Source organism: Pseudomonas sp. S3E12, from assembly GCF_001702295.1.
GTDB classification, from domain to species: Bacteria; Pseudomonadota; Gammaproteobacteria; order Pseudomonadales; family Pseudomonadaceae; genus Aquipseudomonas; species Aquipseudomonas marginalis.
Genome location: NZ_MBDT01000029.1, coordinates 230,687 through 288,357, shown reverse-complemented (window position 1 = coordinate 288,357; position 57,671 = coordinate 230,687). Strand labels below are relative to the sequence as shown.

49 protein-coding genes, 2 tRNA genes and 1 riboswitch (2 of these 52 running past the window's edge) are annotated in these 57,671 nt (G+C 61.8%); of the genes, 14 read left to right on the top strand and 37 right to left on the bottom strand.

Going from position 1 to position 57,671, the window contains the following annotated elements; genetic code table 11:
• The 8 genes from BB029_RS22870 to rnr all read right to left on the bottom strand — a co-directional run.
• Positions 1-2,181 carry the 5' portion of a YgiQ family radical SAM protein gene (locus tag BB029_RS22870; protein WP_065940882.1) on the bottom strand. Its footprint begins 123 nt before the window's first position, so the window shows 2,181 of its 2,304 coding nt (coding positions 1-2,181); its start codon is at positions 2,179-2,181; its stop codon lies beyond the left edge, outside the window.
• Between the two features lie 96 nt (positions 2,182-2,277).
• A complete protein-coding gene (gene dnaB, locus BB029_RS22865; protein WP_065940881.1) occupies positions 2,278-3,675 on the bottom strand; it encodes a replicative DNA helicase in 1,398 nt (465 codons plus the stop codon).
• A gap of 110 nt (positions 3,676-3,785) precedes the next feature.
• Entirely contained in the window at positions 3,786-4,232 is a 447-nt protein-coding gene (gene rplI / locus BB029_RS22860) for a 50S ribosomal protein L9 (RefSeq protein ID WP_003171376.1), read from the bottom strand.
• Between the two features lie 18 nt (positions 4,233-4,250).
• Positions 4,251-5,141 (bottom strand): hypothetical protein, encoded by an 891-nt coding sequence (locus BB029_RS22855; protein WP_065925619.1) that lies wholly within the window; start codon positions 5,139-5,141, stop codon positions 4,251-4,253.
• A gap of 36 nt (positions 5,142-5,177) precedes the next feature.
• On the bottom strand, positions 5,178-5,408 hold the full coding sequence (gene rpsR, locus BB029_RS22850; protein ID WP_003171373.1) for a 30S ribosomal protein S18: 231 nt from the start codon (positions 5,406-5,408) through the stop codon (positions 5,178-5,180).
• Between the two features lie 29 nt (positions 5,409-5,437).
• Positions 5,438-5,860 (bottom strand): 30S ribosomal protein S6, encoded by a 423-nt coding sequence (rpsF, locus tag BB029_RS22845; RefSeq protein WP_003171371.1) that lies wholly within the window; start codon positions 5,858-5,860, stop codon positions 5,438-5,440.
• 248 nt (positions 5,861-6,108) lie between these two features.
• Complete coding sequence (gene rlmB, locus BB029_RS22840; protein WP_003217493.1) at positions 6,109-6,864, bottom strand: 23S rRNA (guanosine(2251)-2'-O)-methyltransferase RlmB; 756 nt, start codon at positions 6,862-6,864, stop codon at positions 6,109-6,111.
• Complete coding sequence (rnr, locus tag BB029_RS22835) at positions 6,861-9,494, bottom strand: ribonuclease R (protein ID WP_065940880.1); 2,634 nt, start codon at positions 9,492-9,494, stop codon at positions 6,861-6,863. Before rnr ends, rlmB begins: the two co-directional genes overlap by 4 nt.
• Before the next feature lie 224 nt (positions 9,495-9,718).
• On the opposite strand from rnr, the gene BB029_RS22830 reads away from it, so the two are divergent.
• From BB029_RS22830 to BB029_RS22815, 4 genes are all read left to right on the top strand, one after another.
• Positions 9,719-9,805 (top strand) — tRNA-Leu (locus BB029_RS22830).
• A 154-nt stretch (positions 9,806-9,959) separates the two neighbouring features.
• Positions 9,960-10,046, top strand: a tRNA-Leu gene (locus BB029_RS22825).
• A gap of 145 nt (positions 10,047-10,191) precedes the next feature.
• Positions 10,192-11,217, top strand: a complete 1,026-nt coding sequence (locus BB029_RS22820; protein ID WP_065940879.1) for an iron ABC transporter substrate-binding protein — start codon at positions 10,192-10,194, stop codon at positions 11,215-11,217.
• On the top strand, positions 11,217-12,782 hold the full coding sequence (locus BB029_RS22815) for an iron ABC transporter permease (RefSeq protein WP_065940878.1): 1,566 nt from the start codon (positions 11,217-11,219) through the stop codon (positions 12,780-12,782). Before BB029_RS22820 ends, BB029_RS22815 begins: the two co-directional genes overlap by 1 nt.
• A 46-nt stretch (positions 12,783-12,828) precedes the next feature.
• On the opposite strand, the gene BB029_RS22810 is transcribed toward BB029_RS22815, so the two are convergent.
• The 12 genes from BB029_RS22810 to BB029_RS22755 form a co-directional block, all read right to left on the bottom strand.
• Positions 12,829-14,763, bottom strand: coding sequence for a methyl-accepting chemotaxis protein (locus BB029_RS22810; RefSeq protein WP_065940877.1), 1,935 nt, complete (start codon positions 14,761-14,763; stop codon positions 12,829-12,831).
• A 139-nt stretch (positions 14,764-14,902) separates the two neighbouring features.
• Positions 14,903-16,192, bottom strand: coding sequence for an adenylosuccinate synthase (locus tag BB029_RS22805; protein ID WP_027604896.1), 1,290 nt, complete (start codon positions 16,190-16,192; stop codon positions 14,903-14,905).
• Positions 16,193-16,246: 54 nt separating this feature from the next.
• The gene (locus BB029_RS22800) at positions 16,247-17,434 is read right to left on the bottom strand and encodes an ATP phosphoribosyltransferase regulatory subunit (RefSeq protein ID WP_065940876.1); all 1,188 of its coding nucleotides are present in this window, start codon (positions 17,432-17,434) and stop codon (positions 16,247-16,249) included.
• Between the two features lie 293 nt (positions 17,435-17,727).
• The gene (gene hflC, locus BB029_RS22795; RefSeq protein ID WP_010213607.1) at positions 17,728-18,594 is read right to left on the bottom strand and encodes a protease modulator HflC; all 867 of its coding nucleotides are present in this window, start codon (positions 18,592-18,594) and stop codon (positions 17,728-17,730) included.
• Entirely contained in the window at positions 18,594-19,769 is a 1,176-nt protein-coding gene (gene hflK / locus BB029_RS22790) for an FtsH protease activity modulator HflK (protein WP_065925625.1), read from the bottom strand. The genes hflC and hflK overlap by 1 nt, the downstream gene beginning before the upstream one ends.
• A 96-nt stretch (positions 19,770-19,865) precedes the next feature.
• A complete protein-coding gene (gene hflX, locus BB029_RS22785; protein ID WP_027604899.1) occupies positions 19,866-21,167 on the bottom strand; it encodes a ribosome rescue GTPase HflX in 1,302 nt (433 codons plus the stop codon).
• 12 nt (positions 21,168-21,179) lie between these two features.
• Positions 21,180-21,440 carry an RNA chaperone Hfq gene (gene hfq, locus BB029_RS22780; RefSeq protein WP_003171355.1) on the bottom strand — a complete coding sequence of 87 codons (261 nt, stop codon included), beginning with the start codon at positions 21,438-21,440 and terminating at the stop codon, positions 21,180-21,182.
• 94 nt (positions 21,441-21,534) lie between these two features.
• Entirely contained in the window at positions 21,535-22,506 is a 972-nt protein-coding gene (gene miaA, locus BB029_RS22775) for a tRNA (adenosine(37)-N6)-dimethylallyltransferase MiaA (RefSeq protein ID WP_065940875.1), read from the bottom strand.
• Complete coding sequence (gene mutL, locus BB029_RS22770) at positions 22,506-24,419, bottom strand: DNA mismatch repair endonuclease MutL (RefSeq protein WP_065940874.1); 1,914 nt, start codon at positions 24,417-24,419, stop codon at positions 22,506-22,508. Before mutL ends, miaA begins: the two co-directional genes overlap by 1 nt.
• The gene (locus BB029_RS22765; RefSeq protein WP_027604902.1) at positions 24,419-25,840 is read right to left on the bottom strand and encodes an N-acetylmuramoyl-L-alanine amidase; all 1,422 of its coding nucleotides are present in this window, start codon (positions 25,838-25,840) and stop codon (positions 24,419-24,421) included. Before BB029_RS22765 ends, mutL begins: the two co-directional genes overlap by 1 nt.
• Positions 25,841-25,855: 15 nt before the next feature.
• Complete coding sequence (gene tsaE / locus BB029_RS22760) at positions 25,856-26,326, bottom strand: tRNA (adenosine(37)-N6)-threonylcarbamoyltransferase complex ATPase subunit type 1 TsaE (RefSeq protein ID WP_065940873.1); 471 nt, start codon at positions 26,324-26,326, stop codon at positions 25,856-25,858.
• Positions 26,314-27,174 carry an NAD(P)H-hydrate dehydratase gene (locus BB029_RS22755; RefSeq protein ID WP_065940872.1) on the bottom strand — a complete coding sequence of 287 codons (861 nt, stop codon included), beginning with the start codon at positions 27,172-27,174 and terminating at the stop codon, positions 26,314-26,316. Before BB029_RS22755 ends, tsaE begins: the two co-directional genes overlap by 13 nt.
• A 63-nt stretch (positions 27,175-27,237) precedes the next feature.
• Between BB029_RS22755 and queG the strand changes: the two genes are divergently transcribed.
• Positions 27,238-28,302 (top strand): tRNA epoxyqueuosine(34) reductase QueG, encoded by a 1,065-nt coding sequence (gene queG / locus BB029_RS22750; RefSeq protein WP_065940871.1) that lies wholly within the window; start codon positions 27,238-27,240, stop codon positions 28,300-28,302.
• On the opposite strand, the gene BB029_RS22745 is transcribed toward queG, so the two are convergent.
• Both BB029_RS22745 and orn read right to left on the bottom strand, forming a co-directional pair.
• Complete coding sequence (locus BB029_RS22745; RefSeq protein WP_065940870.1) at positions 28,299-28,913, bottom strand: trimeric intracellular cation channel family protein; 615 nt, start codon at positions 28,911-28,913, stop codon at positions 28,299-28,301. The genes queG and BB029_RS22745 overlap by 4 nt on opposite strands.
• A gap of 175 nt (positions 28,914-29,088) precedes the next feature.
• A complete protein-coding gene (gene orn, locus BB029_RS22740) occupies positions 29,089-29,631 on the bottom strand; it encodes an oligoribonuclease (RefSeq protein WP_010213620.1) in 543 nt (180 codons plus the stop codon).
• Positions 29,632-29,739: 108 nt separating this feature from the next.
• On the opposite strand from orn, the gene rsgA reads away from it, so the two are divergent.
• Entirely contained in the window at positions 29,740-30,771 is a 1,032-nt protein-coding gene (gene rsgA / locus BB029_RS22735; protein ID WP_027604908.1) for a small ribosomal subunit biogenesis GTPase RsgA, read from the top strand.
• Between the two features lie 44 nt (positions 30,772-30,815).
• Here the strand turns inward: rsgA and motB are convergent, their stop codons facing one another.
• Positions 30,816-31,838, bottom strand: coding sequence for a flagellar motor protein MotB (motB, locus tag BB029_RS22730; protein WP_065940869.1), 1,023 nt, complete (start codon positions 31,836-31,838; stop codon positions 30,816-30,818).
• 3 nt (positions 31,839-31,841) lie between these two features.
• On the bottom strand, positions 31,842-32,693 hold the full coding sequence (gene motA / locus BB029_RS22725; protein WP_003171338.1) for a flagellar motor stator protein MotA: 852 nt from the start codon (positions 32,691-32,693) through the stop codon (positions 31,842-31,844).
• 167 nt (positions 32,694-32,860) lie between these two features.
• Here motA and BB029_RS22720 point away from each other — a divergent pair, with 167 nt between their 5' ends.
• The 3 genes from BB029_RS22720 to asd are packed head-to-tail and all read left to right on the top strand — an operon-like array spanning position 32,861 to position 36,147.
• On the top strand, positions 32,861-34,396 hold the full coding sequence (locus BB029_RS22720; protein WP_065940868.1) for an HDOD domain-containing protein: 1,536 nt from the start codon (positions 32,861-32,863) through the stop codon (positions 34,394-34,396).
• Between the two features lie 58 nt (positions 34,397-34,454).
• Positions 34,455-35,270, top strand: a complete 816-nt coding sequence (locus BB029_RS22715; RefSeq protein ID WP_027604911.1) for a rhodanese-like domain-containing protein — start codon at positions 34,455-34,457, stop codon at positions 35,268-35,270.
• 16 nt (positions 35,271-35,286) lie between these two features.
• Positions 35,287-36,147: an archaetidylserine decarboxylase gene (gene asd, locus BB029_RS22710; protein ID WP_003171334.1), complete on the top strand. Its 861-nt coding sequence runs from the start codon at positions 35,287-35,289 to the stop codon at positions 36,145-36,147.
• A 48-nt stretch (positions 36,148-36,195) separates the two neighbouring features.
• On the opposite strand, the gene serB is transcribed toward asd, so the two are convergent.
• The gene (serB, locus tag BB029_RS22705; protein ID WP_027604912.1) at positions 36,196-37,410 is read right to left on the bottom strand and encodes a phosphoserine phosphatase SerB; all 1,215 of its coding nucleotides are present in this window, start codon (positions 37,408-37,410) and stop codon (positions 36,196-36,198) included.
• A gap of 133 nt (positions 37,411-37,543) precedes the next feature.
• Here serB and BB029_RS22700 point away from each other — a divergent pair, with 133 nt between their 5' ends.
• Positions 37,544-39,076, top strand: coding sequence for an AhpA/YtjB family protein (locus BB029_RS22700; RefSeq protein WP_027604913.1), 1,533 nt, complete (start codon positions 37,544-37,546; stop codon positions 39,074-39,076).
• Between the two features lie 241 nt (positions 39,077-39,317).
• Here the strand turns inward: BB029_RS22700 and BB029_RS22695 are convergent, their stop codons facing one another.
• From BB029_RS22695 to BB029_RS22660, 8 genes are all read right to left on the bottom strand, one after another.
• Positions 39,318-40,028: a membrane integrity-associated transporter subunit PqiC gene (locus BB029_RS22695; protein WP_065940867.1), complete on the bottom strand. Its 711-nt coding sequence runs from the start codon at positions 40,026-40,028 to the stop codon at positions 39,318-39,320.
• Positions 40,029-40,201: 173 nt separating this feature from the next.
• Entirely contained in the window at positions 40,202-42,466 is a 2,265-nt protein-coding gene (parC, locus tag BB029_RS22690; protein WP_065940866.1) for a DNA topoisomerase IV subunit A, read from the bottom strand.
• A gap of 73 nt (positions 42,467-42,539) precedes the next feature.
• Entirely contained in the window at positions 42,540-43,535 is a 996-nt protein-coding gene (locus BB029_RS22685; RefSeq protein ID WP_065940865.1) for an esterase-like activity of phytase family protein, read from the bottom strand.
• Positions 43,535-45,439: a DNA topoisomerase IV subunit B gene (gene parE / locus BB029_RS22680; RefSeq protein WP_065940864.1), complete on the bottom strand. Its 1,905-nt coding sequence runs from the start codon at positions 45,437-45,439 to the stop codon at positions 43,535-43,537. The genes BB029_RS22685 and parE overlap by 1 nt, the downstream gene beginning before the upstream one ends.
• Before the next feature lie 44 nt (positions 45,440-45,483).
• The gene (locus BB029_RS22675; RefSeq protein ID WP_065940863.1) at positions 45,484-46,092 is read right to left on the bottom strand and encodes a YqiA/YcfP family alpha/beta fold hydrolase; all 609 of its coding nucleotides are present in this window, start codon (positions 46,090-46,092) and stop codon (positions 45,484-45,486) included.
• A gap of 49 nt (positions 46,093-46,141) precedes the next feature.
• On the bottom strand, positions 46,142-46,957 hold the full coding sequence (cpdA, locus tag BB029_RS22670; protein WP_065940862.1) for a 3',5'-cyclic-AMP phosphodiesterase: 816 nt from the start codon (positions 46,955-46,957) through the stop codon (positions 46,142-46,144).
• Positions 46,958-47,054: 97 nt separating this feature from the next.
• Positions 47,055-47,504, bottom strand: coding sequence for a DUF1249 domain-containing protein (locus BB029_RS22665; protein ID WP_003171323.1), 450 nt, complete (start codon positions 47,502-47,504; stop codon positions 47,055-47,057).
• Positions 47,495-48,112, bottom strand: a complete 618-nt coding sequence (locus BB029_RS22660) for an NUDIX domain-containing protein (RefSeq protein ID WP_065940984.1) — start codon at positions 48,110-48,112, stop codon at positions 47,495-47,497. The genes BB029_RS22665 and BB029_RS22660 overlap by 10 nt, the downstream gene beginning before the upstream one ends.
• A 193-nt stretch (positions 48,113-48,305) precedes the next feature.
• Here BB029_RS22660 and BB029_RS22655 point away from each other — a divergent pair, with 193 nt between their 5' ends.
• Positions 48,306-49,052: an RsiV family protein gene (locus BB029_RS22655; RefSeq protein WP_027604921.1), complete on the top strand. Its 747-nt coding sequence runs from the start codon at positions 48,306-48,308 to the stop codon at positions 49,050-49,052.
• Here the strand turns inward: BB029_RS22655 and cytX are convergent.
• Together cytX and thiC are read right to left on the bottom strand one after the other, a co-directional pair.
• Positions 49,021-50,310, bottom strand: coding sequence for a putative hydroxymethylpyrimidine transporter CytX (gene cytX, locus BB029_RS22650; RefSeq protein ID WP_065940861.1), 1,290 nt, complete (start codon positions 50,308-50,310; stop codon positions 49,021-49,023). The genes BB029_RS22655 and cytX overlap by 32 nt on opposite strands.
• 158 nt (positions 50,311-50,468) lie before the next feature.
• Positions 50,469-52,373 (bottom strand): phosphomethylpyrimidine synthase ThiC, encoded by a 1,905-nt coding sequence (gene thiC / locus BB029_RS22645; protein WP_027604923.1) that lies wholly within the window; start codon positions 52,371-52,373, stop codon positions 50,469-50,471.
• A gap of 149 nt (positions 52,374-52,522) precedes the next feature.
• Positions 52,523-52,628, bottom strand: a riboswitch (TPP riboswitch).
• A gap of 196 nt (positions 52,629-52,824) precedes the next feature.
• On the opposite strand from thiC, the gene BB029_RS22640 reads away from it, so the two are divergent.
• Positions 52,825-54,264, top strand: a complete 1,440-nt coding sequence (locus BB029_RS22640) for a TolC family outer membrane protein (RefSeq protein WP_065940860.1) — start codon at positions 52,825-52,827, stop codon at positions 54,262-54,264.
• 27 nt (positions 54,265-54,291) lie between these two features.
• On the opposite strand, the gene waaA is transcribed toward BB029_RS22640, so the two are convergent.
• Together waaA and BB029_RS22630 are read right to left on the bottom strand one after the other, a co-directional pair.
• A complete protein-coding gene (waaA, locus tag BB029_RS22635; RefSeq protein WP_065940859.1) occupies positions 54,292-55,569 on the bottom strand; it encodes a lipid IV(A) 3-deoxy-D-manno-octulosonic acid transferase in 1,278 nt (425 codons plus the stop codon).
• Between the two features lie 23 nt (positions 55,570-55,592).
• Positions 55,593-56,483 (bottom strand): LysR family transcriptional regulator, encoded by an 891-nt coding sequence (locus tag BB029_RS22630; protein WP_065940858.1) that lies wholly within the window; start codon positions 56,481-56,483, stop codon positions 55,593-55,595.
• A 102-nt stretch (positions 56,484-56,585) separates the two neighbouring features.
• Here BB029_RS22630 and BB029_RS22625 point away from each other — a divergent pair, with 102 nt between their 5' ends.
• Entirely contained in the window at positions 56,586-56,921 is a 336-nt protein-coding gene (locus BB029_RS22625) for a multidrug efflux SMR transporter (protein WP_065940857.1), read from the top strand.
• A 119-nt stretch (positions 56,922-57,040) separates the two neighbouring features.
• Positions 57,041-57,671: the 5' portion of an FAD-binding oxidoreductase gene (locus BB029_RS22620; RefSeq protein ID WP_065940856.1), read on the top strand. 545 nt of this gene lie beyond the right edge of the window; the window shows 631 of its 1,176 coding nt (coding positions 1-631); the start codon lies at positions 57,041-57,043; the stop codon falls past the right edge of the window.

Below are 57,671 nucleotides of genomic sequence, written 5' to 3'. Positions count from 1 at the left end.
CCACGGGTTGCTGCCGTCGCTGCCACGGGGCGGCAGGCCGGTGTGCTGGGTGAGGATCCTGGTGGTGGTTTCCTTGGCGACCTTGTGGCTGCCAGCCGGCGTCGAGTTCTTGCGACGGGCGCTCTGGTAGCTGTCGGTGCTCGGCTGGTGCAGCGGGATCAGTTGGTCCTTGCCCGACCCGATCAGGTCGGCACGGCCCATGCGGGTCAGCGCTTCACGCAGCATCGGCCAGCCCTTCGGGTCGTGATAGCGCAGGAACGCCTTGTGCAGGCGGCGCTGCTCTTCGCTCTTGACGATAGTCACCGCGTCGCTCTTGTAGGTGACCTTGCGCAGCGGGTTCTTGCCCGAGTGATACATCGCGGTGGCAGTGGCCATCGGCGACGGGTAGAACGCCTGCACCTGGTCGGCGCGGAAGCCGTTGCCCTTGAGCCACAGGGCCAGGTTCATCATGTCTTCATCGGTGGTGCCCGGGTGAGCGGCGATGAAGTACGGGATCAGGTACTGCTCCTTGCCCGCTTCCTTGGTGTATTTCTCGAACATGCGCTTGAACTTGTCATAGCTGCCGATGCCCGGCTTCATCATCTGGTTGAGCGGACCTTCCTCGGTGTGTTCCGGGGCGATCTTGAGGTAGCCACCGACGTGGTGGGTGACCAGCTCCTTGACGTATTCCGGCGACTCGACCGCGAGGTCGTAGCGCAGGCCGGAAGCGATCAGGATCTTCTTCACCCCCGGCAATGCACGGGCGCTGCGGTACAACTGGATCAACGACGAGTGGTCGGTGTTCAGGTTCGGGCAGATGCCGGGGAACACGCACGACGGCTTGCGGCACGCGGATTCGATTTCCGGGCTCTTACAGGCAATGCGGTACATGTTCGCGGTCGGGCCGCCGAGGTCGGAGATCACACCGGTGAAGCCTGGAACCTTATCGCGGATCTCTTCGATTTCGCGAATGATCGACTCTTCGGAACGGTTCTGGATGATCCGGCCTTCGTGCTCGGTGATCGAGCAGAAGGTGCAGCCGCCGAAGCAGCCACGCATGATGTTCACCGAGAAACGGATCATGTCGTAGGCCGGGATTTTCTCCTTGCCGTACGCCGGGTGCGGGACACGGGCGTACGGCATGCCGAACACGTAGTCCATTTCTTCGGTGGTCATAGGGATCGGTGGCGGGTTGAACCACACGTCCACTTCGCCGTGCTTCTGCACCAGCGCGCGGGCGTTGCCTGGGTTGGTTTCCAGGTGCAACACGCGGTTGGCGTGGGCATAGAGCACGGCGTCGCCACGGACTTTTTCCACCGAGGGCAGGCGGATCACGGTCTTGTCGCGGGTCATGCGAGGGCTGGCCAGGATCTGCACGACCTTGGCTTCTTCCGGATCATCGACCGGCCCCTTTTCCTGCTCGATGGCGCAGGCCTGGGTGTCCTGGGTGTTGACGTACGGGTTGATGATCTTGTCGACCTTGCCCGGGCGATCGATACGTGTGGAATCCACTTCGTACCAGCCGGCTGGGGTATCGCGACGGATGAACGCGGTGCCGCGCACATCGGTAATGTCTTCGATCCTGTGGCCCCACGACAGGCGCTGGGCGACTTCGACGATGGCCCGCTCGGCGTTGCCGTACAGCAGGATATCGGCGGTGGCGTCGATCAGGATCGAGTTGCGCACGCGGTCCTGCCAGTAGTCGTAGTGGGCGATGCGGCGCAGGGACGCTTCGATGCCGCCGAGTACGATCGGCACGTTCTTGTAGGCTTCCTTGCAACGCTGGCTATACACCAGGCTGGCGCGGTCCGGGCGTTTGCCGGCCATGCCGCCTGGGGTATAGGCGTCGTCGGAACGGATTTTCTTGTCGGCGGTGTAGCGGTTGATCATCGAGTCCATGTTGCCGGCCGCGACGCCGAAGAACAGGTTCGGCTCGCCCAGTTTCATGAAGTCGTCTTTGGACTGCCAGTTCGGCTGCGCAATGATCCCGACGCGGAAGCCCTGGGACTCCAGCAGCCGGCCGATGATGGCCATGCCGAACGACGGGTGGTCCACGTAGGCATCGCCGGTGACGATGATGATGTCGCACGAATCCCAGCCAAGCTGATCCATCTCCTCCCTGCTCATCGGCAGGAATGGCGCAGGGCCGAAACATTCGGCCCAGTACTTGGGATAGTCAAATAACGGCTTGGCTGTTTGCATGACGGTGACCGGTGTTGAGATGAAAAATCGCGGGCGCGGAATATAGCACAAATTTTGACCAATTCCGACGGTAATGGTCGGAATTGAGCAGACGGGTTATTCGTCGTCGTCGAAGTTGTAACTGCCCGGCGCCAGGTTCTCGAAGCGCGTGTATTTGCCGATGAATGCCAGGCGAACAAAGCCGATCGGGCCGTTACGCTGCTTGCCGATAATGATCTCGGCAATGCCTTTGTGCTCGGTCTCGGGGTGATACACCTCGTCGCGGTACACGAACATGATCACGTCGGCATCCTGCTCGATCGCTCCGGATTCCCGCAGGTCGGAGTTCACCGGGCGCTTGTTGGGACGTTGTTCCAGGGAGCGGTTGAGCTGGGACAGGGCGACTACCGGGCAGTTGAATTCCTTGGCCAGGGCCTTGAGGGACCGGGAGATTTCGGAAATTTCGTTGGTGCGGTTATCGCCACTGGAGCCCGGGATCTGCATCAATTGCAGGTAGTCGATCATGATCAGGGCGATGTCGCCGTGCTCACGTACCAGGCGGCGGGTACGTGCCCGCATCTCGGACGGGCTGATACCGGCGGTGTCATCGATAAACAGCTTGCGGTCGTTGAGCAGGTTGACCGCCGAGGTCAGGCGCGGCCAGTCGTCGTCTTCCAGGCGACCGGCACGCACCTTGGTCTGGTCGATACGGCCGAGGGACGACAGCATACGCATGATCAGCGATTCGCCTGGCATCTCGAGGGAGTACACCAGGACGGTCTTGTCGCTGCGCAACACGGCGTTTTCCACCAGGTTCATCGCAAAGGTGGTCTTACCCATGGATGGACGGCCGGCGACGATGATCAGGTCGGACGGCTGCAGGCCGCTGGTCTTCTCGTCGAGGTCGGTGTAGCCGGTGGAAATACCGGTGATGGCGTTGTCGGTGTTGAACAAGGTGTCGATGCGGTCGATGGCCTTGGTCAACAGGTCGTTGACGCTGACCGGGCCGCCGGTTTTCGGGCGCGCTTCGGCGATCTGGAAGATCTGGCGCTCGGCTTCGTCAAGGATTTCGGCGGCGGTGCGGCCTTCGGGGTTGAAGGCGCTGTCGGCGATTTCGGTGCTGATGCCGATCAACTGGCGCAGGGTGGCGCGCTCGCGAACGATCTGGGCATAGGCCTTGATGTTGGCGACGGACGGTGTGTTTTTTGCCAGTTCACCCAGGTAGCCCAGGCCACCGACCTGGGAGGTCTGGCCTTCCTTGTCCAGCTGTTCAGCCAGGGTCACCACGTCGATTGGGGAGTTCTGGTCGGCCAGCTTGGCGATGGCACGGAAGATCAGGCGGTGGTCATGACGATAGAAATCACCGTCCGAGACTTGATCCAGCACGCGTTCCCAGGCGTTGTTGTCCAGCATCAGGCCACCGAGCACGGCCTGTTCGGCCTCGATGGAATGCGGCGGCACCTTCAGGGCAGCGGTTTGCAGATCGTATTGCTCAGGAGCTGAAATATCGTTCATGGCCACTTGGAATTAGGGGATTGTAGAAAAACAAAAGGCACGACCTGTAAACAGGATCGTGCCCGATGTTAACTGCCCGGCACACGAGGTGCCAGTCAGTTAGGTGCGACTTAAGCTGCTACCACGACAACGCGTACGGTGGCTTCAACTTCGGCGTGCAGGTGCACGGCTACGTCGAATTCGCCTACGTTGCGGATGGTGCCGTTCGGCAGACGAACTTCGCTCTTCTGCACTTCAACGCCGGAAGCGGTCAGTGCATCAGCGATGTCGTGGGTGCCGATCGAACCGAACAGCTTGCCTTCGTCACCGGCGGTGGCAGTGATAGTCACTTCCAGCTCAGCCAGTTGGGCAGCGCGAGTTTCGGCCGAAGCTTTCTTGTCTGCTGCTGCTTTTTCCAGCTCAGCGCGACGCTCTTCAAACGCAGCCAGGTTGGCAGCGGTTGCAGCGGTGGCTTTGCCGTATGGCAGCAGGTAGTTACGACCGTAGCCGGCCTTAACGTTCACTTTGTCGCCCAGGTTGCCCAGGTTGGCGACTTTTTCCAGAAGGATCAGTTGCATGTGAAAATCCTCTAACTTTTAACCTTCACCGTTCGCGTTATCGGCGTCTTTCGGCGCAGAACGTCCGCGAAAATCAATCAGGCTGTCGACAATGGCCAAGACCACGAGTAACGGACCGATCAAGTGCATGAGCGGCAGGACGGTGACGTAGATCCCCACCAGCCAGAAACTGGCCAGTCTTTTCTGCGCGACAAGCCCGTGAATCAGGGACAAGCCAGCGAAGAACAGCGGTACACCGCACAACGGCAACAGGATCAAGGTGTGCCACCCGATAAACGGGGCAACGCACATGACGGCCAGCAGTGACAGCGCAACGCGCTTGGGGATCCGGATTGCGCGAAACTCGCTTCCGAAACCACCGGGGTTATACAACAACGCCTGCCAATAGCGCCCAAGAATCAGGCACAACACACTAAAGACCTGCACCGAAACCGCTGTCGAAATGATCAACATCGGAACTGCCAATGAAGCGAGTGCTGCTTTCTGGTCTGCCGAGAACTTCTCGTAAGACTCACCCATCACCAGCGGCAAGACGTGTTGAAACGTCTGCGCCAACGACTCGATGAAGGAACCGAAGACGGTCCCCAGGCTCACTGCACACAACAACCCCACGGCCGTGCTGACCAGCAGCACGCGATTCCAGGAATGCCCGGCGCGCAAAACCAACGCCAGGCTGCAACTCCCCAACAGCACCAGAAGCGCTGTCGGGTCTTGCAGGAAATGCCAGCTCACCAACACTGACAACAACCCCAGACCCAGGACGCTCAAGGCGTCCGAACCGCGCCGCAGGAGCACAAGGCAACCCGCGGCGGCACCCAACCAGAACAACAACGGCAACACTGCACATCCAGCCACTACCAGAGTGGCCTGCACACGACCGCGCATGATGAACTCAGCTAAGGCGCGCATGCATTCAATCCCTTACTACTTGTCGACTGCCCGGTCTCAGCGGCCGTGGCTGTCGGTGTAGGCCAGCAGGGCCAGGAAGCGGGCGCGCTTGATAGCGGTAGCCAGCTGACGCTGATAACGTGCTTTGGTACCGGTGATACGGCTTGGAACGATTTTGCCGGTCTCGGATACGTAGGCTTTCAGAGTGTTGAGATCTTTGTAGTCGATCTCCTTCACTTCTTCAGCGGTGAAGCGGCAAAACTTACGACGACGGAAGAAACGTGCCATTTGATAGGCTCCTTAATAAGGTCCGTGGATTACTCGTCAGCGTTATCGCTGCTGTCGCTGTCATCACTATCAGCGCTATCAGCGCCTTCGTGCTCAGGACGGTCGCGACGCTCACGGCGCTCACTGCGGTTTTCTTCTGCCTTGAGCATCTCGGATTGGCCAGTAACGGCTTCTTCGCGACGGATGACCAGGTTACGGATCACTGCATCGTTGTAGCGGAAGTTGTCTTCCAGCTCGGCCAGGGCCTTGCCAGTGCACTCAACGTTCAGCATCACGTAGTGAGCCTTGTGAACATTGTTGATTGCGTAGGCCAGTTGACGACGACCCCAATCTTCCAGACGGTGGATTTTGCCGCCGTCTTCTTCGATCAGCTTGGTGTAACGCTCAACCATGCCGCCGACTTGCTCGCTTTGATCCGGGTGGACCAAAAAGATGATTTCGTAATGACGCATGAATGCTCCTTACGGGTTGTAGCCTGCCGCTCAAAAACGGTCAGACAAGGAGTGAATGACACTTATGGATCTTGCCGCAGGGAGGCACATCGGTGCCTGCCAGGAAGGCAAGGGGCGCAATTGTAGAGAAGGGGAAGAACGGGCGCAAGGTGATTGGTGATTATTTGAACAATCGCCCAGACACCACAAAAGCAAATGTGGGAGGGGACAGCCCCCTCCCACATGTTGGTTCTACGCCAGGCTTGGAATTACTTCTTCGCCTTGGCCTTGGCACCACGCTGACGCTGGGCCTCAAACAGGCACACGCCGGTCGCGACCGACACGTTCAGGCTGCTGACACTACCGGCCATCGGCAGGTGCACCAGGTAATCGCAATGTTCACGGGTCAGGCGACGCATGCCCTTGCCTTCGGCCCCCATGATGAGGATGGTCGGGCCGGTGAGGTCCTGGTCATAAATGCTGACCTCGGCCTCTCCCGCCGTGCCCACGACCCACAGGCCGCGCTGCTGGAGTTTCTCCAGGGTGCGCGCCAGGTTGGTCACGGCCACCAGCGGAATCACTTCCGCCGCGCCACAGGCGACTTTACGCACCACCGGCGTCAAAGTAGCCGACTTGTCCTTCGGCACAATCACCGCCAGCGCACCGGCAGCATCGGCCGAACGCAGGCACGCGCCGAGGTTGTGCGGGTCGGTCACGCCGTCCAGCACCAGCAGCAGCGGTGCACCTTCGGTACGGTCGAGCAGCTCATCGAGCATCGCTTCGCCCCAGACCTGGCTCGGACTCACGTCCGCCACCACACCCTGGTGAACGCCTTCGACCCACACGTCCATTTCACGCCGTTCGGCCTGGCCGATGGCGACTTTGTTTTGGTTGGCCAACTCGACCAACGCCTGTACGCGCGGCTCGCTGCGACCTTCGGCCAGCCAGACTTGCTTGACGCGCTTAGGGTGGTGACGCAGCAGTGCTTCTACGGCGTGGACGCCGTAGATTTTTTCCAGACTCATGACTTGGCCTTAGGTTTGCGCGACCCGCCGCTTTTCGCGGGGGCCGAACCCGCTTTTGGCGGGCCTTTACGGTGTTTACTGGGCTTGCTCGACGGCTTTTCCGCCCCTTGGGACTTTCCCCCAGACGCCGCTTTACCACCGCTTTTGGCTTCGTTGAGCAACTGCTGCTTCAACTCACGGCTCTTGCGCAGTTCGGCGTTTTTCGCCGCCGCGTCGCTTGGGCGGTAGGCCTCGGGTGCTTTGTCCTTGGCTGCTGGACGGCGCCCGGCCTTGGCTGGAGCGGGCTCTGCAACTGCCGCTTTGGCGGGAGCGCCTTTGCCTTTGCTTGCAGGCGCGGTCGTTTCGCTGCCACGCTTTTTACGGCCCGGCGCTTCGGTGGGCTTGTCAGGCATGCCAAAGTCGATCTTGCGCTCGTCGAGATCGACGCGCATGACCTGCACTTCCACGGTATCGCCCAAACGGAAGCTGCGACCGGTACGCTCGCCGGCCAGGCGGTGGTGCACAGGGTCGAAGTGGTAGTAGTCACCCGGCAAGGCGGTGACGTGCACCAGGCCTTCGACGTAGATGTCGGTCAGCTCGACGAACAGGCCAAAGCCGGTCACGGCGGTGATCACGCCTGGGAACGACTCGCCCACGCGGTCCTTCATGAACTCGCACTTGAGCCAGTTCACCACGTCGCGGGTGGCTTCGTCGGCGCGGCGTTCGCTCATGGAGCACTGCTCGCCCAACTGTTCCAGGGCCGCTTCGTCGTACGGGTAGATCCGCGCCTTCGGAATGGTCATGGCACCCGCGCGCTTGACGTGCGGGGTGTTCTGCTTGGAATGGATCACGCTGCGGATTGCGCGGTGCGTGAGCAAATCCGGATAACGGCGAATCGGCGAGGTGAAGTGGGTATACGCCTCGTAATTCAGGCCGAAGTGGCCCTGGTTATCAGCGCTGTACACCGCCTGGCTCAGGGAGCGCAGCATCACGGTCTGGATCACGTGGTAATCCGGACGGTCCTTGATGCTGGCCAGCAGTGCCTGGTAGTCCTTCGGCGTCGGGCCGTCCTTGCCTTTGTGCAGGGACAGGCCCAGCTCGCCGAGGAACGCGCGCAGTTTTTCCAGGCGCTCCGGTGGCGGGCCATCGTGTACACGGTAGAGCGCAGGGATTTCGTGCTTTTTCAGGAATTCAGCGGTGGCCACGTTGGCCGCCAGCATGCATTCCTCGATCAGCTTGTGCGCATCGTTACGGGTGGTCGGGGTGATCGCGGCGATCTTGCGCTCGGAACCGAAGACAATCCGGGTTTCCTGGGTTTCAAAATCGATCGCGCCACGCACATGACGGGCACCCAGCAACACCTTGTACAACGCGTACAGCTGCTTGAGGTGCGGCACCACATGCCCGTACTCACCACGCAACGCCTTGGCTTCGCTGGTTTTCGGCTGTTCCAGGATGGTGCTGACCTTGTTGTAGGTCAGGCGCGCCTGGGAGTGGATCACCGCTTCGTAGAACTGGTAATCGGTCATTTCGCCGGTTTTCGAGATAGTCATCTCGCAGACCATGGCCAAACGGTCGACTTTCGGGTTCAGGGAGCACAGGCCGTTGGACAGCTGCTCGGGCAGCATCGGGATCACGCGCTCAGGGAAATACACGGAGTTGCCGCGTACCTGGGCCTCGTTATCCAGGGCCGAGCCGATCTTCACATAGCTGGAGACGTCGGCAATCGCGACGAACAACTTCCAGCCGCCGGAGAACAGGCGCAGCTTGCCGGGCTTGGCTTCGCAGTAGACCGCATCGTCGAAGTCGCGGGCATCTTCACCGTCAATGGTGACGAACGGCAGATGGCGCAGGTCGATGCGTTTTTCCTTATCCTTCTCTTCGACTTCCGGCTTGAGCTTGGCGGCTTCCTTGAGCACAGCCTCAGGCCAGACGTGAGGAATATCGTAGGTGCGCAGCGCGACGTCGATTTCCATGCCCGGCGCCATGTAGTTGCCGACCACTTCAACAATATCGCCCTGGGGCTGGAAGCGCGCAGTGGGCCAGTGGGTGATTTTCACCTCGACGAACTGACCGACCTTGGCAGCGCCATTGCGGCCCGGGGTGATCAGCACTTCCTGCTGGACCTTCGGGTTATCCGGCACAACAAAGCCGATACCGCCTTCTTCGAAGTAGCGGCCGACGATGGACTCGTGGGCACGGGACACCACTTCGACGATCACGCCTTCACGGCGACCGCGACGATCCAGGCCGGAAACCCGCGCCAGGGCACGGTCGCCATCGAACACCAGGCGCATTTGCGCCGGGCTCATGAACAGGTCATCACTGCCGTCATCCGGGATCAGGAAGCCGAAGCCGTCACGGTGGCCGGCAATGCGGCCGAGGATCAGGTCGAGCTTATCCACGGGTGCATAGGTGCCACGGCGGGTGTAGATCAGTTGAGCATCGCGCTCCATGGCACGCAGGCGGCGGCGCAGGGCTTCGAGCTGGTCTTCGGTGGTCAGACCGAACTCTTCGACCAGCTGCTCACGGCTAGCAGGCGAACCCCGATCGGCGAGGTGCGCCAGGATCAGTTCGCGGCTAGGAATAGGGTTTTCATATTTTTCCGCTTCACGAGCGGCCTCGGGATCGAGGGACTGCCAATCGGCCATTAGAGATTTTTCACCTTGTCTATATGCGGGTTAGTTTGGCATACGCGTATTGAAACGGGAAATTTCAGGCATCAACAAGCGTTTAAAAGCCTTTTACAGCCCTCGCCGCGCACCTTGCACGACCATTGGCGAAATTTTCCAGGTTTTTTTCATAGCGGGGGTTTACAGCTAAAAAACCGCTCCGTATAGTGCGCGCCATCGACGACGGCAACGTTGTTGATGTTGCCCAGGTGGTGAAATTGGTAGACACGCCAGCTTCAGGTGCTGGTGATCGCAAGGTCGTGGAAGTTCGAGTCTTCTCCTGGGCACCAAATTCAGATCAAACCCGCGAAAGCGGGTTTTTTCGTTTCAGGCTTCTGATTTTTAACGAGAAAATCGATTTATATTTTTCGAATCAGGGGTTTACAGATTAAAAAGCCCGCCGTATAGTTCGCCCCATCAACAGCGGCAACGTTGCTTGATAATGCCCAGGTGGTGAAATTGGTAGACACGCCAGCTTCAGGTGCTGGTGATCGCAAGGTCGTGGAAGTTCGAGTCTTCTCCTGGGCACCAAATTCAGATCAAACCCGCGAAAGCGGGTTTTTTCGTTTCCGGGGTTTGAAAACTCCACCAGCAATTTCCCCTCTTCGGCGCACTTGAGAAGTTTTATCGTTTATCCTTGCAATGATTTGTTGCACTCAAGTGAGGAAAACCCCGGATGATGATCCGCGATACCCGTCTCAAGACATCCCTTCTGCGTGGCCTGACCATCACTCTGCTCGGCCTGACCCTACTCTCCCCCGCCGCCTACTCCGCCGACAAAGTCTCCCTGACCCTGTACAACGGCCAACACAAAGAAGTCGGCGATGAACTCGCCAAGGCCTTCGAAGCCAGGACCGGTATTCACGTTAACGTACGCAAGGGCAGCAGCAACCAACTGGCCAGCCAAGTCGTGGAGGAAGGCGAACGCTCCCCTGCCGACGTGATCTACACCGAAGAATCGCCGCCATTGAACAAACTTGGCGAGCAAGGCCTGCTGGCCAAGATCGATGCGGGCACGCTCGACGTCCTGCCCAAGGAGTACGTCGGCCGTAACGGCGACTGGATGGGCGTGACCGCACGCACCCGCGTCGTAGCCTTCAACCCCAAACTGATTGCCGAGAAAGACCTGCCCAAGTCGGTATTGGATTTCGCCGGCCCCGAGTGGCAAGGCAAGGTCGGCTTCGTACCTACCAGCGGCGCCTTCCAGGAACAGGCCGTGGCGATCATCAAGCTGCACGGCCGTGAAGCCGCCGAAGAATGGCTGACCGGCCTGCGTGCCTTCGGCAAGGTGTACAGCAACAACATGGTCGCCCTGAAGGCCGTGGAAAACGGCGAAGTAGCCACCGTTCTGGTGAACAACTACTACTGGTTTGCCCTGAAGAAAGAAAAAACCAACCTCGATTCCCAACTGCACTACTTCACCGATGGCGATGCCGGCGGCCTGATCACCGTGTCTTCGGCGGCCGCGCTGAAATCCAGCAAGCATCCCAAAGAAGCCCAGCAACTGCTGGCGTTCATGGCCAGCGAAGAAGGCCAGCGCGTGATTACCACTACCTCGGCCGAGTACCCGCTGCGCAAAGGCATGGAATCCAACCGCGGCCTTAAGCCCTTCAGCGAACTGCAGCCGCCGAAAGTCACGCCTGCCGACCTGGGCAACGCAGAAGAAGCCCTGGACCTGGAACGTGAGGTTGGCTTGAACTGATGAACCCATCGCTACCCACACCCGCCCTGCGCGGGGGGTTCAGCCCGCGCCGCAAGCGCCCTTCGATCTGGCTGCTGCTCCCCGTCCTGCTACTGGTTGGCCTGAGCCTATTGCCACTGGTGTACGTCGGGCTGAAGGCCTGGCAGGCGGGCTGGGAGCAGGCGGTGCATCTGCTCTGGCGCCCCTATGTGTTCGGGCTGCTGCGCAATACCTTGGCGCTGATGGTCGGCGTGACGGTGGCGTGCGGCGTGATCGGTCTGTCCCTGGCCTGGCTGCTGGAACGCAGCAATCTGCCAGGGCGCCGCCTCTGGGGCGTGGTCCTGTGCCTGCCGTTCGCGGTGCCGGCGTTTGTCAGCAGCTTCACCTGGGTATCCCTGAGCGCCAACTTCGAAGGGCTCGGCGGCGCGATCCTGGTGATGACCCTGTCCAAATACCCGCTGGTGTTTTTGCCAGTGGCGGCAACCTTGCGCAACCTGGACCCTTCCCTTGAAGAATCGGCCCGCACCCTGGGGCTGAATCGCTGGGGCATATTCCTGCGCATCACCCTGCCCTTGCTGTGGCCGTCGCTGCTGGCCGGGGCACTGCTGATTGCCCTGCATATGCTGGTCGAGTTCGGCGCGCTGTCGATCATCGGCCTGCAAACCTTCACCACCGCGATCTACCAGCAATTCGAACTGGAGTTCAGCAATGCCAATGCCGCGATGCTTTCGGCGGTATTGCTGGTGATGTGCCTGACCCTGCTGTGGCTGGAACTGCGCGTGCGCGGCAAGGGCCGGCACGTGCGCATCGGCCAGGGCGCGGCGCGGCATGCGGCGCAGGTGCGACTGGGCAAGTGGGCGCCACTGGGCCAGGTGTATTGCCTGGCACTGGCGATCATCGGCAGCGGCATTCCCTTGGGCATGCTCGGCTATTGGTTGGCGGTAGGTTCCTCGGCGGCATTTCCAGTGGCCGAGATTGGTGAGGCATTGCTGTCCTCCCTGGCGCTGTCGCTGGGGGGCGCGGCACTGTGCCTGGCGCTGGCGGTACCGGTGGGGCTGCTGGTGGTGCGCTACAAGGGCCGACTGGCAATCTGGGCCGAGCGCCTGCCGTACCTGCTGCACGCCCTGCCCGGCCTGGTGATTGCGTTGACACTGGTGTATTTCGCCCTGCATTACGTGCCGGCGCTGTACCAGACGTCGGCGTTGCTGCTGATCGCCTATGGGTTGTTGTTTCTTCCATTGGCCCAGGCGCCGATCCGCACGGCCTTGAACAAAGCCGCACCGCAGCTGGAAGAGGCTGCGCGCACGCTGGGGGCATCGTCGCTCAGTGCGTTTTGCCGAGTGACGCTGCCGATTATTTTTCCGGCATTGGGTGCGGCATTTGCGCTGGTGTTCCTGGACGCCATGAAGGAATTGACGGCGACGCTGCTGCTCAGCCCCACCGGGCTGAATACCTTGGCGACTGCCGTGTGGGCGCACACCTCGAATGTGGAGTTTGCGGCGGCGGCGCCTTATGCGGCGCTGTTGATAGTGGTGTCGGGGCTGCCGGTCTATCTGCTGACAACTCGAATGTACTTGAGCCGCTGAGATCGCTATCGGGGGCAAGCCCCCGATGAGATCAGAACAGACGACGCTAAGCCCGGAACTGCCCCAAGCTCGCCTTCAACTGCGCCGCCAACCCATCCAGCACCTTGCCACTGGCGGTAGTCTCCACCACCGCCTGCGCCGCACGCTCGGCCTGGGCATGGATCACCTCGACACGGCCTCGTACCGCATGGGCGCCCTTGGCCTGGTGCTCGGCGGCGCGGGTAGCCAGGCCAATCGCTGCATGCACCTGCTCCACCGAGGCCTGCACCGTCTGCTGCAAGCGCACGCTGTCGCGCAGCACCAGCAAACCTTCGTTGGCCTGGCGCCCGGCCTTGCCGATGGTTTCCACCGCCTCCCGCGCGCCCTGCTGCAACGCGACGATATGGGCCTGGATATCGCCGGTAGAACTTTGGGTCTTACTGGCCAACGCGCGCACTTCGTCCGCTACCACCGCAAAGCCCCGCCCGGTCTCGCCCGCACGCGCGGCTTCAATGGCCGCGTTGAGCGCCAGCAGGTTGGTCTGCTCGGCGATACCATGGATGACCGTCAGCACCACTTCGATCTGCTCGCTTTGCTGGGCCAGGCGCTCGATGACCTGGGACCCGGCCTGGACCTGCCCCGCCAACGCCTCGATCAAACTGCCAACTTCGGCCGACGTGCGCGAGTTCTCGTCCGTCGCCTGACGAATATCCACCACCTGCTGCAACGCCGCCTGCATGGCGTGGCTTTCGGCCTGGGCCTCGTCGGCCATTTGCGACAGCGCGCGCAAACTTTCCGCCACCTCATCACGCTGCAAGCCAGCGGCCGCATCGGCGCCGGCATTGCGCAAGGTCATGGCGCCGATTTCCACGCCGGTACGCTGGGCCACATCGCCCGCCTCGCGCACGATAGGCTGCAACTTATCCACAAAGCGATTGACCGCCGAGGCCATGTCGCCGATTTCGTCCTTGCTGTTGATCTGCACGCGCTTGGTGAGGTCGCCCTCGCCTGCTGCCAGGTCATCCATGGCCGCGATAAGCAGTTTCAAGCGATTGACCACACGGCGGCCGAGAACCACGGCGATCAGCAGCAATACGCCGAAACCGACCAGCGCCAGCCCCATACCGATGCGCCAACGCAAGGTGCCGGCAGCCTCCTGCACGGCGCCGGTGGTGTTGACGGTCATCTGGGTCGCAGTGGCTTGCGCCGACTGCAGGCGAGCGCCCATGGCCGCCGCGCTATCCGCCGCGGCACCTTTGAGGCTGTCGCCGACCAACTGATCACCGCTGGCTATCAGTGCGGCAAAACGCTTGTCCAGCGCTTGCAGATCGGCCTCGACCGACGCGGTCGACACCCCCATGAGCACCTTGCCAATCTCCACGCCGTTAGGGCTGATGGACGCCTCGACGTAGAACACCGAAGGATCGTTCTTCGCGGCGTTCAGGACTTTGTCCAAGGCGCGATCGCCCTGGCCTTTTTCCAGCAACGCCTTGTTGATCGGATTTTCGCGATTCAGATAACGAGTCAGGTGCTCACCCGCCGCGTCGTCATAAACCACGAACAGCACGTTGGGATTACGCTGGGCGCGTCGGGCAAACTCGGACAGCGTTGGCACATCGCTGTCCCACATGGCGCGGGGCGCCACCGAGGCCAGCAGTTGCGCCATATCGTTGGCGGAGTCTTGCAGGTCTTTTTCCAGGGTCGCACGCAACTGTTTCTGCTCTGCCTGCAGGCGCTCGGAAAGCCCTGCGGTCAGGCGCTGACGGGTACTGGTGGACAAGCTGTCCAGGCTCGACGTGACTTCCTTGCCGGCCTGGGCCAACTCACCGGACAGCTTCTGGCTGTCGATGCCCAGGCGATTGCCTAAATCGGCCTCCAGCGCCGTGACTGTGCTCCGGGTGAGAGCGACCGCCACCAGCACTTGCACCAAAAGAGCGATACCTAGGGTAACGAACACCGGCCGCAACAGACGGCTTTGTAACAATGAGAGAACGGCAGACATCGGGAATCCCTCCATCACGGGTGCCATTAATTTGATAGCACCGCGAAAGAAAGAAACATAGCAAGGGTCGTGCCGCTTGGCATGCAGATACGACAAAGGGCTCCCGAAGGAGCCCTTTGCTTTTTACATCAATAGCTTATTAAGCGAACGGGTGACGCAGAACGATGGTCTCGTTGCGATCCGGGCCCGTCGAAATAATGTCAATCGGCGCACCGATCAGCTCTTCAACGCGCTTGATGTAGGCACGGGCATTGGCTGGCAACTCTTCCAGGGTCTTGGCACCCACGGTCGACTCGCTCCAGCCCGGCACTTCTTCGTACACAGGCTGCAGGCCCACGTAGCTGTCGGCGTCAACCGGGGCAACGTCCTTGCCTTCGGCATCTTTGTAGCCGACGCAGATGTTGATGGTTTCCAGGCCGTCGAGTACATCCAGCTTGGTGAAGCAGATGCCCGAGATGCTGTTCACATCGATCGCGCGACGCAGGATAACGGCGTCGAACCAGCCACAGCGACGAGCACGGCCGGTGGTCGCGCCGAATTCGTGACCTTGCTTGGCCAGGTGAGCACCGACTTCGTCGAACAGTTCGGTCGGGAACGGGCCCGAACCTACACGGGTGGTGTAGGCCTTGGTGATGCCGAGGATGTAGTCCAGGAACATAGGACCAACGCCCGAACCAGTCGCAACGCCGCCAGCAGTGGTGTTGGAGCTGGTCACGTACGGGTAGGTACCGTGGTCGATGTCCAGCAATGAACCCTGGGCGCCTTCGAACATGATGTCCTTGCCGGCGCGACGCAGGTCGTGCAGCTCGGCGGTCACATCCAGCATCAGCGGCTTGAGCAGCTCAGCGTATTCCTTGCACTCGGCCAGGGTCTTGTCGAATTCGATGGCTGGCTCTTTGTAGTAACCCACCAGCATGAAGTTGTGGTAATCCACCAGTTCACGCAGCTTGTCTTCAAAGCGCGGCATGTTGAGCAGGTCGCCCACACGCAGGCCACGACGCGCGACCTTGTCTTCGTAGGCCGGGCCGATGCCGCGACCGGTGGTGCCGATCTTCAGCTCGCCACGGGCCTTTTCACGGGCCTGGTCCAGCGCGACGTGGAAGGACAGGATCAGCGGGCAGGACGGGCTGATACGCAGGCGCTCGCGCACCGGTACGCCTTTCTCTTCCAGCTTGGTGATCTCGCGCAGCAGGGCATCCGGTGCAACCACGACGCCATTGCCGATCAGGCACTGCACGCCTTCGCGCAGGACGCCCGACGGGATCAGGTGCAAGACGGTTTTTTCGCCGTCGATGACCAGGGTGTGGCCAGCGTTGTGACCGCCTTGGTAGCGCACTACGGCGGCAGCATGTTCGGTCAGCAGATCAACGATCTTGCCTTTGCCCTCATCACCCCATTGGGTGCCCAGGACTACGACATTCTTACCCATAACACTTGTCCTCATTCGCGCAAACTTGGTGCCGGCGATGGCCGGCAGGAAAACTCAAGAAGCCAGTGGCGATACTTGCCAAAGCCCGTTCTGCAGAATCAATTGCCGGTCGCAGTCCGCTTCACGGGCGGCGGCCAATGGCTGCCCAGGCAATGCCTGGACAACACGCTGACCCTCACTGCGCAACTGGCAAACCTGCTGCCAGAGTGCTGCGTCCGTACTGTCGGGCATCCAGATGCCACCAGACGGCAGCTCGACCTCAGCACGCCCCAGGGTCACCAGGGTTTTCAAATCGGTGGAAAAGCCGGTGGCCGGACGCGCACGACCGAAATCGGCGCCGATGTCGTCGTAACGACCACCTTGGGCGATGGCCTGGCCAACACCCGGCACAAACACCGCGAACACCACACCAGTGTGGTAGTGGTAGCCGCGCAGCTCGCCCAGATCAAAATACAGCGGCAACTGCGGGAACCGCGCCGACAACCGCTCAGCAATCGCCAGCACGTCATCCAGTGCAGCCAATACCGGCGCCGGCGCCTTGGCCAGGCGCTCACGTGCAGCCACCAGCACTTCACGGCCGCCACACAGGTTGACCAGTGCACGCAGCATCTCGGCCAGATCCGCAGGCACCCCAGCGGTCAGGGCGATGACTTCATCGATCGCCTTGCGCTGCAGGGCATCGAACAGCTGTTGCTCGGCTTCACCGGACAAACCGGCCGCACGGGCCAGGCCACGGTAGATACCCACGTGACCGAGGTCCATGTGGACATCTGGCACATCAGCCAGTTGCAGCATGGCCAGCATCAGGCTGATCACTTCAACGTCGCTGCTCGGGCTGGCATCACCGTACAACTCCGCGCCCAACTGGATCGGGCTGCGGGAAGACGACAAGGCACGCGGTTGAGCGTGCAGCACGCTGCCGGCGTAGCACAGGCGGCTCGGGCCTTCGCGGCGCAGGGTGTGCGCATCGATGCGCGCCACTTGCGGCGTGATGTCGGCACGGAACCCCATTTGCCGGCCCGATTGCGGGTCGATGACCTTGAAGGTGCGCAGATCCAGGTCCTGGCCCGCGCCGGTCAGCAGGGATTCCAGGTACTCGATATGGGGGGTCACGACAAACTCGTAACCCCAGCTCTGGAACAGATCCAACACCTGGCGACGCGCTACTTCAATGCGCGCAGCTTCTGGTGGCAGTACTTCTTCGATGCCATCTGGCAGCAGCCAGCGGTCTACCGTTGCCATTACGCCATTCCCCTATGATCCGGGCGGCCAGCCCTCGGCCGAGCCTTGAGTGAAGCAGAAAATACCCGCCCTCTGCATAAACCACGCGCAAGAGCGACGTGACGAACGACCTGTTAACGGCCTCGTCGGGCACTTTCCTCGAAAAACCTGTCACGCCTGCCGAATCAAACATGCAGACGCAAAAAAGCCGGGAATTTCCCGGCTGCCGCATCATACACCCGTTTTCTGAAAGGATCACCCCGCCAGGCGTTTTAGCCGCCCGACGGAGTGCGCCCTACAAAATAACGGGCTGGTTACTTGGACTTTTCCAGGTAGCGGAAGAAGTCGCTGCTTGGGTCCAGCACCATGACGTCGGTTTTGTTCGCGAAGCTTTCACGGTAGGCACGCAGGCTACGGTAGAACGCGTAGAACTCCTGGTCCTGGCCATAAGCCTTGGCGTAGATCGCCGCAGCTTGAGCATCACCGTCACCACGGGCCTCTTCAGACTCGCGATAGGCTTCTGCCAGCAGTACACGGCGCTGACGGTCGGCATCCGCACGGATACCTTCAGCCAGCTCGTTACCCTTGGCACGGTGCTCACGGGCCTCACGCTCACGCTCGGTGCTCATGCGCTCGAACACGCTGCGGTTCACTTCCTTCGGCAAATCGATGGCCTTGACCCGAACATCGACAACTTCGATGCCCAGCTCTTTTTCCGCCATCGTGTTCAACGAACGGGTGATATCCGCCATCAGCGCATCACGTTCACCGGACACCACCTCGTGCAGGGTGCGCTTACCAAACTGGTCACGCAGGCCCGACTCCAGACGGCGCGACAAACGCTCGTCGGCAATCTGCTTGAGGCCGGAGGTCGCAGTGTAGAAGCGCTCGGCGTCCTTGACGCGCCACTTGGCGTAGGCGTCAACCATCACGGCTTTCTTTTCCAGGGTCAGGAAGCGCTGTGTCGGTGCATCCAGGGTCATCAGGCGGGCGTCGAACTTGCGCACCTGGTTGACGTAAGGGACTTTCACATGCAGGCCCGGCTGGACATCCGCCTGGACCACGCGACCGAATTGCAGCAGCACCGCACGCTCGGTCTGAGCCACGATGTAGAAGCAGTTCCAGGCAGCGATGACCACGACGACGCCCACAATCAGGGCGGTCAGCGATTTATTGCTCATCAACGACTCTCCCTGGTACGTGTTTGCTGTTGCAGCAAGTCAGCGGCCGCACGGGCGCTCGCTTCATTGGCAGCGGCATTGGAACCGGTGGACGGTGCACTGGAGCTGCTGCGACCACCTTCGATCATCTTGTCCAGCGGCAGGTACAGCAGGTTGTTCTGCCCACCCTTGCTGCCGGTCACGAGGACCTTGCTGGTATTGCTGAAGACTTCCTGCATGGTGTCCAGGTACAGACGCTCACGCGTCACTTCAGGCGCCTTGCGGTACTCGGCGACCAGCTTGGTAAAGCGATCCGCTTCACCCTTGGCACGGGAGACCACTTCGTCACGGTAACCGTTGGCATCCTCGAGGATACGCTGGGCCTGGCCACGGGCTTCCGGCACGACGCCGTTGGCGTAGGTTTCAGCCTGGTTGCGCGAACGCTGTTCGTCTTCGCGGGCGCGGATAACGTCGTCGAAGGCTTCCTGCACTTCACGCGGTGCCGCTGCGCTCTGTACGTTCACCTGGGTGACGGTGATACCGGTGCGATAGGTATCGAGGAAGCGTTGCAGGCGCTCCTTGATTTCGCTGGCCATCAGTTCACGGCCTTCGGTCAGCACCTGGTCCATGGCGGTGGAACCCACCACGTGGCGCAGGGCACTTTCGGTTGCGTGCTGCAGGCTGATTTCCGGCTGATCGACGTTCAGCACGAAGTCCTGCAGGTTGCTGATCTTGTACTGCACGGTCAGCGGCACTTCGACGATGTTCTCGTCTTCGGTCAGCATCTGGCCCTGCTTGGTGTAGGCACGCTCACGCGTGACGTTCTCCATGTACTTCTTGTCGATCGGCGGGAAATAGATATTCAGGCCAGGACCGACAGTCTCGTAGTACTTGCCGAAGCGCAGCACCACGGCTTGCTCCTGCTCGTCCACGACGTATACGGCGCTGTACAGCCATACGGCCGCCAACACGACAAGACCCAGGCCCAGCAGGCCGTAGCCGCCGCCCTTGCTGGTGCGACCACCTTCATCACCACCACGTTTTTTTCCACCACCGAACAACCCATTCAGGCTTTCCTGCAGCTTTCGGAAGGCCTCGTCGAGATCTGGTGGCCCCTTGCGGTCGCCATTATTGCGGCGCTTACCACCCCAAGGATCCTGATTATTCGAGTTGCCACCCGGCTCATTCCAAGCCATAGCGCTCTCCATCTGATAAAGCAAAGACGCACCCACGGCGCGCCGACCAATGCTACAGAATGCCTGCTACTGCGGCACAACCGCTTTCGGAGGCTTTTATTGCAAAGTGTGTTGTTCGATGAACTCTGTCGGTACTACGCCTTCACGGCTGACCAGCCGATTGAGCTCCGAGCGCGGCAATCGAACGGCCAGCAAGCTGACACCTTCTTCGTCGTGTTCTTCTTTCTGTACCGCGCCCAGCTCGAAAAACTGTGCACGCAGTCGAGCAAAACGCTGAGGCAAGCGCAAGGTGCCGACGAACAAATCGCTACCGAGCAATTCGGCAATGGCTTGTTCAAGCAGCTCCAAACCACTGCCATCGCGCGCCGACAGCCAGACCCGCTGGGGCTTGCCGTTCTCGTCGCGCTGGATTTGTGGCTCAACGCCTTCAAGCAAATCGAGTTTGTTATAGACCTCGAGGATCGGCAAGTCCTGGGCGCCAATCTCACCCAGCACGACCATCACCTGTTCAATCTGCAACATGCGATCCGGTTCGGCCGCATCGATCACGTGCAACAACAGGTCGGAATTGCTCGACTCCTCGAGCGTAGACCGGAATGCCTCGACCAGCTTGTGGGGCAGGTGCCGAATGAAACCCACGGTATCGGCCAGGACAATCGGCCCCAGGTCGTCAATATCCAGACGGCGCAAGGTCGGGTCGAGGGTAGCGAACAGTTGGTCAGCCGCGTACACGTCCGATTTGGTCACGTTGTTGAACAGCGTGGACTTGCCGGCGTTGGTATAGCCCACCAGGGACACGGTAGGAATATCGGCACGCGAACGGCCACGTCGCGATTGCTCGCGCTGGCTGCGCACCTTCTCCAGTCGGCCCTTGATCTGACGCAGGCGAACCCGCAGCAGGCGCCGGTCGGTTTCCAACTGGGTTTCACCCGGCCCCCGCATGCCGATACCGCCACCCTGACGCTCAAGGTGAGTCCAACCGCGAACCAGCCGGGTGCTCATATGGTCAAGCTGGGCCAGTTCTACCTGGAGCTTGCCCTCATGGGTACGGGCGCGTTGGGCGAAAATATCGAGAATCAGACCGGTGCGGTCGATCACGCGACACTCGAATACACGTTCGAGGTTACGTTCCTGACTGGGCGTGAGGGTGTGATTGAAGATCACCAGATCGGCTTCTTCGGCATGGACCAGGTCGCGCAGTTCCTCGACCTTGCCGCTGCCAATCAGGAATTTGGCGGTTGGCCGATGACGCGGCACGTTAAAAAACGCAACGGTCTCGGCGCCGGCCGAATTTGCCAACTCCTGAAACTCCTGCGGATCTTCGCGCGCCTCAGGGTCCTGTCCATCCAAGTGAACGAGGATGACTCGCTCACCACCACCGTGGCGCTCAAAGAACAAAGGAGACTCCTATCAGGCGTTACCTGGCTCAGCGTCAGCTGCATCATCACCGGCGGCGCTAGGCAGACGGATTGGACGAACTGGAACCACTGTCGAGATAGCGTGCTTGTAGACCATCTGGCTGACGGTGTTTTTCAGCAGGATCACGAACTGGTCGAACGACTCGATCGTGCCTTGCAGCTTGATACCGTTGACCAGGTAGATGGAAACCCCCACTTTCTCTTTACGTAAAGTATTCAAGTAAGGGTCTTGTAGCGAATGCCCTTTTGACATGTGCCGCACTCCTTTAAGGATCAATAATAAAAAATCGGAAAATAGATAGCTTATGGCCGTCACACCCCCAAGGATAGACGGCAATTGCAAGGACTCAGCTCAATATGGAGACCGTTCCCAAGTATTTCAAGGCGCGTGACAGATTGTCGCTGCCCAGGCTGTCCAACCAGTGCAAATCGCTCCAGCTGCGCAGCCAGGTGAACTGGCGCTTCGCTAATTGGCGCGTGGCAATGATGCCGCGCTCCTGCATTTCGGCTGACGTCAGCTTGCCATCCAGATGATCCCAGACTTGGCGGTAGCCTACAGCACGGATCGAAGGTAACCCTGGATGCAGGTCACCTCTTGACCGCAGTGCTACGACCTCGTCCACAAACCCCTGTTCCAACATAATTGTGAATCTTTGTGCAATTCGTTCATGCAGCACCTGGCGATTTGCCGGAGCGATGGCCAGATTCGCCACAGTATAGGGCAATTGTGACTGTCCAGATGCGCCTGCATCAGCACTTTGCGCAGTTTGTTTCAGCCGCAGTTCAGTCATGGTCTGCCCGCTGACCCGCCAGACTTCCAGGGCGCGACTGAGGCGTTGGGGATCATTGGGGTGAATGCGCGCGGCAGATACCGGGTCAACCGCTGCCAATTGGTCGTGCAGGGCTTGCCAGCCAAGGCGTGCAGCCTCTTCTTCGAGTTCGGCGCGCACCTGGGCATCGGCGGGCGGCATGTCGGCCAGCCCTTCCTGCAAAGCCTTGTAGTAGAGCATCGTGCCGCCCACCAGCAAGGGGATGTTGCCCCGCGCGGTGATTTGCGCCATGGCGGCCAGGGCGTCGGTGCGGAAATCCGCTGCGGAATAGCTCTCGGCCGGGTCGATGATGTCGATCAACCGATGCGGATACTGCGCCAGCAGCGCTTTGGAAGGCTTGGCGGTGCCGATGTCCATGTCCCGGTAAACCAGGGCAGAGTCGACACTGATCAGCTCGCACGGCAGCACTTTGGTGAGCTCGATGGCCAGGTCGGTCTTGCCGGCGGCCGTGGGGCCCATCAGGAAGATCGCGGGGGGCAAGGCACTCATCAACGGCCGCGCAAGAACAGTTTGTCCAGATCATCCAGGCCCATCTGGGTCCAGGTCGGACGGCCATGGTTGCACTGGCCACTGCGTTCGGTGTTTTCCATGTCGCGCAGCAGGCCGTTCATTTCCGGCAAGGCCAGGCGGCGATTGGCGCGGATAGCGCCGTGGCAGGCCATGGTGCCGAGCAGTTCGTTGATGTGTGCCTGGATACGGTCACTGGTGCCGTACTCCATCAAGTCAGCCAATACATCGGCCACCAGCCGGTTGGCTTCGGCCTGCTTGAGCAGCGCGGGAATCTGGCGAATCGCCAGGGTCTCAGGGCCCAGGCGCTGCAACTCGAAGCCCAGTTTCTGGAACACACCATGATGTTCTTCAGCGCAATCGGCCTCACGCTGGCTGACCGCCAGGGATTCCGGCACCAGCAACGGCTGGCCACTCAGGCCTTCGCTGGCCATGGCGATCTTCAGGCGCTCGTACATGATCCGCTCGTGGGCGGCGTGCATGTCCACCAGCACCAGGCCATGGGCATTTTCCGCGAGAATATAGATGCCCTTGAGCTGCGCCAACGCGTAACCCAGCGGTGGGATATCACCGCCACCTTCCGGCAAGGCCACGGCGCCCGGCTCGGCACCTGGCAACGGTGCAAAGAATTCACGATAGGCAGCCTGTGCTTCGGCAACCGGCACGGCCGATTGCGGACGCGGTGTGTATTGGTACTGATAACCCGCTCCCGAGCCAGAGCCCGGCGCCGTATAGCTCGGCTGGGGTTGCGGCGATTGCAGCAGGTTTGCCGCCAGGCTCATTTCGCCCTGAGGGCCAAACTCGCCCGCTTCGGGGCCGCTCGGCCGCACCACCGCCGTCACGATGGGCGCAGACAACTGGTCATCCGGGCGCACATCGCCCAGGGCACGGTGCAAGGTGCCATAGAGGAAGTCATGCACCATGCGCCCGTCACGGAAGCGCACTTCGTGCTTGGTCGGGTGCACGTTGACATCGACCACCGATGGGTCGACCTCGAAAAACAGCACAAAGGTCGGATGCCGACCGTTGAACAGCACATCGCGATAAGCCTGGCGCACCGCGTGGGCCACCAGTTTGTCGCGCACCGCGCGGCCATTCACAAAGAAATACTGCAAGTCCGCCTGGCTGCGGGAGAAGGTCGGCAAGCCCACCCAACCCCACAGGCGCAGGCCGTTGCGTTCGATTTCAATCGGCAGCGCCTGCTCCAGGAACCCCGCACCGCACACTGCCGCGACACGGCGAGCACGCGCGGCGTCGTCGTTGGCTTCGTGCAGGCTAAGGATGGTCTTGCCGTTGTGGCGCAGGTGAAACGCCACATCGAAACGCGCAAGGGCCAGGCGCTTGATGACTTCTTGCAGGTGATCGAATTCGGTTTTTTCGGCCTTGAGGAATTTGCGCCGCGCCGGGGTGTTGAAGAACAGGTCGCGCACTTCCACCGAGGTGCCCACCGGGTGGGCAGCCGGCTGGACCCGAGGCGCCATGTCGCGGCCTTCGGTTTCCACCTGCCAGGCCTGCTCGGCATCACGGGTGCGCGACGTCAGGGTCAGGCGCGCCACGGAGCTGATGGAAGCCAATGCCTCACCGCGAAAGCCCAGGCTCATCACCCGCTCCAGGTCTTCCAGGTCGCGAATCTTGCTGGTGGCGTGACGGGCCAGGGCCAGCGGCAGGTCATCGGAGGAGATCCCACTGCCATCGTCGCGGACGCGCAGCAGCTTGACGCCGCCCTGTTCCACATCGACATCGATACGCTTGGCGCCGGAGTCGATGCTGTTCTCCAGCAACTCCTTGATCACCGAGGCCGGCCGTTCAACGACCTCGCCCGCCGCAATCTGGTTGGCGAGGCGCGGGCTGAGCAATTCAATGCGCGACCCGCTGTTCAAGACTGATTCGCTCATTACTGTGCCGCCAATTCAGTGCCGGGGATGGTCAATACCTGGCCGATTTTCAACTCATCGCTCTTCAGGTTGTTGGCGCTGCGCAAAGACGCGGCCGAGACCTGGAAACGCACGGCCAGCATGGCCACGGTGTCGCCGGGCTGCACGCGATGGTCGCGCGGGCCCTGGGCGATTTTACCCGAGTCGCGCAGCCAGGCAATGTAGGTGCCCGGCGGCGGATTCTGCTGGAAGAACTGGCGCACACCGGCGCTGATAGAACGCGCCAAGGCCTGCTGGTGGCTGGCACTGGCCAGCTTCGAGGCCTCGTTGGCATTGGAGATAAATCCGGTTTCCACCAGGATCGATGGGATGTCCGGCGACTTCAACACCATGAACCCGGCCTGTTCCACGCGCTGCTTATGCAACGAGGTCACCCGGCCGATGTTGCTCAACACCTTCTGGCCGACGTTCAAGCTGGAGGTCAGCGAGGCCGTCATCGACAGGTCAAGCAGTACACCGGCGAGCATCTTGTCCTTGTCATCGAGGGACACGTTGCCGGCCCCGCCGATCAAGTCGGAACGGTTTTCACTGTCGGCCAGCCAGCGCGCGGTCTCGGACGTGGCGCCGCGATCCGACAGGGCAAACACCGAGGCACCGAAGGCCGCCGTCGAAGGCGCGGCGTCGGCATGGATCGAGACGAACAGGTCGGCGCCCTTCTTACGGGCGATTTCGGTACGGCCGCGCAACGGAATGAAGTAGTCGCCGGTACGGGTCAGTTCGGCGCGGTAGCCTTTCATGCCGTTGACCTGGCGCTGCAGCTCACGGGCGATGGCCAGCACCACGTCTTTCTCATGCTGACCGCGCGAACCGGAGGCGCCCGGGTCTTCACCGCCGTGGCCGGCATCGATCACCACGATAATGTCGCGCTTGCCGGCCGGGGCTGGCGGCGGTGGTGGCAGCTTGACCTGGGGTTGGGACGGGTTGACCGGTACGGCCGGCACTGTCGCCACGGCCGGGGTTGGCGCCGGCGGCGGCGCGGCATCGGCGGCGTTGTCGAACAGATCGACCACCAGCCGGTTGCCGTATTGGGCATTTGGCGCCAGGGAGAAGCTTTTCGGGGTCACGACCTTTTTCAGGTCGATCACCACCCGCAGGTCGGTCGGCGTGCGCTGCGCCGAGCGCATGGCGGTAATCGGCGTATTGGCGGTGGACACGTTCAACGGCGCGGCCAGGGTCGCACCATTGATGTCGATCACCAGGCGATCGGGCGCCGTGAGGGTAAAGACACTGTGCTGGACCGGGCCAGACAGGTCGAACACCAGTCGCGTGTTATCCGGCGCTCGCCACAGGCGAACACTCTTCACCTGTGAAGCAGCCAGAGCATTGACAGTCATTGCCGCAAGCAACACCCCTACGACAGCAACCAACGCGCGAAAGCGCATACCTAACCCCACCAATTATTTGAATTCCAAAGCCAGAGCGGCGCACCACGACTCACCGCGCGCACCCTGGGGCAACAACTTCAGCTGACGTCCGTGATCATGCGGCGTAATGGTAATGGTCAGGTCCGGCTTTGGCAAAAAGCCTGTGCCTTTATCTGGCCACTCGATCAGGCACAGCGCGTCTTCATCGAAATAATCACGGATGCCCATGAACTCGAGTTCTTCGGGATCCACCAGGCGGTAGAGGTCGAAGTGAAAAGCCCGCACTGCGCCGATCTCGTAGGGTTCAACCAGAGTGAACGTGGGACTCTTGACCGCCCCCGCGTGGCCCAGACCGCGAATGATCCCCCGGGACAGCGTGGTCTTGCCCGCCCCCAGGTCGCCTTCAAGAAAGATCAGCCCTGACCCGGCCGTGACCTGGGCAATACGCTGACCTAACGCCACCATGGCGTCTTCATCGGCCAGGAAAAGAATTACTTCAGACACGGCGACTGTTCCTCCAGCAATTGACGAATGGCGGGTATCAGGTCGCTGGCGGCCAGCCCGCGACCAAAGCTGCCCTGGCGATCCCCCGCCGTGGCGTGCAACCAGACGGCCAGGCAGCTGGCTTCATAGGCCGGCATGCCCTGGGCCAGCAGCGCACCTACCAGGCCGGCCAAAACGTCACCGAGGCCCGCCGTCGCCATCGCCGGATGGCCTTGGTCACAGCGTGAAACGCGCCCGTCCGGGCTGGCAATCAAACTGCCAGCACCCTTGAGGATAGCCACTGCCTTGAATTTCTGACTCAACGCGCGCGCCACCTTAAGACGGTCGGCCTGAACCTCGGCTGTCGAAATCCCCAACAAGCGCGCCGCTTCCCCCGGATGCGGAGTGATCACGCAATGGGCCGGCAGGCTCACGCTGCCAGTCGCCAGTTGATTGAGCGCATCGGCATCCCAGACCTGCGGCTGCCGTGCATTGGCTGCGACGGACAACAGGCTTTTACCCCAGGCGGCTTCGCCCAGGCCGGGGCCAATGACGATTACCGAGATTTTTTCCAGCAAGCCCATCAACTGGTTGGCAGAGCTCACACCGACGCTCATGACTTCCGGCAAACGGGCCAGCGCGGCCGGCACATGCTCAAGGCGAGTAGCCAGGGACACCATGCCCGCACCACTGCGCAAGGCGCTTTCGGCGCCGAGCAACGCGGCACCGCCAAAGCCCCGGTCGCCGCCAATCATCAGCAGGTGACCGAACTGGCCTTTATGGGCGTCCGGGGAACGCGCAGCCAGTTGCGGCAAATGGCCGTGCAACAAAGGCTGAACGTCGGTTATTTCGTGTTTTGTCTGCGGCATGCGTCTTCAAGCTCCGATGTCTGGCAGAATTATACGCATCTAACCTGTGGTTTCCCGTGTCTCATGCCCGCTATTACCTCCGATCTGCCCGCCCTCGCCCAATCGATCAAAGACTGGGGCCGCGAGCTGGGCTTTCAACAAGTCGGCATCAGCGGCCTGGACCTGGCCGAGCATGAACAACATCTGCAACGCTGGCTCGACGCGGGCTACCACGGCGAGATGGACTACATGGGCGCCCATGGCAGCAAACGCTCGCACCCGGACGAACTGGTGCCGGGTACCCTGCGCGTGGTGTCGCTGCGCATGGATTACCTGCCCGGCGACACGCAGATGGCGCAACTCCTGGCAAAACCGGAAAAAGCCTACATCTCCCGTTATGCCCTGGGCCGCGACTACCACAAGCTGATCCGCAAGCGCGTGCAGCAGTTGGCCGACCGCATCCAGGCGCAGATCGGCCCTTTCGGCTTTCGCGCCTTTGTCGACAGCGCGCCCGTGCTGGAAAAGGCCATTGCCGAACAAGCCGGCCTTGGCTGGATCGGTAAAAACACCCTGGTGCTCAATCGCAAGGCCGGCAGTTATTTCTTCCTCAGCGAACTGTTTGTCGATTTGCCGCTGCCCGTGGATCCCCCCCACGCCACCGAGCACTGCGGCCGCTGCACCGCTTGCCTGGACATCTGCCCGACCAATGCGTTCGTCGGTCCCTATGTACTGGACGCACGACGCTGTATTTCCTACCTGACCATCGAACTCAAGAGCGCAATCCCGGAAGACCTGCGCCCGCTGATCGGCAATCGGGTATTCGGCTGCGATGACTGTCAGATCGTTTGTCCGTGGAATCGTTTCGCGCGACCCACTGCCGAAAGCGATTTCAAGCCACGGCACAACCTGGATAACGCGGAACTGGCGGAGCTGTTCATGTGGGATGAGGATAAATTCCTCAGCAGTACCGAAGGCTCACCGTTGCGCCGTGCCGGTTACGAGCGCTGGCTGCGCAACCTGGCGGTGGGCCTGGGCAATGCGCCGTCGAGCATTCCGGTGCTGGAAGCCTTGAAGGCACGTCGGGATTACCCGTCGGAGCTGGTGCGCGAACATGTGGAATGGGCGCTGAACCAGCACGCATCGCGCTAGTGCACGTCGTCGTTGTAGATGAACTTGGGCATTTCCCAGTGAAACCGGATCGCCAGCAGGCGCAATAGAAAGCCGCTGAACAGGGTCAGTAGAATCGCCTGCTCGCTGGGCAGTTCCAGATAGAGGCACAGCAGGTAGAACCAGGCGGCAAGGAATGACACGCTGGCGTACAGTTCACGGCGGAAGATCAGCGGAATGTCGTTGCAGAAGATATCCCGCAGAATGCCGCCGAAGACGCCGGTGATCACCCCGCTGACCGAGGCCACCAGCATGCCGTGGCCCATTTCCAGGGCGGTCATGCAGCCGATCAAGGTGAACGCGACCAGGCCCACGGCATCCAGCGCGAGGAACAGCGAGCGCAGGCGACGCATCAAGGGTGCGATAAAGATCGTCACCAGCGCCGCGATGGAGGTCAGCACCAGGTATTCCGGGTGCTTGACCCACGTCAGCGGGTAGTGGCCGAGCAATACGTCGCGTACCGAGCCGCCGCCCAATGCCGTCACGCAGGCGATCAGCACCACACCAAACCAGTCCATGCCGCGCCGGCCGGCGGACAACGCGCCGGTCATGGCTTCGGCGGTGATGGCGATGAGGTAGAGCATCAGCAGCATGAAGGCGATCCTTGTAGTGAGCGGGCTTGCCCCGCGCTGGGCTGCGCAGCAGCCCCAAATACTTGGCGATGATATCTATAGGGAGAAATGCGGCAACGGCAGTGGGGCCGCTACGCAGCCCAACGCGGGGCAAGCCCGCTCACCACTGAAAGCCCGGACACGGCAAGAAACCGTTTCAAGCCTTGATGAAATGCTTGCGGTAGTGCTGGAGCTCGGCGATCGACTCGCGAATATCATCCAGCGCCAGGTGGGTGCTGCCTTTATGGAAGCTGTCCTTGACCTCGGGCGCCCAGCGCGCAGCCAGTTCCTTGAGCGTGGACACATCCAGGTTGCGGTAGTGGAAGTAGCTTTCCAGCGCTTTCATATGGGTATAAAGGAAGCGACGGTCCTGGCAGATGCTGTTGCCGCAGATCGGCGACTTGCCCTTGGGCACCCACTTCTCCAGGAAGGCAATGGTTTCGGCTTCGGCTTCGGCCATGCTGATGCGGCTGTCACGCACACGCTGGGTCAGGCCGGAGTTGCCGTGGGTGCGGGTGTTCCACTCGTCCATGGTGGCAAGCACGGCGTCGCTGTGGTGGATGGCGATCACCGGACCTTCGGCCAAGGTGTTGAGGTTGCTGTCGGTGACAATGGTCGCCATCTCGATGATGACGTCGGTGTCTGGGTTCAGACCGGTCATTTCCAGATCGATCCAAATCAGGTTCTGTGGGTTTTGCATGGCTTGATTCTCTTGGCACCTTGGCGTAGCTGCGCAGTTTAGCAGGCGGGGCCGTGCTAGACTCGCGACCGTTTTACCCAACCTTTGCATTATCGACACGGAACACCAATGGCCAAACGCCAGCTCAATCGTCGCCAAAACTGGCGCATCGAAAAGATTCAAGGCGAACGCGCCGCCCGCGCCGCCAAACGTGAATCCTCCGCCGTGGAAGCGCTCGAGGGCGGCGACCTGGGCCCCGAACAGACGGGCCTGGTAATCGCGCACTTCGGTGTGCAGGTCGAAGTCGAGGCGCTGGAAGGCGAACTCGCGGGCCAGGTGTTCCGCTGCCACTTGCGTGCCAACCTGCCTGCGCTGGTCACCGGCGACAAGGTGGTCTGGCGCGCCGGCAACCAGGGCATCGGCGTGATCGTCGCCCAACTGCCGCGCAGCACCGAACTGCGCCGCCCCGACAGCCGTGGCCAGCTCAAGCCGGTAGCGGCCAACGTCGACATGATCGTGATCGTGTTTGCACCGCTGCCCGAGCCCCATGCCAACCTGATCGACCGCTACCTGGTGGCGGCCGAGCATGCCGGCATTCGCCCGTTATTGCTGCTGAACAAATTCGACCTGATCGACGAGCAGAATGCTCCCGCGCTCAACGCGCTGCTGGGGGTCTACCGCACCCTGGGCTACCCGGTGCTGGAAGTCTCGGCCCATCACGGCAATGGCATGGAACAGCTGCAACAGCAGCTGGACGGACGTATCAGCGTCTTTGTCGGCCAGTCAGGCGTGGGCAAATCCTCGCTGGTCAACAGCCTGCTGCCGGAAGTCGATACCCGCGTGGGCCCGCTGTCGGAGCTGTCCGGCCAGGGCACCCACACCACCACCACGGCGCGGCTGTTCCACTTCCCGGGCGGCGGTGAGTTGATCGACTCCCCGGGTATCCGTGAATTCGGCCTCGGTCACGTTAGCCGCAGCGACGTGGAAGCGGGCTTTATCGAATTCAACGACCTGATCGGCACCTGCCGCTTCCGCGATTGCAAACACGATCGCGAGCCGGGCTGCGCCCTGCTCAAGGCCCTGGAAGACGGCCGCGTGCAGCAGCAGCGAATGAACAGCTATCGATCGATTATTGCGAGCTTGCCGGAAAGCAGTTACTAAACAACCAACAAGGCCGCGATGATCGCGGCCTTGTTGTTTATGGCTTATGAACCTGTCGCAGGTACCGTAGGGTCTTTCACCCCACCATCATCAAACAGGTTCAGCTTCTGCCGCAGCTCATGGGCCGGCAATGGCTCCTGGCCGGGCGGAATGGCGTTCGGGTCGGCCGGGACTTCACCTGGCGCACCCGCCCCTGAGGTTGGGACCGGTGGTGGTACAGGCTGGTCACCTTCAATCGCACGCTGGGCCTTTTTGGTCAGCACCACGATATCGATGCGGCGGTTGATCGGGTTGAACGGATCCTTGGGATCAAACAGCTGCGAGGACGCAAAGCCCACCACCCGCGCCACTTGCGGGTCGGGGTAGCTGCCGGCCACCAGCGCACGACGCGCGGCGTTGGCACGGTTGGCGGAAAGCTCCCAGTTGCCGAAGTCACCCTGGCCCGCGTAAGGCTTGGCATCGGTGTGGCCGCTGATGCTGATCTTGTTCGGCACCGCCTTGATGGTGTCGGCCATGGCCAGCAGGATGTCTTCAAAGTACGGTTTCAAACGCGCGCTGCCAGAGTCGAACATCGGCCGGTTGGCGGCGTCGGTGATCTGGATACGCAAGCCATCCGGGGTGATCTCGAACGAAATCTGGTCCTTGAACTTCAGCAGTTGCGGGTTTTCCTCGACCTTGTTCTGCAACTCTTGCAGCAACAGCTCAAGACGTTCCTGCTCGACCTGCTCGGCCATGGCTTCGACGGTATCGCGCTCGATCGGGATTTTTTCCTGCGGTGCTTCGGTCTTGACTTCCGGGTTGATGGTGCGCTCAGGCGCCAACTGCGGCGAACCGCCCAGGTCGATCACAAAGGGCGTGCCGCTTTCCGAGAAGCCAATCGGGTCTTTGAAGTAGCCGGCGATGGCGATCTTCTGTTCGGGCGTGGCGGTGGACATCAGCCACAGCACCAGGAAGAACGCCATCATCGCCGTGGCAAAGTCGGCGAAGGCGATTTTCCAGGCACCGCCATGGTGCCCCGCAGCGAAGCGCTTGACGCGCTTGATGATTATCGGCTGGTTGTTTTCCATGGCTTAGCGACCGCGAACCGCTTGTTCCAGCTCGGCGAAACTTGGGCGATGCTTCGGGTACAGCACCTTGCGACCGAACTCCACCGCCAACGAAGGCGGCATGCCGGAAGCGGACGCCACCAGGCTGGCCTTGATCGATTCGTACAGGTTGATTTCTTCCTTGGCGTCGTGGGCCAGGGAGGTCGCCAGCGGGCCGAAGAAGCCGTAGGCCGCGAGAATACCGAAGAAGGTACCCACCAGCGCCGCACCTACGTGCATGCCGATAGCCGCCTGGTCACCTTCCCCCAGGGAAGCCATGGTTACCACGATACCCAGTACCGCCGCGACGATACCGAAGCCGGGCATGCCGTCGGCCACACCGGTCACGGCATGGGAAGGATGCTCCAATTCTTCCTTGAGGCTGAACAATTCCATGTCGAACAGGCCTTCAAGCTCATGGGGAGCCATGTTGCCGGAGGACATGATGCGCAGGTAGTCGCAGATGTAGGCGGTCATGCGCTCATCTTTGAGCACGGCCGGGTACTTGGCGAAAATCGGGCTGGCCGCGGCGTCTTCGATGTCGGCCTCGATGGCCATCATGCCTTCGCGGCGGCTCTTGTTGAGGATCTCGTAAACCAGGCCCAGCACTTCCAGGTAGAACGTGTGGGTGAAGCGCGAACCGAACATGCTCAGCGACTTCTTGATCACGTGCATGGTCATGTAGCCGGGGTTCGCCTGCAGGAAGGCGCCCAGTGCCGCACCACCGATAATCATCACCTCGAAAGGCTGGATCAGTGCCGCAATTTTACCGTGGGACAGGACGTAGCCGCCGAGCACGCTCGCGAAGACGACGATAATGCCGATAATTTTAGCCATAGGAGATGAGTACTTGCGCCGTCGGGTTCATGGACATATTTGGGGGAACTGGAAAACTCTTGTTCTACTTATCGGCAAAACTGCGCCAGACTATAGCCCGTTAAGGCGAAAAGCCAGTTCGGCCCGCTCCGGGTGTGTTGACCGCAAGTGATGATCGCGCCCCAATCATGGCTAATGAAACGACAGTCCCAACTGCAAAACCTGCTTCTCTAGCCGCTTGGATCAAGCGCCTGGACGAAGTGCTGCTGCCTGTTCCACAGGCCAGCCATGACCGCGTGTGCAAAGCCATCCGCGATAGCCGCAGTTCGTTGCGGGATATTGCCGAGCTGATGCAAGACAGCCCGGCCCTCGTACTCAGTGTCATGCGCGAGGCCAACAGCCACACCCATGGCAGCCTGACGGCGCCGGCGGAAAACCTCGAAGTGGCGCTTAACCGCCTGGGCCTCAAACGCGCCGAGGAACTGCTGGCACGCCTGCCGTCAGTGCCGGCCCCTGAAATTCCCGTAGCGCTGCGCCAGTTGCTGCTGGTCAGCCAGCACGCCTCGCAACAAGCCAATGGATTGTTCGGCAGTCGCCTGGCGCGGCTGTGGCAGGACATTCATTGGGGCAGCCTGCTGTTTCTTTCACCGCTGTGGCCGATGGCCGTTGCCTACCCCAAGCTCCTGGAAGAATGGGAACTGCGGGTCATCCACAAGGGCGAGTCGGCACGCAAGGTCGAACAGGCATTGTTCGGCGTGCGCCTGCTGGACCTGTGCCTCGGCCTGACCGAGACCTGGCACCTGCCGATCTGGGTATCCCAGGGGTATACCTTGCTGCGGACCGAGCAGCGCTTACTGGTCAAGGCCCTGCACATCGCCCGCGAAGACGACCCTCTTCGTCACCAGCAATTGCTCGACGCCGATCCCAACCTGCGCCGCTGGTTGAATCAGCCGGCCAATACGGTGCTGCTGGCCAACGGCCTGGCGATGTCGGCCCAGGAGTCCTGGACCTGCCCGCACACCCAGCGCTGGCAATACCTCACCGCGCTGTACCTGCAACAGCCCCTGGGCGAAGTGCAGCAACAGGTGCACCAGCAAGCCGTCACCAGTGCCCGCGACACCTTGATGCCCGACCTCTGGCACCCGGCGCTGTCGCTGATCTGGCCGTGGCATGTGCACAAGATTCATCGCGGCCTGCTGCCCGCGCCACCGCCCACCGCCGAAGCCCTGGCTGTCTGGCGCAAGCGTTGTACCGAACTGCTGGTAGAGCCGAGCCGCTTTGCCAACGCCATGCATTTGACCACGTGCGCCAAGGAAGCCCTGGTGGCCAGCGGCATGCAGCGCGTCATGCTGTTCATGGCCGATCGTGCCCTGAGCACCTTGCGCGTACATCAGGCCGACGGCCTGCCGAAGGACGCCGCCAACCTGAGCCTGGATGTGGTCAACAGTACGCTGCTGCAGCGCCTGCTGGAAAAGTCCGCTCAGGTGCGCCTCACACCGGAAAACCACGCCCAGTTCTCGGCACTGCTGCCACCGATCCTGCGCCGCTTGTTCAGCGGCGAGCACCTGTTGTTGCGGTCCATGAGCTGCAACGGGCGCGTGGTGATGGTGATGATCGCCGACCAGGGCGGCGGGCCGTTCTCGGAAACCACCGTGCAGGCCTTCGGTAAAACCGCCCAATGCATCGAGAAAGCCCTGCACAGCTTTACCAACCGCAGCGCTTGATGCTTGCGCTACAATCGCCGTCCTTTAATCGCCAACATTTGTGCCCAGGAGACCTCACATGCCTGACTTCTCTGGCTTGCCGCTGGTGATCGAGTCCAGTGACCTGCTCGCTCAACTGGATGCCGAACACCTGATTCTGGTGGACCTCACCAGTGCCGCCCGCTACGCCGAAGGGCACATCCCCGGCGCGCATTTCGTTGACCCCAAGCGCACCCAGCTGGGCCAGGCGCCGGCACCCGGCCTGCTGCCCGGCAAGGCCGAGCTTGAGAAACTGTTCGGCGAACTGGGCCACACGCCCGACGCCACCTACGTGGTCTATGACGACGAAGGCGGGGGCTGGGCCGGGCGTTTCATCTGGATGCTCGATGTGATCGGCCACCAGAAATACCACTACCTGGATGGCGGCCTGCTGGCGTGGCTGGAGGGCAAGCACCCGCTCTCCACCGACGTGCCCGCCCCGGCCGGCGGCCCGGTCAGCCTTACGCTGCACGATGGCCCCACCGCCACCCGCGAATACCTGCAAAGCCGTCTTGGGGCTGCCGACCTGGGCATCTGGGATGCCCGTGGCCCGCTGGAATACTCCGGCGAGAAAGTCCTCGCGGCCAAAGGCGGCCACATCCCCGGCGCGGTGAATTTCGAGTGGACTGCCGGCATGGACAAGGCGCGCAACCTGCGCATTCGCCGCGACATGCCGCAGATCCTCGAAGACCTCGGGCTGACCAAAGACAAAGAAATCATCACCCACTGCCAGACTCATCATCGCTCTGGCTTCACCTACCTGGTGGCCAAGGCGCTCGGTTATCCGCGAGTCAAAGGTTATGCCGGTTCCTGGGGCGAATGGGGCAACCACCCCGACACCCCCGTCGAGATTTAAGGTTTAAGGACAGTCAATGAAAAAGCAGTTGTTTATTCTCAGCCAGTACCTGCTGCCGCACCACCTGCTGTCGCGGTTGGCCGGCTGCATCGCCGAGTGCCGCGTGCGCTGGTTCAAGAATGCCTTCACCACATGGTTCGCCAAGCGCTATCAAGTGGACATGTCCCAGGCCCTGGTAGAAGACGTGACCGCTTACGAGCACTTCAACGCCTTCTTCACCCGCGCCCTGAAAGACGGTGCCCGCCCACTGGACCAGACCCCTGGCGCAGTATTGAGCCCAGCCGATGGCGCAGTCAGCCAGCTTGGCCCCATCGAGCACGGTCGTGTGTTCCAGGCCAAAGGCCACAGCTTCAGCGTGCTGGAACTGTTGGGCGGCGATGCAGCGGTCGCTGCGCCGTTCATGGGCGGCGATTTCGCCACCATCTACCTGTCGCCGAAGGACTACCACCGGGTGCATATGCCTCTGGCCGGTACCCTGCGTGAAATGGTCTACGTGCCTGGGCGGATTTTCTCGGTGAACCAGACCACCGCCGAAAACGTGCCGGAGTTGTTCGCGCGTAACGAGCGCGTTGTCTGCCTGTTCGACACCGAACGCGGCCCGATGGCCGTGGTATTGGTCGGTGCGATGATTGTGGCGTCGATTGAAACCGTATGGGCCGGCCTGGTGACTCCGCCGAAGCGCGAGCTGAAAACCTTCCGCTATGACGAAGCTGCCCGCGCGCCGATTCACCTGGAGAAGGGTGCGGAACTGGGTCGCTTCAAGTTGGGCTCCACTGCGATCGTGCTGTTCGGGCCGGATCAGGTGAAGTGGGCAGAGGAACTGGTGGCAGGTTCGCCGGTGCAGATGGGCCAAGGCATCGCGTTACCTAAAGCCTGACGCCGAACCCAATGTGGGAGGGGTTTGCTCCCTCCCACATTTAGTCAGTTACAACTGACCGTCGCGGTCGCGAAAACCCAGCAGATACAGCACGCCATCCAACCCCAGGGTAGAAATCGCCTGCTTGGCCGATTGCTTGACCAATGGCTTGGCACGGAATGCCACACCCAAACCGGCAATTGCCAGCATCGGCAGGTCGTTGGCGCCATCACCGACCGCGATGGTCTGCTCCAGACGCAAACCTTCCTTGTGGGCCAGCTCCTTCAGCAGGTCCGCCTTGCGCTGCGCATCGACAATCGGCTCAACCGCGACGCCGGTCACCTTGCCATCCACCACTTCCAATTCGTTGGCGAACACATAGTCGATGCCCAGCTTGGCCTGCAATTGCTTGGCGAAGTAGGTGAAGCCACCCGACAGGATTGCCGTCTTGTAGCCCAGGCGCTTGAGTTCGGCAAACAGGGTTTCGGCGCCTTCGGTCAGGCGCAGCGACGCGCCGATGGAGTCCAGCACGCTGACATCCAGGCCCTTGAGCAAAGCCAGGCGCTCCTTGAAGCTGGCGCGAAAATCCAATTCCCCGGCCATGGCGCGCTCGGTGATTTCGGACACCTGCTCACCCACGCCGGCCGCCTTGGCCAGTTCGTCGATGACTTCGGCTTCGATCAGCGTGGAGTCCATGTCGAACACCGCCAGGCGGCGGTTGCGGCGGAACAGCGAATCTTCCTGGAAGGCGATATCGACATTCAGTTCCTGGGCCACGCTGAGGAATTCGGCGCGCAGGGCTTGCGGGTCGGCCGGCTCACCGCGCACGGAGAACTCAATGCAGCCCTTGCCCTTGTCGGCCGGGGTGTCCAATGGCATGCGCCCCGACAGACGGTCGATATGGTCGATGTTCAAACCATACTGCGCGGTAATGGAGCTGACGCGCTGCAGCTGTTCGGCGGTGACCTTGCGGGTCAGCAGCGTCACGATATGGCGCTTCTTGCCCTGGCCGGCCACCCACTGCTGGTAATCCGCTTCGGACACCGGGGTGAAACGCACCTGCTGATCGAGCTTATACGCCGTAAACAGGATGTCCTTGAGCACCGATGAGGCCTGCTCGGTGCTGGGGATTTCCACCAGGATGCCGAACGACAACGTGTCGTGGATCACCGCCTGGCCGATGTCGAGAATGTTCACACCACCCTGGGCCAGAACGCCGGTAATGGCTGCGGTAAGACCTGGGCGGTCTTCACCAGTGATGTTAATCAGGACAATTTCGCGCAAGGCGCACCCCCAGGCTGGAAAAAAACCGCATTCTACCCACTTTCAGTGACCATCGGGCACAGCCAGCGCTTTGCCGGTCTTGGGCCTGTCGCTATACTGCGCGTCAACTTCACGGACCAAGAGCCGAGCTCAAGTGAACCGGCCCACGCCAGTAAAAACCGACAACTTCTTCCTGCTGATCTTCCGGGCACTGCGCCACCGCCGTGTACCGATCGCATTACGCATCGCCAGCCATAACGTGATCCTGGTCGCATTGGCCCTGGTGATCTACGCCTGCGTGATGGGTTTGCAATTCAAGCAGGCCATGCACGAGCAAGCCGACGCCCTGGGCGAGAGCCTGACCACGCAGACCGCCACTTCGGCGACTGAGCTGCTGGTGTCCAACGACATCCTCAGCCTCAACGTGCTGCTCAACAACCTGACCAAGAACCCGCTGGTGGCCCACGCCGCTATTTATAGTGTGGACAACCGCATCATGGCCGAAGCCGGGCAGCGCCCGAAAAACGGCCTGCTGGGCGAAGCCGAAGGCCTGTACCAGAGCAATATCACGTTTCAGGATGTGAAGGCCGGCCAACTGCGTATCAGCCTCGACATGCAGCAGTTCCAGCAGCCGATGACCATCAGCCTGCAAAGCATGGGCATCCTCAGCGCCATCCTGCTGGCATTGGCCCTGGCCCTGAGCCTGCGCCTGGGCCGGCATATCTCCACGCCGCTCATGCAACTGCGCATCTGGCTGCGGGACATCGACGAGCACACCCCGGCTACCGACCGCCAGGATGAAATCGGCGACCTTGCCCGCCAGCTGCACGCCAGCTTCGCCCCGGAACCGGTGGTGCCCGAAGTCGAGCCAGAGCCTGAATACGACGACACCGATTACGACGAAGAGCCCGAGTTCGAAGTGCGCAACCTGCGTGACCCGGGCTTCGACGAGCGTCCGCCGGTGGCGGGCCTCAAGCCGGCACCGCGCCATGCCTTCAAGGCCGAAGAAGACGAGCTGGACGATGAAGACCCCTTCGCCGACCTGCGCGATACGTCAGCCGACAGCCCCGCAATCGCCCCCAAGGCGGCGCCGGTACGCAGCAGCGAGCCGCAGTACAGCGCTGTGCTCGCCGTGCAATTGGGCGCCCAGGACCAATTGCGTCGCCTGCCCCGCGCACGCCTGACCGAACTGCTGGAGCGCTACCGCGACTGCCTCGACCAGGCCGCCTCGCTGTACCAGAGCGAACTGCACACCCTCAACGACGGCAGCACGCTGATGCTGTTCCACAGCGAAGACAGCGGCGAAGACTACCTGACCAATGCGATTTGCTGCGGTGAGTTGCTGCGCGCCCTGGGCCATGAACTGCAGATCGAAGTCGCCGACAGCGGCATCACCCTGCAACTGCAACTGGGCCTCACCGTGGGCGACGACCTGTTCGGCATGAGCCAGATCGACCTGCTGCTGACTGAAAACGCCCAGGACGCACTGGCCTTGTCCCAGCACAGCCGCAACCTGCTGCTGGTGGAGCGCAAGATCAGTGAAGACACGCTGATCCGCCAACGCGCGCGTATCCGCCCGATTGCCAGCCCCGAGGGGGCAAGCTGCGTGGAACGGTTGATGGAGCCGTATCCATCGATGCTGGAACGGCAGTTGGCGCGGATGCATGAGACCCGCTCCAAGCCCTGAAGCACACCGCCGGACTAATGTCTCCTGTAGGAGCGAGCTTGCTCGCGAAAAACGTCAACGATAACGCGTTGTTCCTGAATGAACGCGGCGCCTGTGAGTTTTTCGCGAGCAAGCTCGCTCCTACAAAAAGCATTAGGGCTTGCCCCCTCCTACATTTGGATCTCAACAAGCCTCAAGTCATTCGCAGATAAGCAAAAAGGCCCGCTGAATCAGCGGGCCTTTTGTTTATCTTCGATTCAGATCAGAACCTGAACACTTCCATATCCGTACGGATCGGCGTAGCCATCGGCATCTTCGGCTTTTGCGGCTCTGCCGGCTTGGCCTGTACCGGGGCCGCCTTACGGGGCGCCTCGGCGATGGGTGGCTGGTTGGCCAATGGCTTGAGGGCCACCGACAACTGCTGCGCCAATTGCTGCAGCAGCACGCCCTGGGCCTGAACCTGGGACGCGGTGGTGCCGGCATGTTCTTCCTGCAGGTGCACGATGCGGTTATCACGCACCTGGCCGCGACGGTCGATCAAGCGCCATTGCGCATCGAGGATCGCCGGTTGCGATTTACCGGAGTCGAGCCGGGTAATGGTCAGCAAGACCTGCACATCCGGGCTGAAGCCGGTTGGCGCGGGCGCCAGGACCACACGCTGGCTGTCCAACTGACCGGCCACCTGGCGCAACATCAGCTGGTTGATGTCAGACGATAAACTGCCTGCCCAACGACCATCGGTGGAACCTTGCAGGCTTCCATCGTTCTGACGTTGCAGCAGGGTTTCGCGTTGCAGGTAGTCGGCGACGACCACCGGCCCGAGCAAAACGGCCATGCCAGCGGTCTGGGCTGGCTGAGCTGGACTTCCGCTGTCCAGCTGGTACAGCGACACAGGCTGGTGTGTGCTGCAACCCGCCAACCCCAAAAGGCCAGCGAGCATCAAAAATAGAGGAACGCGTGGAGCAGTCATCATCCCATCCAGGTGGCTGCCACAAGGCGAACCACAATGTAATACTAAAAATAACCTAAACACGCTCGGCCACGCCGGCGCTGGAAAGGCCATATCATCCGTGAATATGCGCCATGACTCCAGCGCCAAAGCGTCGATCTACGCTTTAAATCGTAGATCGAGGGCTCTAATACGCCTTAAACCGGCGTCTCCACCAGCAAAGCATCCACACGCTGGAAGCCGCGGGGCAGTTTATTACCGCGACGACCACGCTCGCCCTTGTAATGCTCGAGGTCGTCAGGACGCAAGGACAGCGTGCGCTTGCCGGCCTGGAGCACCAGGGTGGCACCTTCCGGGATCACCGCGATGTCGGTCACGTACTCTTCGCGACTGGCCACCCGCTCGCCGGGAATACCAATAATCTTGTTGCCCTTGCCTTTGCCCAACTGCGGCAGATCGCTGATCTTGAACACCAGCAAGCGCCCTTCGGTGGTCACCGACGCCAGCCAGTTGCCTTCGCGGTCTTCCACCGGACGCGGCAGGATGACCTTGGCGTTGTTCGGCAGGCTCAACAATGCCTTGCCCGCCTTGTTCTTGGCCTGCAGGTCTTCACCCTTGACCACGAACCCGTAGCCCGCGTCGGAAGCGATCACATACAGCGAATCGTCATCCGGCAGCAGCACACATTCAAAATTCGCCCCAAGTGGCGGCGTCAGGCGACCGGTCAACGGCTCGCCCTGCCCCCGCGCCGATGGCAAGGTATGGGCCGGCACCGAATAACTGCGCCCGGTGGAGTCAATAAACACCGCAAACTGGTTGGAACGCCCGGCGGCGGCAGTCTTGAAGCCATCACCGGCCTTGTACGACAGGCCAGTGGCGTCAATATCATGCCCTTTGGCTGAACGAACCCAACCCTTTTCCGACAGAACGACGGTAATTTTCTCGTTCGGCAGCAGTTCGGTCTCTGTCAGCGCCTTGGCTTCGGCACGCTGCACGATTGGCGAACGGCGGTCGTCGCCATAGGTTTCGGCGTCCTTGATCAACTCGCTGCGCACCAGCTTCTTCAGCTTGGCTTCGCTGCCCAGCAGGGCTTGCAGCTTGGCTTGCTCCTTGAGCAGCGCGTCCTGTTCGTCGCGCAGCTTCATCTCTTCCAGGCGTGCCAACTGACGCAAGCGGGTGTCGAGGATGTAGTCGGCCTGGATCTCGCTCAGCTCGAAGCGCGCGATCAGCTCGGCTTTCGGGTGCTCGGCGGTACGGATGATGTGGATCACTTCATCCAGGTTGAGGTAGGCAATCAGCAAGCCGTCCAACAGGTGCAGGCGCCGTTCGACCTTGTCGAGGCGGAACTGCAGGCGGCGGCGTACGGTTTGTATCCGGAACTCCAGCCACTCGACCAGCAGGTTGCGCAGGTTCTTCAACTGCGGCTTGCCGTCCAGGCCGATGATGTTGACGTTGACCCGGTAGCTGGACTCCAGGTCCGTGCTGGCAAACAGATGTTGCATCAGCACTTCGTGGTCGACCCGGCTGTTGGTCGGGATGATCACGATGCGGCAGGGGTTTTCGTGGTCGGACTCGTCACGCAGGTCAGCGACCTGGGGCAGTTTCGATGGCTTGGCCTGCATCAGCGCAGCAATCTGCTCCAGCACCTTGGCACCGGACACCTGGTGCGGCAGGGCGGTGACGATAATGTCGCCGTCTTCGATGTGATACACGGCACGCATGCGCACCGAGCCCTTGCCGGTTTCGTACATCTTCAGCAGGTCGGCGCGCGGCGTGATGATTTCCGCTTCGGTCGGGTAATCCGGGCCCTGGATATGCTCGCACAGCTGTTCGACCGTGGCCTTGGGCTCATCCAGCAAGCGTACGCAGGCGGTGGCGACTTCGCGCAGGTTATGCGGAGGTACGTCGGTGGCCATGCCGACCGCGATGCCGGTGGTGCCATTGAGCAGGATATTCGGCAAACGTGCGGGCAACACCAGGGGCTCGTCGAGAGTGCCGTCAAAGTTCGGCCCCCAGTTAGCGGTACCCTGGCCCAGTTCGCTGAGCAACACCTCCGAATAGCGCGACAGGCGCGCCTCGGTGTAACGCATGGCCGCGAAGGACTTGGGATCATCCGGCGCACCCCAGTTACCCTGGCCGTCGACGAGGGTGTAGCGGTAGCTGAACGGCTGGGCCATCAGCACCATGGCTTCGTAGCACGCCGAATCGCCGTGTGGGTGGAACTTACCGAGCACGTCACCGACGGTACGCGCCGACTTCTTGTGCTTGGAATCGGCGTCCAGGCCCAACTCACTCATGGCGTAGATGATGCGCCGCTGTACGGGCTTGAGGCCGTCGCCGATATGCGGCAAGGCACGGTCCATGATCACGTACATGGAGTAGTTGAGGTAGGCATTTTCGGTGAAGTCAGCCAGCGACCGGCGTTCTACGCCATCTAAGCTGTCTGCGAGGATGTCACTCATGCGGGCCTCATCATTGTTTGGTAAGGCGCAGCGGAAATGCCGCCGCGCCGGATCGATTCAAAAAAGTAGCGGCTCATGGCTGGGCGCTCCAGCCGCCGGCGGGGGCGGCGAAACGATAGACCATGGGGCGTTTTTCCCCATCGGCGCGAGGGCCGAAATTATTGTCGATGCCCAGCCAGGCACCGTCTGCGTCCACCACCAGGGCTTCGGCCAGGCCATAGGGCTGGGCGTAACGCCGCTCGGGCGTCAGGGTTTCGTCGGCGAACGACCAGCACAGCTCGACCTTGGCCGTGACCGTGTCGCGCCGGCAGATCTGGAACGCATTGCGCTCCAGGGTAAACAGCTTGCCGTTGAACAGTGACAGATCGGCGAAATCCTTGGACACCGCCTTGGCACCGACGAACTTGGCCGGCTGCATCTCCTGGCCGGCCTCGCTCAGCAACACGCAAGGGCCGTCGCAATCCCACAGGCTTTGCGGGCGCTTGATGGAGATAAGGCCGCGCCGCTCACGCTCCGCAGCCAGCCAGATCTGATTGCCCTCGGGGTTGATTGCCAGGCCTTCGAACAACGCATTGAAGTGCAGCAACATGCCACTGGCCCGGGCTTCACGCACCATGCCCGGGGCGATCTTCAACCATTCAGGCGCACCGTTCACCGGCACTTGCAGCACCGCCGCATGGGCTTCGCTGACAATGTAGCGATTGCCGGCGGCATCGCAGGTGATGCCTTCGAAATCCAGGTCGCCGCCGCGAATGAACGACGCAGCCTTGGTGCGTGAACGCAGCCCCCAGGGCAACCCGGATTCCGGCACCGGCGGCACATCGATGCTTACCGCCTCGGCTTGCCAGGTCGGCATACGGGTATCGAGACGGTAGATCTGGTCGTCATCACGATCGGAAACCGTCCACAGCTCCTTGCCACACAGCGCCAGGCCCGAGAGGTTCCCGCCGCGCATGCCGTCCACCGGGTGTTCGGACACCAGCTTGAGCTCAGCCACGGGCGCGGCAACTACCGAAGTGGCCACCAGCCCGCTCAACATCAGGATCGCCAGGGCGAAACCTGTGCGCATCAGCCCAGGACCTCGGCGAGGTTGCCTTTGGATTCCAGCCAGGACTTGCGGTCCGGCGCGCGTTTCTTCGCCAGCAGCATGTCCATCATTTCCGAGGTGGCGGCGAAGTCTTCCAGGGTCAACTGCACCAGGCGCCGGGTGTTGGGGTCCATGGTGGTCTCACGCAGTTGCGGCGGGTTCATTTCACCCAGGCCCTTGAATCGCGTGACCTGCGGCTTGCCACGCTTCTTCTCGGCCACCAGGCGGTCGAGAATGCCATCGCGCTCGGCTTCGTCCAGGGCGTAGAAAATCTCCTTGCCCAGGTCGATCCGGTACAGCGGCGGCATGGCGACGTAGACGTGACCGGCATCCACCAACGGACGGAAGTGCTGCACGAACAACGCGCACAGCAGGGTCGCAATGTGCAGGCCGTCGGAGTCGGCGTCGGCGAGGATGCAGATCTTGCCGTAGCGCAGCTGGCTCATGTCGGCTGCGCCTGGGTCGACGCCGATGGCCACGGCAATGTTGTGCACTTCCTGGCTGGCGAGGACTTCGCTGCCATCGACTTCCCAGGTATTGAGGATCTTGCCGCGCAACGGCAGGATCGCCTGGAACTCCTTGTCCCGCGCTTGCTTGGCGGAACCACCGGCGGAGTCACCTTCGACCAGGAACAGCTCGGAGCGCATCGGGTCCTGCCCGGCGCAATCGGCCAGCTTGCCCGGCAATGCCGGGCCCTGGGTAATACGCTTGCGCTCGACCTTCTTGCTGGCCTTGAGGCGACGGCCGGCGTTGTTGATCGCCAGTTCCGCCAGGGCCAGGCCCAGCTCCGGGTGCTCGTTGAGCCACAGGCTGAAGGCATCCTTGACCACACCGGAGACAAACGCCGCCGCTTCGCGAGACGACAGGCGCTCCTTGGTCTGGCCGGAGAACTGCGGCTCCTGCATTTTCATCGACAGCACGAACGCAATGCGCTCCCACACGTCTTCCGGCGCCAGCTTCACGCCACGGGGCAGCAGGCTGCGGTATTCACAGAATTCGCGCATGGCATCCAGCAGGCCCTGGCGCAAACCGTTGACGTGGGTGCCGCCCTGGGCGGTGGGGATCAGGTTGACGTAGCTTTCCTGCACGCTGTCGCCGCCTTCGGGCAGCCACAGCAGCGCCCAGTCGACGGCTTCCTTGTTGCCGGCCAGGCTGCCGCAGAACGGCTCATTGGGCAGGCGCTCGAAATCGCTGACGGAATCTTCCAGGTAGGAGCGCAGGCCGTCTTCGTAATGCCACTCGACTTTCTCACCAGAGCCTTTGTCTTCAAAGGTCACCAACAGGCCCGGGCACAATACGGCCTTGGCCTTGAGCACGTGCTTGAGGCGGCTGATGGAGAATTTCGGCGAATCGAAGTACTTAGGGTCCGGCGCGAAGTACACGCTGGTGCCGGTATTGCGCTTGCCGACGGTGCCGATGACCTGCAGGTCGGTGGCTTTGTAGCCATCGGCGAAGGTCATCTCGTACTCGTTGCCGTCGCGCTTGACCTTGACCCGCACCAGCGTGGACAGGGCGTTGACCACGGAAATACCCACACCGTGCAAGCCACCGGAGAACTGGTAGTTCTTGTTGGAGAACTTGCCGCCGGCGTGCAGCTTGGTGAGGATCAGCTCGACGCCCGACACACCCTCTTCCGGGTGAATGTCCACCGGCATGCCGCGACCATCGTCGGACACTTCCAGGGAGTGGTCGGCGTGAAGAATGACGTGCACCGACTTGGCGTGCCCGGCCAAGGCTTCGTCGACACTGTTGTCGATGACTTCCTGGGCAAGGTGGTTCGGCCGACTGGTGTCGGTGTACATGCCGGGGCGTTTGCGCACCGGGTCGAGGCCCGAGAGGACTTCGATGGCGTCGGCGTTATAAGAGCTAGCGCTGGGAGTGGCCATGGGGTCTCGTCGTGAGTCGTTCGATTAAAAAGTGACCTGCGGCTTTACAGTGCTGCAAAGTCGAAGGATTGATACTGATCTGCGCCAATGCCGGCAAAACTCAACAGCGCCGGCAATTGCCGGGCGAACCCCTGGTAACCATGGTCGCCACCGGCCTGGATGCGCAAGGCACAGGCACGGTAATACCCTTGGGCGAGGCGATAATCCAGTGTTTCATCGCCGGTCTGCAACCACACCTGGTAACGCACGGCGTCCTGGGGTGCCGGTACTTCCAGCTCGGCCAGCGCCGTGACATGGTCGTGGGTCAGCTCCCAGGTTTCATCGGTGTAGAGGTTCTTCTGGGTGCCCAGGTAACCGTCGAACATCCGATGGGGGCTGACCGCCGGGTTGACCAGCAGTGCCTTGAGGCCATGGCGCTCGGCAAGATGGGTTGCATAGTAGCCGCCGAGCGAGCTGCCGACCAGCAGCGGCCGCCCCAGCTGGGCAATGGCTTCCTCCAATTGAGGAATTGCCTGACGTGGATGGTGATGCAGGGCCGGCACCCGCAGTTGATCGGCCAGGCCGAGGGCATCCATCACGGTCACCAGTTGGCAGGCCTTGTTGGACGCGGGCGCGCTGTTGAAACCGTGGATATACAGGATCGAAGCGGACATGCCGGGCTCTCCGTGCTTCAGCCAAAGAGGCGCAGTTTACAGGTAAATCTCAGTAGCCGTTGCTACCGTAATCCACCGTAAACGCGAAGCCGACCAGGCGCTCTACCCCGGTTTCCAGCCGTCCGTCGGCATGCAGACGCAACCAGCGATAACCCGGCGCTTGCTCGCTGACGCTGAAATCCTCACTGCCGGGCGCGAACTGGATGCAGGTGGACGGCGAAGCCAGCAGGCGCACGCCGTTGCGCTCGCGGTCGATCTCCTGGTGCACATGGCCCCAGAGCACGGCCTTGACCTGGGGGAAGCGGTCGAGCACGGCAAACAGGGCTTCGGGGTTGCGCAGGCCGATCGGTTCCATCCAGGCACAGCCGATGGGCACAGGGTGATGATGGAAGCACACCAGATGGTGCCGGCTCGGCGCCTCGCTGAGCGCTTGGGCCAACAGTTGCAGTTGCTGGTCCTGCAGGTAGCCGGGCACGGAACCGGGAACGGCGGAGTCCAGCAGGGTAACGCGCCAGTTGCCGACATCCACCACCGGCTCGAGCAAGTCACTGTGTACCGCGGCGTGGGCCATGATCTGCGGCTCGTCGTGGTTGCCGGGAATCCAGCGCATGGGAGCGCCGATGGCCGCGGTCAGAGCGCGAAACTGCTGGTATGACTCCAGCGTGCCGTCCTGGGACAGATCCCCAGTGGCCAGCATCAGGTCGATGTGCGGCTGCTGCCGGCGCACCAACTCAACCACCCGCTGCAGGCTCTCGCGGGTGTTCATGCCCAGCAGCGTGCCGTCGGCCTCGGCAAACAGGTGGCTGTCGGACAATTGCACCAGCAACGCCGGCGCATCGGGGTTCACGGCGGATACGCTCGGCAAGGCGCTCTCCCAGGGCAATCACAGGAAAATGGAGGTAGGGCGATTATGCTGGGGCAGGATACAAAGAGGAAACCCAGGAAGCAGACGCAGTTCACATCTACCGCACGACTTCGAACTCATGGCCCAGGGCCAGGCAATGGCTCAACCATTCACCGAGGAACACATTGAGCTGTGCTTTCTCATCGGGCTGGTGCATGAACACATTCGGGTAAGGATAGATGCTGCGAAAGCGCCGCGCATGTTCGGCGCTGATCACTTCGGCCATCCGCGCATCGTGGTACACCTGCACTTCCAGCTGCGGCACCGGCAGCCACGGCAGGCTGTGTTCCTGGCGCACCCGCAGGGTAGTGGTGTACGGGCAATTGACGATGACTTCCAGGGCCAGCACGCCCAGCATCTGGTCGCCATGGGTCACGCCGATGCGGCGCGCCTCCGGGGCGTGGCGCATGTCGGGCAACAGGCGCATCAGCCGCGCATAGTTGGCCTCGCAGGCGGCTTGCAGCCCGATCAGGTCGACTCGATAACGTTCCCGTGCCTTTACTGCCATAACCCCCTCACTTCCGCGCGATTAAGCGCAAGCCATTGCAGGGCGATAATGCTGGCTGCGTTGGAAATCCTACCGTCGCGCACGGCCTGCAGGGCGTCTTCAAAAGCCCAGACCGAGACGCGGATGTCTTCTGCCTCTTCTTCCAGTCCATGGACACCACCGGCCCCCGAGCTGTCGCAGCGACCCAGGTACAAGTGGACAAATTCGCTACTGCCACCGGGCGACGGGAAATACTTGGTGATCGGCCACAGTGCGGAGAACGTCAGCCCAGCTTCCTCCTCGGCCTCGCGGTGTGCAACCTCCTCGGGCTGCTCATCCCTGTCGATCAGGCCGGCGACCATCTCGATCAACCAAGGGTTGTCGGTACGGCCCATGGCCCCCACGCGAAACTGCTCGTTGAGCACCACTTCATCACGCTGCGGATCGTAGGGCAGAACACACACGGCGTCGTGACGGACGAAGACTTCGCGATTGATCACTCGGCTCATGCCGCCAGCGAACTTTTCGTGGCGCAGCTGCACGCGATCGAGCTGGTAGAAGCCCTTGTAGGCATTGTCGCGCTGAACAATCTCGATCGTACTCGGCGTCGATTTCGCAATGTCCGTCATATCCTTCCTCATCATGTCCCATGCATTTCGCGCCATCCTAACGCGCTCGTGCCCCTTGGTGCAGCCCCTTTGCGGTTGCCGGGCCAGACGGAGGAGGTCAAACTCACGCTCAATCAGCTTAGTGGCGAACTGACTGCCTTGCTGGTAGTCGAAGCTGCACAATTTCGCTCTTATCGATAGACGAAGGACATCCATGTCGCTTTTAAAAATCGCCTCCGTGGCCTGCATCGCCCTGACCCTCGGCGCCTGCCAGAGCCTGTTCCAACCCAGCTACCGCACGCCGCTGGAAGCCACCCGCGACGCCAGCGAGCAGAGCAAGCCGGGCTGCGCCGCCAGCGATTGCCCGCTGGTGAATATCGACACCGTGCACTTTGCCAAGGAACCCAAGCTGGATGCCTTGATCGAGCAACGCCTGCTGGAAATGACCCGTACCAACGCGGGCGACCCGCTGCCGTCGAGCCTGGAGTCCTATCGCGAGCAATTCCTCGGCACCGCCGCCCCACGCAACAGCATGTACTTGCAGGCCAAGGTACGGGAGCAGCATGACGGTTTGGTAATCATCGAGCTGTCCAGCTACCTGGACCAGGGCGCCACCCACGGCGAGCCTGGCCGCGCGTTCATCAACTATTCGCGCCAGCAGCAAAAGGCCCTGTGGCTGAGCGATATGCTGCTGCCAGGCAAGGAAGACGCGTTCTGGAAAGCCGCCCAGGTGGCCCACAACAGCTGGCTGATCAGCACCCGCCTGAGCCTGGAACCGGAGTTCGTGAAAACCTACCCGTTCCAGAAAACCCCGAACGTGGCGCTGACCTACGGGGGCGTGATCCTCAAGTACCCCACCAGCACCATCGCGCCGTACGCCCTGGGCCATGTCGAGTTGCAGATCCCCTACTCGCGCCTGGAAGGCATCCTCAAGCCTGAGCTGGTGCCCGCGCGCCGCTGAAGGCCCGTCCCAGGATGAACTGCAACAGCCCTGCCAGCACCAGCGCCGGCAGGGTTGCACCAATGTCCGGGTACAGGTTGGCCAACAGGTGATACGTGCCGATGCCACCCAGCCAGGCCAATAGAGCCGGCCAACGCAGGCTGGCGAGCGTGCCATGAGCACGACGGCGCAGGATGAAATGATCCACCAGCACCACGCCGAACAACGGCGCAAACACTGAGCCGATCAGCAACAGGAAGTTCTGGTATTGCGCCAACGGGGCAAAACAGGCGATCAGGGTGCAGATCACACCAATGGCCAGGGCCAGGTGCTCGACCTTCACGCGCAACAGCATTCCACTGGACACCGCCGCCGAGTGAATATCGGCAAAGGCGTTTTCCGACTCGTCCAACAGGATCAGCAACAGCGGAATCCCCAGGCCGGCCCCGGCCAGCGCCAGCAACAGCGCATTCACTTCACCGCTGGGCGCAAACGCCAGGGTGTAGGCCACGCCCAGGCTCATCAGCCAGAAATTGCCGATAAAGAAGCCCAGCGCCGTGCCGCCAAACACGTTTTTGGCGCGCTTGCCGAAGCGGGAGTAATCGGCAATCAGCGGCAACCACGACAGCGGCATGGCGATGGCGATATCAAAGCCCACCGCAAAGGGCATCGAACCGTCACCGGCTTGGGCCCGGAGTGCGCCGAGGTCGGCCTTGGCGAACAGGTTCCAGGTCAGCCACAGGCAGGCCGCCAGCAGCAGCCAGATCCCCCATTTGCGCAGGATCTGCCGTACGAACGTCAATGGCCCGCTGACCGCCAGCAAGGTCGCCAAACCACCGAAGAACAGTGTCCACAGCAACGGGCTGGCCAAGAGGCTGCCGTCGCTGAACGTGCGCGCGCCCAACAGGCTGGCGGCATCGCGCATCACAATGATCTCGAACGAGCCCCAGCCGATCAGTTGCAACAGGTTCAGCAACGCCGGCAGGCTCGCGCCTTTGGCTCCGAGGCTGAGCTTGAGCGCGGCCATGGCGGACAGGCCGGTGTCGCTGCCGATCACACCGACGGCGGCCAGCAACAGCACGCCGACCAGGGTGCCGAGGAAAATCGCCAGCAAGGAACCGGACAAGCCCAGGCCCGGCGCGAGCAAGGCGCCGGTTTGCAGGACCATCAGGCCAATGCCGAGGGAGAACCACAGGGAGAACAGGTCGCGGGCGCCGAAGACGCGCTTGTCAGCAGGCACCGCGATGTCGGGGGAGTAGGTGCTGGGTTGAATGCTCAAGGGTGTTATCTCTGAGGGGCATTTTTTGTTTGAAAGATTGCTATCGGGGCGGTGCGACGACTCGACAAGCCCCCTCCCACACTTGAATGTGTTCGCAATTCAAAGGTGGGAGGGGGCTTGCTCCCGATGACGGCGGTACAGGCACCGCCGTCTCTGGATCAGACCTTCTTGTACAACTGACTGCCTTCCTGCTTGAACCGCTCCGCCTGCTCCGCCAAGCCCTTGGCCACGTCCACATCCACCGCGTCAATGCGCTGGTTGGCCGCGTACTCGCGCACTTCCTGGGTGATTTTCATCGAGCAGAACTTCGGCCCGCACATGGAGCAGAAGTGCGCGACCTTGGCCGAGTCCTTCGGCAGGGTTTCGTCGTGGTACGAACGCGCGGTGTCCGGGTCCAGGCCGAGGTTGAACTGGTCTTCCCAGCGGAACTCGAAGCGCGCCTTGCTCAAGGCGTTATCGCGGATCTGCGCGCCCGGATGCCCCTTGGCCAAGTCCGCTGCATGGGCTGCGATCTTGTAGGTGATGATCCCGGTCTTCACGTCATCCTTGTTCGGCAGGCCCAGGTGCTCCTTGGGCGTGACGTAGCAGAGCATGGCGCAACCGAACCAGCCGATCATCGCCGCACCGATGCCGGAGGTGATGTGGTCATAGCCCGGCGCGATGTCGGTGGTCAGTGGGCCGAGGGTGTAGAACGGCGCTTCGTCGCAGCATTCGAGCTGCTTGTCCATGTTCTCCTTGATCAACTGCATCGGCACGTGGCCGGGGCCTTCGATCATGGTTTGCACGTCGTGCTTCCAGGCGATCTTGGTCAGCTCGCCAAGGGTTTCCAGTTCGCCGAACTGCGCGGCGTCGTTGGCGTCGGCAATCGAGCCCGGGCGCAGGCCGTCACCGAGGGAGAAGCTGACGTCATAGGCCTTCATGATTTCGCAGATTTCGTCGAAATGCGTGTAGGTGAAGTTCTCTTTGTGGTGCGCCAGGCACCACTTGGCCATGATCGAACCGCCACGGGACACGATGCCGGTGACGCGCTTGGCGGTCAGCGGCACGTAGCGCAGCAGCACGCCCGCATGGATGGTGAAGTAATCGACGCCCTGCTCGGCCTGTTCGATCAGGGTGTCGCGGAACAGCTCCCAGGTCAGGTCTTCGGCCGCGCCGCCGACTTTTTCCAGGGCCTGGTAGATCGGCACGGTACCGATCGGCACCGGCGAGTTGCGGATGATCCACTCACGGGTTTCGTGGATGTGCTTGCCGGTGGACAGGTCCATCACGGTGTCCGAGCCCCAGCGAATGCCCCAGGTGAGTTTCGCCACTTCTTCTTCGATGGACGAACCCAGGGCGCTGTTGCCGATGTTGCCGTTGATCTTCACCAGGAAGTTTCGGCCGATGATCATCGGTTCCAGTTCGGTGTGGTTGATGTTGGCCGGGATGATCGCGCGGCCACGGGCGATTTCTTCACGCACGAATTCAGGGGTGATGATTTTCGGCACGCTGGCGCCGAAGCTGTGGCCGGCGTGTTGCTGGTCGAGCAGGCCACTGGCGCGGGCTTCTTCCAGCTTCATGTTTTCGCGGATGGCGACGTATTCCATCTCGGCGGTGATGATGCCTTTGCGCGCGTAGTGCATCTGGGTGACGTTGGCCCCGGCCTTGGCACGGCGTGGGTTCTTCACATGGGCGAAGCGCAGGGCGGTCAGCTCGGCATCGCTCAGGCGCTGTTGGCCAAAGTGCGAACTCAAGCCCGACAGGCGCTCGGTGTCGCCACGCGCTTCGATCCACGGCGAGCGCACATCGCCAAGGCCTTTGCGCACGTCGATGATCACATTCGGGTCGGTGTACGGGCCGGAGGTGTCGTAGACCACCACGGGCGCATTGATTTCGCCGCCGAAGTCGGTGGGGGTCACGTCCAGGCTGATTTCACGCATGGGTACGCGAATGTCCGGGCGAGTGCCCTGCACGTAGATTTTTTGCGAGCGGGTAAACGGCTGCACGGAGCCGGAGTCGACCTTGGCCGATTCACTCAAATGCACGGTGTTTTTCAGTTTTGTACTTTTTATTTCTGTGCTCATCACGGGCTCTCCAACTATCCAGGCGGTGGATTTTTTGTCGGAGCGAACCTGTGACGGACGGATGCACTGAAACCAGTGCTGTGCTTGGTGCACGAGGGTTGTTCGAAGGTCGAACAACATCCCGGACGAAGCACAAGAGGACTCGCCGGGGGACGAGAAATCTTGTTCCCTACGCAGGCGTTAACCTGATCAGGTTCAACGGGATCCGGTATTTACCGATCTCAGCCTTCCAACAAGGCACCCCGACAAGAACTCGGCCAGTCTAGACCATGCCGTGGGCAAATTGCCAATAGCGGTGCATTCAGCGTGATGAATGGCGTGATTGCGGGATTGTTGCGCCGGGTCAGCGCCACTACACTCGATTGCCGCCACAATGCTTGACGCCAGGAATGGCCCGTCTTAGCCTTGGGCGCTAAATTATCGCCGTAATATTCACTCTAGGGATCGCCTCATGCTGCGCAAACTCTCACTGGCTCTCGCCGTGTCTTGTGCGACCAACGGAATGGTCTGGGCAGCTGAAGCGCCCTTGTCCGCCAAAACTGACCTGGTCAGCGTCTATCAGGAAGCGGTGGATAACAACGCCGACCTCGCTGCCGCCCGCGCCCAATACGGCGCGCAGAAAGAAGTCGTGCCCCAGGCCCGCGCGGGGTTGCTGCCGAACCTGTCGGGCGGTGCCGACATCAATAACGTGCGCACCCAGATCGACACACCCGCCGCCACGGTCAACCGCGATGCCCACTCCTGGCGCGCGACCCTGAGCCAGCCGCTGTTCCGCGCCGATCGCTGGTTCCAACTGCAAGCCGCCGAAGCCACCAACGAACAGGCGGCGCTGCAACTCTCGGCCACCGAACAGAACCTGATCCTGCAAAGCGCCGAGAGCTACTTCGCGGTGCTGCGCGCCCAGGACAACCTGGCCTCGACCAAGGCCGAGGAAAATGCCTTCAAGCGCCAGCTGGATCAATCCAACGAGCGCTTCGACGTGGGCCTGTCGGACAAGACCGATGTGCTGCAATCCCAGGCCAGCTATGACACTGCACGGGCTAACCGGATCCTGGCCCAGCGCCAGGTGGACGATGCCTTTGAAGCACTGATTACCCTGACCAACCGCCAGTACAACTCGATCCAGGGCATTGTCCACACGCTGCCGGTGTTGCCACCGCTGCCCAACGACGCCAAGGCCTGGGTCGAGACCGCCGGTCGCCAGAACCTGAACCTGCTGGCCAGCAACTACGCCGTCACGGCCGCCGAGGAAACCCTCAAGCAGCGCAAGGCCGGCCACGCGCCGACCCTGGACGCCGTCGCACAGTATGAAAAAGGTGACAATGACGCCCTTGGCTTCAGCAACCCGAATGCCTTCGGCACGCCGTACCGTGGCGATGTGGAGCAGCGCACCATCGGCCTGCGCCTGAACATCCCGATCTACAGCGGCGGCCTGACCAGCTCTCAGGTGCGGGAGTCGTATTCGCGCCTGGGCCAGACCGAGCAGCAACGCGAAGGCCTGCGTCGCCAGGTGGTGGAAAACACGCGCAACCTGCACCGTGCGGTGAACACCGACGTGGAACAGGTCCAGGCGCGCCGCCAGTCGATCATCTCCAACCAGAGCGCCGTGGAAGCCACGGAAATCGGTTACCAGGTGGGTACGCGCAATATCGTCGACGTGCTGGACTCACAGCGCCAGCTCTACGCGTCGGTGCGCAACTACAACAACAGCCGCTACGACTACATCCTCGACAACCTGCGCCTGAAACAGGCGGCGGGCACCTTGAACCCAGGGGACCTGCAGGACCTGACGCGCTACCTCAAGGCCGACTACAACCCGGATCGCGACTTCCTGCCGCCGGACCTGGCCAAGGCCGCCGCCGAGCAGCTCAAGGCTCGCCCGGGCTATTGAACACACCACATTTGGATCGGTGTTGGGTCAGTGAGAGATCAATCGACCCAAACCATCCAGCAGACGCTTAAGCGCGCCCTGATTAGCCTGCATCACCTTGAGCCCCGCCTGCGCCATCCGGCGTGCATCCTGCGGCAGTTCGAACAGCTGGCGTACGGCCTCGGCCAGCCCTTCTGCGTCCTCCACCTCTCGCAACGCCCCCGCTTCGCGCATCATCGCGCTGATTTCGAGGAAGTTGAACACATGGGGCCCCATGATCACCGGCTTGGCCAGCGCCGCCGGTTCCAGCGGGTTGTGCCCGCCGGTCGCGACCAGGCTGCCGCCGACAAAGGCGCTGTCGGCCAGGGCATAGAGAAACAACAGCTCGCCCATGGTATCGCCGAGCAGTACCGAGGTTTGCGCGGTCACCGGCTCGCCGCTGGAGCGACGCACCGTGGCAAACCCTTGTTGCGCGCACAACTCGAACATCGGGCCGAAGCGCTCCTGATGACGCGGCACCAGGATCAGCAGCGCGTTGGGATAGCTCTCGAGCAGTTGCCGGTGGGCCGCCAGCACCACTTCATCTTCGCCTTCGTGGGTACTGGCAGCGATCCACACCGGCCGCTCAGCGGCGCCCCATTGCTCGCGCAGGGCGGCGGCGCGCAGCGGCAGCTCGGGGTCGATGGTCAGGTCGAACTTGATCGAGCCGGTGACTTCGACGGTTTCCGGGCGTGCGCCCAGGCTCAGGAAACGCTGGGCCTCGGTCTCGGTCTGTACCGCGAACAGGCTCATTTCCGATAGCATCGGCGCCGTCAGCCTGGCAAAACGCCCATAGCCCTTGGCCGAACGCGCCGACAGCCGCGCATTGGCCAAGGCCACCGGAATACCGCGCCGGGCGCAGGCGTGGATATGGTTGGGCCACAACTCGGTCTCCATGATCACCGCCAGCCTGGGCTGTACCCGATCGAGAAAACGCTTGGCCGCACAGGGCAAATCGTAAGGCAGGTAGCAATGCTGGATGCGCGGCTCGTTGGCGAACAACGCCTGGATGCGCTCGGAACCGGTGGGCGTCATGCAGGTGACGGTGACCGGCAGCTGTGGATAACGCGCCAACAAACCGCGGATCATCGGCGCCGCGGCAATGCTCTCGCCCACCGACACCGCGTGCACCCAGATCCCGCCCGGCTGCATCGCCGGCAAGCCATAGGAAAACCGCTCGCCGACGCGCCGGGCATAGGCCGGCGCCTTGCGTGCACGCAACCAGAGACGTAAGGCCACCAACGGCAGCGCCAGGTAAAACAGACAGCTGTAGAGAGTTCTATTCATGGCGGCGGAGTTTATCGGCTTTTTCAGTCGATCGCCTGCAAGCACTCGGCAAAACGTTTGGCGAGAAAGCGCGCGGCGGGGCCCAGGTGCTCGTCGCGCCGCCATACCAGCTCCACCACCAGGGCCGGTGGCGTCCATTCGCTGTCCAATTCCACCATCTGCTGCTGATAGGTCGGGTACTGCACGATATGCCGTGGCAGCCACGCCCAGCCCAGGCCGCTCATCAGCCATTCGGCCAATACGTAGAAACTGTCGGCACGCCACACCAGCGGGCTGGCCGCTTCGCTGCCGGGGTAGACACTGGTCTGGGTCGACATCAACAACTGGCGAAACTGGGCCAGGTGCTGGCACGTCACATAGGGCTCCTTGGCCAACGGGTGGTTCACGCCGCACACCGTGACCATTTCCACGCTGCCCACCACTCGCCGCTCCAGGGCTTCGGGGATCTGGTCGTGGTAGAACAACAGGCCCAGGTCGGCCTGGCGCTCCACCAACTTGCGCGCCACATCGCCCTGGGCGGCGCTGGACAGTTGCACTTCCAGCAACGGGTACTGCCCCGCCAGCGCCTCAAGGCTGTCGAGTACCGGCTGGAACAACATGGCCTCATCCTGGGCCAGGCGCAGGCAGGCTTCTTCACCGCGGGTCAATGACAGTGCCCGGCCATTCAGGCGCTCACACTGGCGCAGCACTTCGCGGGCCTCCTCCAGCAAAACACTGCCGGCTTCGGTCAGGCTGGGCTGGCGGCCGCTGCTACGGTCGAACAGGCTCACACCGAGGTCTGCCTCCAGCATGGCGATGCCGTTGCTGACCGCCGACTGCGCCTTGCGTTGCTGGCGCGCCACCGCCGAAAACGAACATTGCTCGGCAACACTGACAAACAGACGCATTTGTTCCAGATTCCACTGCACGCTCATGCCACAACCCATCTTTATTTCGGATAGGTAATGACTTTACCCCATCTGATAAAACTCTAGAATGCCGGCCTTATCAGATTGCTTTACACCGAGGACTCACCCATGAACGCCGCCTACTGCTACCTGGCTATTGCCATCTGCTCGGAAGTGATCGCCACCGTTTCCATGAAAGCCATCAAGGGCTGGAGTACTCCCATCCCGCTGTTGCTGGTGATCGTCGGCTATGGCGTGGCGTTCTGGATGCTGACCCTGGTGGTGCGTACCGTGCCCGTCGGCGTGGCCTATGCGGTATGGGCCGGGATGGGCATCGTGATGGTCAGCATTGCCGCGCTGTTTATCTATGGGCAGAAGCTCGATGTGCCGGCGATACTGGGGATGGGCCTGATTGTGCTGGGCGTGGTGGTCATCCAGCTGTTTTCGAAAACTGCCGGGCATTGAGTGTTCACTTGAGCCTCCATTGAATCCAGGACTCGCCGCCTCGCTAAAGCGCGACAGCGCCTACGGTGTGCATGGTGCGGGATGTATACTTGCGGCCTTGTTTTGAAATGAGGTCGCCCATGCCATCCGTTATTTCCACCGACGTCCTGATTGTCGGCGCCGGGGTTGCCGGCCTCTGGCTGAATGCGCGCCTACGCCGCCAGGGGTTTTCCACGGTGCTGGTGGAAAACGCCACATTAGGTGGCGGGCAAAGCGTGAAATCCCAGGGGATTATCCACGGCGGTGCCAAATACGCCCTGCACGGCGCCCTCACCGGCGCCTCCGAAGCGATTGCCGATATGCCGCGCCGCTGGCGCGAAGCCCTGGCCGGTGACGGCGAGCTGGACCTGTCCGGCGTGCGCGTGCTCTCGCAAGCCCATTACCTGTGGTCCCCTGGCACGATCGCTGGCAACCTCACCAGCTTTTTTGCCAGCAAGGCCGTGCGCGGCCGTGTCGATCAGGTCAAGGGCGACGACCTGCCGCCAGCCCTGCAAGACCGTGGCTTCAAGGGCAAGGTCTATCGCCTGGCCGAACTGGTGGTGGACGTACCCAGCGTGATCGAACGCCTGGCGCAACTGGCCGGTGACGGCTTGCTCGCCGGGCAGCATATCGACCCCCTATACGAAGGCGACACCTTGGTGGGCTTGAAAGTCGATGGCCGCGAAATCCGCGCCCAGCGCATCGTCCTGAGCGCCGGCGGCGGTACCGCCG

Excerpts from the sequence above, each read along its gene's own strand:
- dnaB (WP_065940881.1), bottom strand. The coding sequence starts at position 3,675 with ATGAACGATATTTCAGCTCCTGAGCAATACGATCTGCAAACCGCTGCC.
- rplI (WP_003171376.1), bottom strand. The coding sequence starts at position 4,232 with ATGCAACTGATCCTTCTGGAAAAAGTCGCCAACCTGGGCAACCTGGGC.
- BB029_RS22855 (WP_065925619.1), bottom strand. The coding sequence starts at position 5,141 with ATGCGCGCCTTAGCTGAGTTCATCATGCGCGGTCGTGTGCAGGCCACT.
- rpsR (WP_003171373.1), bottom strand. The coding sequence starts at position 5,408 with ATGGCACGTTTCTTCCGTCGTCGTAAGTTTTGCCGCTTCACCGCTGAA.
- rpsF (WP_003171371.1), bottom strand. The coding sequence starts at position 5,860 with ATGCGTCATTACGAAATCATCTTTTTGGTCCACCCGGATCAAAGCGAG.
- rlmB (WP_003217493.1), bottom strand. The coding sequence starts at position 6,864 with ATGAGTCTGGAAAAAATCTACGGCGTCCACGCCGTAGAAGCACTGCTG.
- rnr (WP_065940880.1), bottom strand. The coding sequence starts at position 9,494 with ATGGCCGATTGGCAGTCCCTCGATCCCGAGGCCGCTCGTGAAGCGGAA.
- BB029_RS22820 (WP_065940879.1), top strand. The coding sequence starts at position 10,192 with ATGATGATCCGCGATACCCGTCTCAAGACATCCCTTCTGCGTGGCCTG.
- BB029_RS22815 (WP_065940878.1), top strand. The coding sequence starts at position 11,217 with ATGAACCCATCGCTACCCACACCCGCCCTGCGCGGGGGGTTCAGCCCG.
- BB029_RS22810 (WP_065940877.1), bottom strand. The coding sequence starts at position 14,763 with ATGTCTGCCGTTCTCTCATTGTTACAAAGCCGTCTGTTGCGGCCGGTG.
- BB029_RS22805 (WP_027604896.1), bottom strand. The coding sequence starts at position 16,192 with ATGGGTAAGAATGTCGTAGTCCTGGGCACCCAATGGGGTGATGAGGGC.
- BB029_RS22800 (WP_065940876.1), bottom strand. The coding sequence starts at position 17,434 with ATGGCAACGGTAGACCGCTGGCTGCTGCCAGATGGCATCGAAGAAGTA.
- hflC (WP_010213607.1), bottom strand. The coding sequence starts at position 18,594 with ATGAGCAATAAATCGCTGACCGCCCTGATTGTGGGCGTCGTCGTGGTC.
- hflK (WP_065925625.1), bottom strand. The coding sequence starts at position 19,769 with ATGGCTTGGAATGAGCCGGGTGGCAACTCGAATAATCAGGATCCTTGG.
- hfq (WP_003171355.1), bottom strand. The coding sequence starts at position 21,440 with ATGTCAAAAGGGCATTCGCTACAAGACCCTTACTTGAATACTTTACGT.
- miaA (WP_065940875.1), bottom strand. The coding sequence starts at position 22,506 with ATGAGTGCCTTGCCCCCCGCGATCTTCCTGATGGGCCCCACGGCCGCC.
- mutL (WP_065940874.1), bottom strand. The coding sequence starts at position 24,419 with ATGAGCGAATCAGTCTTGAACAGCGGGTCGCGCATTGAATTGCTCAGC.
- BB029_RS22765 (WP_027604902.1), bottom strand. The coding sequence starts at position 25,840 with ATGCGCTTTCGCGCGTTGGTTGCTGTCGTAGGGGTGTTGCTTGCGGCA.
- BB029_RS22755 (WP_065940872.1), bottom strand. The coding sequence starts at position 27,174 with ATGCCGCAGACAAAACACGAAATAACCGACGTTCAGCCTTTGTTGCAC.
- queG (WP_065940871.1), top strand. The coding sequence starts at position 27,238 with ATGCCCGCTATTACCTCCGATCTGCCCGCCCTCGCCCAATCGATCAAA.
- BB029_RS22745 (WP_065940870.1), bottom strand. The coding sequence starts at position 28,913 with ATGCTGCTGATGCTCTACCTCATCGCCATCACCGCCGAAGCCATGACC.
- orn (WP_010213620.1), bottom strand. The coding sequence starts at position 29,631 with ATGCAAAACCCACAGAACCTGATTTGGATCGATCTGGAAATGACCGGT.
- rsgA (WP_027604908.1), top strand. The coding sequence starts at position 29,740 with ATGGCCAAACGCCAGCTCAATCGTCGCCAAAACTGGCGCATCGAAAAG.
- motB (WP_065940869.1), bottom strand. The coding sequence starts at position 31,838 with ATGGAAAACAACCAGCCGATAATCATCAAGCGCGTCAAGCGCTTCGCT.
- motA (WP_003171338.1), bottom strand. The coding sequence starts at position 32,693 with ATGGCTAAAATTATCGGCATTATCGTCGTCTTCGCGAGCGTGCTCGGC.
- BB029_RS22720 (WP_065940868.1), top strand. The coding sequence starts at position 32,861 with ATGGCTAATGAAACGACAGTCCCAACTGCAAAACCTGCTTCTCTAGCC.
- BB029_RS22715 (WP_027604911.1), top strand. The coding sequence starts at position 34,455 with ATGCCTGACTTCTCTGGCTTGCCGCTGGTGATCGAGTCCAGTGACCTG.
- asd (WP_003171334.1), top strand. The coding sequence starts at position 35,287 with ATGAAAAAGCAGTTGTTTATTCTCAGCCAGTACCTGCTGCCGCACCAC.
- BB029_RS22695 (WP_065940867.1), bottom strand. The coding sequence starts at position 40,028 with ATGATGACTGCTCCACGCGTTCCTCTATTTTTGATGCTCGCTGGCCTT.
- parC (WP_065940866.1), bottom strand. The coding sequence starts at position 42,466 with ATGAGTGACATCCTCGCAGACAGCTTAGATGGCGTAGAACGCCGGTCG.
- BB029_RS22685 (WP_065940865.1), bottom strand. The coding sequence starts at position 43,535 with ATGCGCACAGGTTTCGCCCTGGCGATCCTGATGTTGAGCGGGCTGGTG.
- parE (WP_065940864.1), bottom strand. The coding sequence starts at position 45,439 with ATGGCCACTCCCAGCGCTAGCTCTTATAACGCCGACGCCATCGAAGTC.
- BB029_RS22675 (WP_065940863.1), bottom strand. The coding sequence starts at position 46,092 with ATGTCCGCTTCGATCCTGTATATCCACGGTTTCAACAGCGCGCCCGCG.
- BB029_RS22665 (WP_003171323.1), bottom strand. The coding sequence starts at position 47,504 with ATGGCAGTAAAGGCACGGGAACGTTATCGAGTCGACCTGATCGGGCTG.
- BB029_RS22660 (WP_065940984.1), bottom strand. The coding sequence starts at position 48,112 with ATGACGGACATTGCGAAATCGACGCCGAGTACGATCGAGATTGTTCAG.
- BB029_RS22655 (WP_027604921.1), top strand. The coding sequence starts at position 48,306 with ATGTCGCTTTTAAAAATCGCCTCCGTGGCCTGCATCGCCCTGACCCTC.
- thiC (WP_027604923.1), bottom strand. The coding sequence starts at position 52,373 with ATGAGCACAGAAATAAAAAGTACAAAACTGAAAAACACCGTGCATTTG.
- BB029_RS22640 (WP_065940860.1), top strand. The coding sequence starts at position 52,825 with ATGCTGCGCAAACTCTCACTGGCTCTCGCCGTGTCTTGTGCGACCAAC.
- waaA (WP_065940859.1), bottom strand. The coding sequence starts at position 55,569 with ATGAATAGAACTCTCTACAGCTGTCTGTTTTACCTGGCGCTGCCGTTG.
- BB029_RS22630 (WP_065940858.1), bottom strand. The coding sequence starts at position 56,483 with ATGAGCGTGCAGTGGAATCTGGAACAAATGCGTCTGTTTGTCAGTGTT.
- BB029_RS22625 (WP_065940857.1), top strand. The coding sequence starts at position 56,586 with ATGAACGCCGCCTACTGCTACCTGGCTATTGCCATCTGCTCGGAAGTG.